Genomic DNA, 55,909 nt, shown 5'->3' with positions numbered 1-55,909 from the left:
TGTTATACCGTTAATACCATCAACAAATAAAACTGCTCCTGCAAGAACTCCAACAGGGGTCATAGTGGACATCATAACCATCCCACCAAATAATGCTGCTCCAGATACCACTATATGGATTGCCGAAATCACGTATCCGACGATTTTATTGTTTTCCCTGACAAATTCGACCTCCGCGTAAAGCTGTGCGGCTCTGGTTCTTAACAGGCGTTCTTGTTCGTGTAGATTATCCGTTTCGGCACGCAGATTTTTGATGCATGCAATGCATTCTTCATCGGTTTTGGCCCGTCGTGCAGTTTCAAATTCTTTATCTACAACCTGTTTTATCTCTTCGACAAACTTGATACGTGTAAGACCATCTTGCAAATAGAATGCTGACAGCCGGTTTGCTGTTTCGACTAGTTTCCGGGCCTCCAGATTCACCATGGTATCTGACCATGTTCTGTTCCAGCCCCTGTTAAGCAACGCAATATCCATTAAAGACTCCTTTCCAAAATGTGTCTGGTCATTTTACGTGCAATAAGGTCGAAGACAACAGGAAATACTTACACAACCCGCCCCCGTAGGTGTCCCGTCTCTTTATCCTCCCAGTTTACATCCTCCTGCTTAAAATATCCCCGGCTCTATTATAGATCCGCTGAGTGGATCGATTAGCTGCCTAATAATTTCACTGGATCTGCATGAAATATCCTGGTGTTATCACTGCGTTACACTACTTTGCTTGCGTTGCAATTTGCCTCGCTTTATTACAACAGGCGAAACGCTGTCTTCCTGTGCCTTTGCCGTAACACTGCTGACTTGCTGGCAACGGTTGAGCGGTTAACAGAACGGGGTGTAATTGTTCAGTTCCACAAAGAGGATTTTAAGACCGGGAAGAACTCTCCAGCAGGTAATATGATGCTGACCGTACTGGCAGCAGTCGCACAGATGGAACGTGAAACGATGCTGGAGCGCCAGCGTGAAGGTTACGAAGCAGCAAAAGCCGCAGGCAGGATCACCGGACGGGGCAAAGGTCGCTCTATTGATCGTGAAGCCATTAAAGCAGAACTCGCAGCAGGTAAAACCATTCGTGCAATCGCAGAAAGCCACAACGTCAGCACCAGAACAGTCATGAACATTAAGGCCGAAGCCTGAACAATTCTAAAACATCCCCACTTTGACCTCGCTCCGGCGGGGTTTTTTATTGCCTGAAATCCACACCAGCGCGAGCACCACCACCAATAGCTCCGTATGCTCCACCAGAAACTCTACAGCTCGTCATCCCCCTCACAATTGTAAACTGACAGACCCATATCACAGCGTCCCGCTGATAGGCTCTCACAGGCCCAGAAATGGAGGGTTTTTCGTTGTCAAAAATTCCGACATAAACCACTAAAGGAAGGTAAGTGGCTTTCCTCTGTCAGAGGGTAGGGAGGTTTTAGCAAAGTTTGTACATGAATCAATACTAAGTGTTAATCAATACAAAGTACTTCTGACTTTCGCAAAGCGAAACCAACCATTGTCGTAATGTCCTTGCATCACCCAGATAGTAAGAAAGGGGAGATGGAATCTGCCGAAAAGTTTCGGCTGGATTGCTGTAAAGTTCATCATTATGATTGCTTGCATAATCAGCGATTGGAAAAACACTTTTGGGAAATAAGGGACGAGACGATATGAAAGTGACTGATGAGGCTTTGTTACGTTCAGGGTTTACGCAGCCCGAATTGCAGAAGATAAAAAGCAATAATGAAAAATATGGAGGAACGCCTGGAGAGGCCATAAATGACCTCGCTAGACGATTTGTTACCCTGGCGGGAGTGGTGGCTGTGTGTACCTTTACCCTACTGCTACTTTTCGTCTTCAGCTCACCTGATAGAGCAGCTGCATGGGGGCTGGCGATGATCTTTGGGGTTGCCATTATGTCCTTCGCACAGCCGCCGGTAATTTCCTATAAATCCTGGCGTTATCGAAAAAATACAAAGGATTAACGGGTTCCCTTTTCTGCTGTTAACAGGTCGAAAATCACTTTTGCTTTAACGCCATAACCGACAATCTTCATTGTTAACTTAGGAGTGCTGATTGTGCTGACATTGCGATAGTAATCGTGTGAAAGCCAGCGGAATAATCTCCAGGCTCCAGCTTTCGAGCAAGTCCTACTTGGCTGCTGAATATACCTACAGGCTGGATAAAGAAAAGCTCACTGATTACTCTCTTGAACAGCAAGCCTCTATTTTAGCTGATTACTGGTTACTGCTGGTTTATGGGATTAGTAAGTGGTCTTATTATCAAAGGCCTGGGCGCATGGGGATGTACAGGGGCGTTAAACATGAAATACAAAATGTTGCTGGGTGTTGTGTTCATCTTAACGGGATGCCCTGGGCCTGGTGATCGAATGGTAGATCGTGAATCTTCAACGGCATTAATCAAAGATAATCAAGTTTGTGTGTTGTCACCACTGGAGCCACAGGAACGGATCACTGCTATCCAAATCAACAGTGATAATAGCGACTCTCTTCACAAGATTTTTGATGACAAGCCCGTGTATGTTCAAAAGGGCGGGTGTCTTCCTGTGTTCGGATTTAAGTTTACACCTGGAGAGCGGTATAACTTCGCCTATGACGTCCAATCTGATAAATCAGGGTCACATTTAGTCACTGCTGTATTTTCTTATCCCAAAGAATAAGGGGCTGAACGCCCCATATTCTTAACGGCGTGTAAACGCCAATCTGAGCCCTAATCCAATGAATGTTACACCAACAATTCTATCCAGTATTTTCTGCAACCTTCTGTTTTGCGAAACGGTTCCGGCTGCACTACCTGCAAGTACGGCGAACGTTAAATCAGTCATAAAAGCGATCAATGCGTAGGTCATTCCCAGGAGTAGAAAAGAAGCTGTCTGGTGCTCGCTTCCAGGCGCAACGAATTGAGGGAAAAAGGAGATGAAGAATAACAGTACCTTCGGGTTGGTTAAGGTAGTTATGAAACCTTTAGTAAGTAGACTCGTCAAAGTCGCTTTTGCCTTAACGCGTTCAGCTTCGTTGTGATTCGTGGTTTGCTTTGTCAGCGTTCCCCAAATCATCTTACTACCGAGATACACCAGATAAGCCGCACCGAGAGACTTAATGATGGTGAACATCATCGGAGATGCTGTTATCAACGCGGTTAATCCCACAGCGCTTGCAATTGCATGTGTGCAACTACCTAATGCTACACCAGCGGCAGAGATAATTCCCGCGCGTCTTCCATTAACCACGCTTTGACCTACCACGTAGGCTATATCAGGCCCAGGTGTAACGGAAAGGAGAAATACAGATAGGGCGAAAAGCCCAAAATGAGTTATGTCCAGCATAGCTATCTCCAGAAAAAAATTATGTACCTCCATGCTAACACTGAATTTTTATGCGTAAAGGGTGATTTTATATGCTTTTAGTCTGCTTTTGCTAAACAACGAATCACTCATGGCATAACACGCTAAGTTGCACATTTCCTGTACCCTGGATACCCTGAGATTAATCCTAATAACTCAAGGGTGAGTATGGCTAGCGGGAAGAGAAAGAATCAAAAGGAATCGCCTGAAGAAGAGTTAGATCGCCTGCTGGATGAGCTTGAACTCACACCGGAGCAACGGGAGTTTATCGAATCCATGCGAGAGGATAAGAGCGATCCCAGTAGTGAGTAACGCTTGTCTTAAGCAAACGGCATTGTAAGAAATTCCTCTCCTGGTGCATGCAGAATCACGGTGCCTTTGTTCCGGCTGTCGCTGGAGTGTCATAAATATAATTACGCGCGCGCATAATTTAAAATTAAACCCTCTTTCTTTTTACGTAATCAATCGCCCCTGTTATATCTGTCGGCAAATTTTTTATTTCCCGGATCGCAGATGAAAACACGACTCCTCCTGTGCGCTGGCTTATTAGCTGCCTCCAGTGCCCATGCCAGCGCCCTCTATTTTTATGAAGCTGGCACCGAAGATACCGCGCTTGCCGGAGCAGGGCAGGCGGCTCGTGCGCAGGATGCCTCTACAATTATGACCAACCCGGCTGGCATGACGCGCTTACCGGATCATATGGTCACCGGTGGGTTACAGGTTATGGATGGCTCCATCGACAACCAGCTGGATAACGATGCCCATCAAAGCCCCGGCGATGTGATGAAAACCATCCCGAATGCCAGCGCCTTTTATAGTCAGAAGGTGACCGATAATCTTTATGCCGGGGTCGGGCTTTACGGTAATTACGGCCTGGGGATCGACTACGGCAGCTGGGCGGGCGACAGGCTGATTAAAAAGAGTACCATGGTAGCCATGACGCTCAGCCCCTCGCTGGCCTATAAGCTTAACGACCGTCTTTCGATTGGCGCGTCCGCCAACGTTAACTACGGTTACTTCTCGCTGACTCGCAGCGTTAACGATGATGACTACCGGCGACGCGATGAAGACCTGGCCATGAGCTATCGGCTTGGGCTGCTGATGCAGCTAACTGACCAGACCCGAGCCGGTATTACCTGGAACAGCGAAACGGACTACAGCTTCAATATTGACGGCAACGCGCGTCTACAGAACGGCACCTACGACCTGCCGGTGTCAGCACAAATCAGCGCGCCGCAGCAAATTATGCTCAGCCTTGTGCATGACATTAACCCGCAGTGGTCGGTTATGGGCGATCTCGGCTGGCAGGACTGGAGCCAGTTCGGCGCGCCGCAAATCGTCGTCGGGGACCAGCAGCTTAACAACGTCAGCCGCCTGAAGGACACGTGGCACGGTGCGGTGGGCGTGCAGTATCGTCCAACGCCTCAGTGGCGACTGAATGCCGGTGTGGCGTTCGATAGCTCGCCGTATGAAAGCCAGAGCGATGTGGCCTTAACCTTACCTACCGGCGATGAGTGGCGATTTGGTACGGGAGCCCAGTATCAGATCACCCCGGCCAGCAATATTGGTATTGCCGTGTCGTATCTTCATATGCAGTCGTCGCATGTGAAATCGCCGGTGGCGTTTGCCGGAAGTTACGACCATCCTTATCTTTGGTTTGCCAGCGTCAACTACAGCTATCAGTTTTGATCGGCTAACCGCTTAAAATATATGGTCTATAATGGCAGATACTGAATGTCAGAAGGTTGTACCATGCATATTTTACCGCCTGTTCGACCCGAAAAATCCATCGAACGACTGACCGCTATCCTTGAGCCGATAGCGGAGAAAGTGCACGTTGTTCCACGTAAGCGACTCACCTGGTTACGGAAGGGGAAACAGCAGATGTACCTCTTTCTGGAAGGGGAGCTGTCCCTGCTGCGGACATCGGATGGACTGGTGGTCGTGACCGTTTACGAGCCGCATTTGTTTGGTATTGCTGAGATGATCCAGCCTACGCAAGGCCATTTTCTCCGTGCGGAAAGGGAGTCGACCATTTTACGTCTCGATGCGGACAAGGCGGCCGAGTTATTCCGTGCCGAGGGCGTCTGGGAGGATGTCGCAGCGCTGCTCTCATACCATACGGCCTATTTGATATTCCGTGATGCGCAGGTACTCCAGCAGCGTACCTATTCCGTTATTCGTAACCACCTTCAGGAAATGATTTTGCTCCCGGAGGAGACGCGTTTGCGTACCACGATACTGGAATATATTCAGGATCGTACGCTGCTTTCTCGCAGTAGTATACTCAATGTATTATCCGCCCTTAAACAGGGAGAATATATCTCCTTTAAGCGCGGTGGGTATTTGCTTGAAGTCAGACACTTACCTGAATCATTCTAGGGGAAGTTTAAAATTAAACAGAAATGGAATTAACGAGGCTGTTAATTTTCTATATCGTTTGCTTTCTAAGTTTTATCTTTATTAAGTAAACGGTATATTTATGAAAAAGACAGTTCTCGCTTTGATTATGGTTAATGCGTTTACCGCCACTTCCGCGTTCGCCGCCGCTGATGCGGGCACCTGGTATGGCGGAGCGAAATTCGGCTGGTCACACTATTTTGATACCAATATGGGTTCAAAAGCGTTTGATAACAATAATTCCGACCACTTCGATTTTGACCATGATAATGTCGGTGGGGGTGTTTATACGGGTTACCAGATTACCCCATGGCTTGCGGTAGAAGGCGGTTATGATTATTTAGGCAACATGCAGATCAAGGGTCAGCATGGCGCAGGGGCGCAAATGAAGACGCAGGGTCTGCAAATGTCCCTGAAGGCCAGCTATGCCTTGACCAATGACTGGGATATCTACGGCCGTGCCGGTGCGATGGGCTATCGCGCTGAATCCGATGTAAGTGGTCACAATCGTTTTGAAACCGGTGTGCGCCCGCTTGCAGCTGTGGGTACTGAATACGCCTTCAATAAAAACTGGGCTGGCCGCCTGGAATATCAGTGGGTAAGCAATGTGGGTAATGCAAACCAGATCGGTGTGAGCAGCGACCTGAGTTCCGTCACCGCAGGGCTTAGCTATCGCTTTGGTCAGTACGACTGATGCATGTGATATGGCGATTAAGAAAAACCCGGCTGCTATGTTGCCGGGTTTTTTGTTATCAGCTGGCGAATAACGGTTCAAGCATAATATGAATATTTTGCAGGCCCGTGACATTATTGTCTTTCAGGTATTGCTGATTAACCATATCTAACTGTTCCAGTTTGGTCAGCGAGGCGTAAACGCGTTGAACAGCGCTGTCCGCAACAAAAATTTCTTTTGCGGTAGTGTCCTGAAGATACTGTGATTTTACGCTGCGCGTTAAGTTATCGATCTGCTGTTTATTTTCCTGATAAAGAGACGCGATATGAGATATCTGTGCCTGCGGCGGTTTTTCCCCCGGTAATACCAGCGGAATTTGCAGATGATTAATCTTTTCAACGTTGTCTGGTGGTGGAGAGCTACATGCTGTTAATGTGCTCAGACTTAATATAGCGAAAAAGAACGGCAGGCTCTTCATCGAATCACTCCGGGGAAATAATTGGACTCAGCATTATCCCTGAAGGCCGCAGCGACGAAAGAATAAACTTATTTATTTATAAACGTTATTTCCATAGGTAAAAGAAAAGCCCGGTGATAGCCTCCTTTCCCCCCATGTACCGCCAGCGTGAATATGACGCCTCGAGGATGTATGAAATTTAAAACTCTCGTTAGTGCGATGGCCGTTGCTGGTCTGCTATTGGCCTCGTTGATCTCATTGCCTGTCCTGGCACAAAAGGAGGTGAAGGAAGCCACTGCCCATACGAAACACATGAATGATGCACTTTATGGTCAACTGCCCTTCTTTGATAAAACCGATTTCCGAAATGCGCATAAAGGCTTTATTGCCCCGCTGCCACCTGCGGTGATTAAAGGTGAAAAAGGCGCCGTTATCTGGAATCCCCAGAAATACGCTTTTATCAAAGAAGGGCAAAAAGCGCCGGATACCGTCAACCCGAGCCTGTGGCGTCAGGCGCAGCTGAATAATATCGGCGGTCTGTTTGAAGTCACGGAAGGCGTCTACCAGATCCGCAACCTCGATCTGTCGAATATGACAATCATAGAGGGCAAAGAGGGGATCACGGTTATCGATCCGCTGGTGTCTGCGGAAACGGCTAAAGCGGGCATGGATCTTTACGTTAAGCATCGCGGCAAACGTCCGGTTGTTGCCGTTATTTATACCCATAGCCACGTCGATCATTATGGCGGCGTGCGTGGCGTAATTGATGAAGCCGGGGTAATGTCCGGCAAAGTGAAAGTCTATGCGCCAGCCGGTTTTATGGAAGAGGCGGTATCGGAAAATATCATGGCCGGAAACGCCATGAGTCGCCGTGCCAGCTATATCCACGGAAACCTGCTGAAGCCCGGTGTGAAGGGGCAGGTGGGGGCAGGTCTGGGGACTACCACCTCAGCCGGAACGGTCACGCTCATCGCGCCCACTCACTCTATTACCGAAGAGGAGCAGAAAGAGGTCATTGACGGTCTCACCTATGACTTTATGCTGACGCCGGAATCGGAAGCACCGTCTGAAATGCTCTGGTATGTGGAAGAGAAAAAGCTGATCGAAGCAGCAGAGAACGTCACTCACACCCTGCACAATACCTACTCGCTGCGCGGGGCGAAAATACACGATCCGCTGGCATGGTCAAAGTACATCAATAACGCCATCGATCGTTGGGGTGATAAAGCGGAAATCATTATCGCGCAGCACCACTGGCCCACGTGGGGTAACAAAAAAGTGGTGAAGCTGATGAAAAGCCAGCGTGATATCTACCGCTATATCAACGACCAGACGCTCAGACTGGCGAATAAGGGGCTGACGAGGGATGAAATAGCCGCTAATTTCGCCCTGCCTTACGGGCTGGCTAAATCCTGGGCAGGCCGTGGCTATTACGGCTCGGTAAGCAACAACGTCAAAGCCACCTATGTCTACTATCTTGGCTGGTTCGACGGCAATCCGGCGACGCTCGATGAACTGCCTCCGGTCGAGGCGGCGAAAAAGTATGTCGATTACATGGGCGGAGCCCGCGCGATCCTTGAAAAAGCCCGTGTCGATTATGCCCGGGGGAATTATCGCTGGGTGGCTCAGGTGGTCAGTAAAGTCGTTTTTGCCGATCCGAATAATAAGGCGGCGCGCGAACTGGAAGCCGATGCGTTTGAACAGCTGGGATACCATGCGGAGTCAGGGCCGTGGCGTAACGCCTACCTCACCGGTGCGCAAGAGTTGCGTAACGGCGTGAAGATAAAGCCGACGCCCAAAACCGCCAGCCCGGATGCGGTCCGTGCCATGTCGACTGAGATGATTTTTGACTACTTCGGCGTTCACCTTAACGGCGTCAGAGCGGCGAATGCCAGAGGCGTTTTTAACGTTGATTTAGGCCGCGAGGGCGGCAGGTATAAGCTGGAGCTGGAGAATGGCGTGCTAAACCATAGTGCCAATATCCAGGCAGAAGATCCGGATGCAACCATTACGCTCAGCCGCGAAACGCTGAACAAAATCATCCTTAAGGAAACCACGCTGAAAAAGGCGCAACAGGCAGGAGAGGTGACGATCGTCGGCAACGCCGCGAAGGTAGACGAAATGCTGCGCTGCATGGAGAGCTTCAGTTTCTGGTTTCCTGTCGTCACCCCTTAAATGTAAAAAAGGCTGCTTTCGCAGCCTTTTAGCATTCGCCAGCAACAATTTGCCGGGTAGCGGCTTCGCCTTACCCGGCCTACACTCTGCGCTGCTTGAGCGCTAGATGACGCCGTCGCCGCCGTCTGAACACCAGACCTGCCCGGAGGTGTATGAACACTCATCCGAGGCCAGAGTGACATACAGCGGTGCGATCTCCACGGGCTGTCCCGGGCGTCCCAGAGGGGTACTCTCGCCAAAATGTTTCACTTTTTCCTGTGGCTGCCCACCGCTGGGCTGGAGCACGGTCCAGTAAGGTCCGGGCGCTACCGCGTTCACGCGGATCCCTTTCGGACCGAGCTGTTTCGCCAGCGCTTTGGTAAACACCGCGAGACAGGCTTTGGTCTGCGCATAGTCAAGCAGTACGGCGCTCGGTTTTACCGCCTGTACAGATGAGGTGTTAATGATGGAAGCGGGAGCTTTCATGTGGCGCAACGCCGCCTTTGTGATCCAGAAAGGCGCATAGACGTTGGTTTTAAAGGTCGCGTCAAAATCTTCCGTGGTCAGTTCTTCCAGCGTCTCACGGTACTGCTGGCGGCCTGCGTTATTCACCAGGATGTCCAGCCCGCCCAGTTTTCCGACGGCCTGTTCCACCAGGTTCTGACAAAAAGTTTCGTCCCGCACATCGCCCGGAAGCGCGACGGCATTCCGTCCTTCCGCTTTAATCAGGGCGATCACTTCCGCAGCGTCTTCTTCCTCTTCCGGCAAATAGTTAATGGCGACATCTGCCCCTTCGCGGGCATAGGCAATGGCTACCGCGCGTCCGATGCCGGAATCGCCCCCGGTAATTAGCGCCTTCTTACCGGTAAGCCGGCCATGCCCTTTGTAGCTTGTCTCGCCGTGATCGGGAACAGGGTCCATTTCAGAGGCCAGGCCCGGTGGTGTCTGGGGCTGCTCCGGGAAAGGTGGCGTTGGGTAAGCGTTCGTACGTTGTTCATTATCACTCATAGCTAACTCCTTGTTAGGGGTGAGATTTGATGGATAGTTACAGCGTTAACGCTTCGCTGAATTATTTTTGCAAGTGGCTGACCCGCACTACGGGTGGGGATGATTTTTTATCGAGCGAGCCGCTAATACTGATCATGTTGTCAGGTTCCACGGTTCTGTCATCAAATACGGCTTTCGGGATAATAACGTCGATTTTCCCGGTTTTATCCTGGAATACGTATTTATCGCCATTGCCATCAATAAGATTGCCGCGCAATGAAATAGAGGCGCCATCATGCATCTCTTTTGCCTGAGTAATGGTCATAATGCGCGCATCATCGGTACCACGATAACCACTGTCCAGGGCATGCGGCGGTGGCGGCGCTTCACCCTTTTGTAACCCGCCGTTATTATCTGCCCATGCGGAAGGGATAATTAATATTAACAAGGCTGAAATCACTGATAATTTCATCTGATATCCTTCATTTTGGATGTCTTGACTTATTAAGTATTGTTGCTATTCCTTTATGTGGCAAATGTGATAAGTCTTAAAAGCATTTGCGTAGAAAAATCAAAAATTTCGGCAATTAAGCGAAACGGTGACAAAAGCCATGGAACCAAAAAATGAAAAAGTGCCTGGGATAAAAGAGAGTTATCGTTTACTGACGTTTGAGTATGCATTTCGTCAGGTGGGTTTTATTGTACTGTTAGGTATTATCGTGGCCGCGTTAGCCGGCCTGTTTTCCAGCGGTGCGGTTAGCGACGTGGAGAAAACAAACGAAGCAAAATCCCTGACCCTGAGCTATGAGCGCTTCGGCCGCCGCCAGACCGAATCGCGGATGACGCTGACGTTTCCGGTGACGTCTGAGGGTAAATATATTCTCAGCCTGACCAGCGAAAGCAGCGACGTATATGAGCCGGCCAGCGTCTGGCCGCAGCCGGACAGCATGTATAGCCGGGGGAACACCCTGTTTCTCGTTTACGACAATCTGAAACAGAGCGATAAGTTCACCGTCCTGCTGTTCATCACGCCGACAAAAGCAGGGAAATGGACAAACAGCATCCGCGTAAACAACGGGCCAGATATCCGCTTCTGGCAGTTTATTTACCCCTAGGAGTCGAATATGGACATGGTTTTTCGTGCCCTGGCAATATACCTGTTTCTGGTGATCGTGTTTAAAGTCGCCGGACGGCGCGCCCTGCTGCAAATGACCAGCTTTGACCTTATTTTGCTCTTAATTATCAGTGAGGCGACACAGCAGGCGCTACTGGGCGAAGATTTTTCCGTCACCGGTGCGATGATTACAATAACAACGCTGGTGGTGGTGGATATTATTTTTGGCCTGATTAAAAAATATTCTTCTTCTGTTGAGAATGTTCTTGATGGCACCCCGGTGATATTGGTAGAGAATGGTATTCCCATTGCGGATAAACTGAAAAAAGTCGATGTATCCTGCGATGATATATTGGTTTCAGCACGCCAGAACCACGGCATAACGGAATTAAAGGATATTAAGTACGCGATCCTTGAGCGTAACGGCCATATTTCAATTATTCCTGAAGAAAATTAACTAAGGGGCACATCCATGAGCAACCTTATTCACGATAATAATACGACCATCAGCGAGCTGACGAAAAAGCTTGCCACGACGCTCACAGAAAGAGGACTGCGTCTAACCACGGCGGAGTCCTGCACCGGCGGTAATCTCGCGGTTGCGCTTTGTGCCGAAGAGAACACGGCGGAATTTTATGACGTTGGCATGGTGGTGTTCAGCGATGCGGCGAAGGAGAGGATCCTCGGCGTGCGGCACGAAACGATTGAGCGCTTCACCGCCGTCAGTGAACAAACGGTTACTGAGATGGCCGCTAAAATTCGCGATATTGCCGAGGCGGATATTGGTGTTGCCATCAGCGGCTATGCGGGACCGGAAGGCGGAGACGATGGCACGGCAGCCGGTACGGTCTGCTTCGGCTGGAATATTCGCGGACAGACGGAAACCCGCACCGTGCTGTTTTCCGGTGAATGTCAGGATGTGGTGGAAAAAGCGGTGCGTTATTCGCTGTCTGAACTGATCGAAATACTCTCCGGATGGGATAACGTCTGAGACAAGGGGAAAGGCTATGGCTGTTATCGTTATTACCGGCGGTACGGCGGGCGTGGGGAAAGCCACGGCGCTGCACTTTGCTAAAGCGGGCTACGATGTAGGCATTATTGCCCGCGATGAGCAGAGCCTGCGCTCCACAGAAGAGGAGTTGCGCCGTTTCGGGATCAACGCGTGTGCCGTTCAGGCCGACGTGGCGGACAGCAAGGCGGTGACCGATGCTGCTAACGAAATTGAATACCGGCTTGGAGCCATCGATGTGTGGGTGAATAACGCCATGGGCGGGATGCTGGCGCCGTTTCGCACCATGTCCCCGGAGGAGTTTCGCCGCGTCACCGAGGTGACCTATCTGGGCTATGTTAACGGCACCCGCGCCGCGCTGGAGTTAATGACCCCTCGCGATCGCGGAACGATTATTCAGGTTGGCTCCGCGCTGGCCTACCGTTCCATTCCCTTGCAGTCAGCCTACTGTGGCGCGAAGGCCGCGATCCGCGGATTTACCGATGCCGTACGCACCGAGCTGATGCATGAAAACAGCCGGGTGCAGATCGCAATGGTACAGATGCCGGGCCTCAATACGCCGCAGTTCGAGTGGGCGAGGAATAAATTTGCCTGGGCGATGCGCCCGGTCCCCCCCGTTTTTCAGCCGGAAGTGGCCGCCAGCGCTATTTTTAAGGTGGCGCAGAAACCGGTGCGGGAGCTATGGGTGGGCAGCAGCACCGTCCAGTCGATTGTCGGGCAGTTTCTTTTCCCCGGTTTTCTGGACCGGCTGATGGTTAAAAAGGCCTGGGAAGGGCAGATGACCGATACGCTAAATGCGGATGACCGTCAGGACTATCTGGATCAGCCGGTTAACGATCTGCATAAAATCCACGGGCATTTCACCGACGAAGCAAAAGAGCGCGCCACCAGCGTTACCTCCGGCATGCCGGGGAAAGTGCTGCTCGGCTCCCTCGCCGTTACGGGCGCGATCGTGGCGCGTCTGCTGCTCTCGCGGAGACGATAATCAGCGCAGTGCGGTACGATCGGTCCAGAACCAGCGGTAGCCATAGCCGCTGAGGTTAAGCGCGACGGTTTTGCCGCATAACAGCGCGTCGTCGTAGCGTTTGTCCGCCAGGCATGCGGTCCAGGTCGCATGCCGGATCCCTCTGGCGGTAAAATTAACGGGCTTATCGCTGAAGTTAACGAAGGTCAGAATGCTGCGCGTGTCGGTTTCGTAATAGATCCCCAGTACCGCATCGTTGTCGATAGTAATAAGACGAAACGGCGCGACGCCGATCTCAGGAAACTCCGAGCGCGTATTGGCGATATCGATAATGCAGTGCAGGAGGGAGTTGCGGTGCAACAGCGAATCCGCCACGTTGATTTTTTGATAGCGGTACGGACCATGGTCAATCATTGGGGCGATAAAGGTTTTCGGGTCGGCATCTGAGAAACCGCCGCCCTGCGATCCGGCCCACTGCATCGGGGTGCGTACGGCGTAACGCTCCTCCAGATCTAAATCATCGCCCATTCCAATTTCATCCCCGTAGCGCATGACCGGTACGCCCGGCAGCGAAAACAAGACCGCATGGCAAAAGGCCAGCCGCTTTCGATCGCCCTTAAGCATCGGCGCCAGACGGCGGCGGATCCCTCGCTGATACACGCTCATCTCTTCATCAGGGGCGAAGGCATCAATGACGGTCTGCTTCGCTTTTTTGCCTATCCCTTCCAGATCCAGCTCATCATGATTGCGCAGCCAGTTGGCGAAGCAGCAGGAGTCCGGCGGCACAATCATCTTTTTCACCGCGTTGCGCAGCGGTCGTGCGCTCTTCTCTGCAAGGCTGACGTAAAAGTACTTATTGAGCCAGAAATTCAGCACCAGGTTGAGCCGGTCATTCTGACCAAAATAATCTTTGTAGGCGTCGACCTCCACGTCGACTTCGCCGAGCAGGATCGCGTCCGGATTGCGCTGTTCGATAAGACGGCGCAGATGCTCCAGGATCCACAGGCCGCGTTTTTCATCTCCACGCCCGGCCTGTTTTGTCAGGTGCGACGCTGCATCCAGGCGAAAGCCCGACACCCCGAGCTTTAGCCAGAAGATGATGATGTTCTCAACCTCCTTCAGCACCGCCGGGGAGGCCAGATTGAGATCCGGCTCGTGGTGATAAAACATATGCCGGTAGTATTGCCCCGCTTCGTCGTCCCATGTCCAGACGCTCTTTTCCACGCCGGGGAACATCGGTGGCGTATCGTCCTCGTCCGTGTCAGACCAGAGATAATAGTCACGGTAGGGTGACTGCGGGTTGCGGCGGGCCTGCTGAAACCAGGGATGCGCATCCGAGGTGTGCTGGATCAGCAGCTCAATAATGACCTTCATCCCCAGCTCCCGCGCCTGTTCAATAAAGGCGATGATATCGTTGAGCTTGCCGAAGCGGGGATCGACCTGCAAATGGTCGCTTACGTCATAGCCTTCATCGAGAAAAGGGGTGAGGTAAAACGGGGTGATCCAGATAACCGTCGCGCCCATCCGGCGGATGTAGCGCAACTTGGCGGCGATCCCGGCGATGTCGCCACAACCATCGCCGTTAAGATCGTAAAACAGGGCGGTATCAATCTGGTAAATAATGGCGCGTGTATGCCAGCCTGCCATAGCAATCCTTAGTGATAACCTTCGGTATCAGACACTTTGCCCCGGAAGACGTAGTAGCTCCAGGCGGTGTAAACCAGGATCACCGGGATGATTAACAGCGTGCCGATCAGCATAAACAGCTGGCTGGCAGGCGGCGCGGCGGCTTCCCACAGGGTGATGTGCGGCGGGATAATGTGTGGCCACAGGCTGATGCCCAGTCCGCTAAAGCCGAGGAAAATCAGGCCCAGCGTTAACAGGAACGGACGGGCATGGCTGTCGGGATTGCGCGTCAGCCGCCAGATCCACAGGCTGAATACCGCCACCAGAACCGGAACCGGCAGGAACCAGAAGAAGTTAGGCAGTGTAAACCAGCGCTCGGCGACAAACTGCCAGCCGAGCGGGGTCCAGATACTCACCACCGCAATAACGGCGATCAGTGCCAGCAGCACGTGGCGGGTCAGCTCACGCATCCGGTTTTGCAGCGCGCCTTCGCTTTTCATGATCAGCCATGTGGTAGCCAGCAGGGTATAGGCGACAATCAAACCCAGCCCGCAGAACAGGTTAAACGGGGTTAACCAGTCCAGCGAGGAGCCCACAAAGCGTCGCCCTTCCACGTCAAAGCCGTTGATCATCGCGCCGACCACGATCCCCTGGCTGAAGGTTGCCAGCAGGGAACCGCCAGCAAAAGAATAGTCCCAGAATTTGCGGTGGGAAGGGGTCGCCTTAAAGCGAAACTCAAACGCCACGCCGCGGAAAATAAGCCCGATCAGCATGGCCGTGAGCGGGATGGTCAGGGCATCGATAATCACCGCGTAGGCCAGCGGAAACGCGCCAAATAGCCCCGCACCGCCGAGAACCAGCCAGGTTTCATTTCCGTCCCAGACCGGTGCGACGCTGTTTACCATTACGTCGCGTTCTTTGGCATCGCCCACAAAGCTGAACAGCATGCCGATACCGAGATCGAAACCGTCCATGATGATGTACATCAGCGTGGCGAAGACAATAATGGCAAACCAGATGACCGGGATATCGACGCCCATCAGATCTTCTCCTCTTCCGGAACAGACTCGGCGGCGGACAGCGGACGGGCAGGGGTGCCCGACGTATTAGACGTTAGCGTGCCGACAGGCTGCGGCCCTTTCTTTATCAACCGGGCGAGATAAACATAACCCACGCCAAATACCGAACAGTAGACCACGATAAAAGCCAGCAGGCTGATGCTCATCTGCAACGTGCTGTGCAGAGACACCGCATCTATCGTGCGCAGATAGCCGTAGACGACCCACGGCTGGCGGCCCACTTCGGTGGTGACCCACCCGGCGAGCAGCGCAAGCAGTCCGGCTGGCCCCATGAACAGGGCAAACCAGTGGAATGGTCGCGAGTGATAGAGTCGGCGGCGATAGCGCAGCCAGACGCTCAGCACACCAAGCGTAATCATCAGCAGCCCCATGCCGACCATAATGCGGAAAGACCAGAAGACGATGAGCGAGTTCGGGCGGTCCTCTTTCGGGAAATCTTTCAGCGCCGGTACCTGTTTATCCAGGCTGTGCGTCAGGATCAGGCTGCCGAGCGCCGGAATTTCAAGCCCGTATTTGGTGCGCTCCTCCTCCATATCCGGTACGCCGAACAGCAGCAGCGGGGTAGCCTCGCCGGGCGGATTTTCCCAGTGGCCTTCAATCGCGGCGATTTTGGCAGGCTGATGCTCAAGCGTATTCAGGCCGTGCATATCCCCAACGACTGCCTGGATGGGCGCGACCAGCAGCGCCATCCACATGGCCATGGAGAACATTTTGCGAATAGCGGGCGTGTCGTTGCCGCGCAGCAGATGCCATGCCCCGGACGCGCCCACAAACAAGGCGCTGCACAGGAAGGCGGCGATGGACATATGGATCAGACGGTAAGGGAATGAGGGGTTAAAAATAATGGCCAGCCAGTCTTCGGGAATGACCTGACCGTTCTGAATACTGAAGCCCTGCGGGGTGTGCATCCAGCTGTTGGAGGCGAGGATCCAGAAGGTGGACATCAGCGTGCCCAGCGCTACCATGCAGGTGGCAAAGAAGTGCAGGCCGGGGCCGACCTTGTTCCAGCCGAACAACATCACGCCCAGGAATCCGGCTTCGAGGAAGAAGGCGGTTAAGACTTCATAAGTGAGCAGAGGGCCGGTTATGCTGCCTGCGAACTGGGAAAATCCGCTCCAGTTAGTCCCAAACTGGTAAGCCATTACCAGCCCGGAAACCACGCCCATACCAAAGTTAACGGCGAAGATTTTCAGCCAGAAATGGTAAAGCGAGCGCCAGACATCATTTTTTGTGCGAAGCCACATGCCCTCGAGAACCACCAGATAGCTCGCAAGCCCGATGGTGATTGCCGGAAAGAGAATATGGAAAGAGACGGTAAAGGCGAACTGTATCCTGGCCAGATGAAACGCATCAAGCTCGAACATGCTCCGTACCTCTGGAACTGATAGCCCACAAGGCATTGCCAGACAGCCTCAGGCTGCCTGGCAAAACCGGTTACGGTTTTTTCTTACCCGCGCCAAGCTCGGCACCGGTAAGCGGATCGGCTTTAGGATCGGATTTCGTACGTGCGCACATTGCTTTGACCAGCGTAGCCTGCTCTGTTGTGAGCGTTACGCTTGCGCCGCCGTCACCGCCATCGACCGCTGGCTGAGGAGATTCCACGTAGTCGAAGTGCTTGTCGCTGTTCCAGCTTCCGCGAACTTCTCCCCCCTCAGACATATTGTAGTACTTGTTGGTGTACTCTTCGATTGGCGGCAATTTACCCGGTGGGAAGTTGTTACGGATCGACTGGAGCGCCTTCTCAAACGAAAGCTGGTGTGCTGCCTCACGCGTCATTAAAAACGCCAGCGCATCTTTAACACCTGGATCGTCCGTTACGTTAATAAGCCGTTCGTAGATAATTTTGGCGCGCGCCTCGGCCGCAATGTTAGAGCGCAGATCCGCGGTGGGTTCGCCAATGGTATCCACGTACGCCGCCGTCCACGGTACGCCTGCGGAGTTAGTGAGCGGAGTACCGCCCCCGTAGAGCAGGGAAGTGATATGACTGTCGTTGCCGTTTTCGGTCATGGACCGGTACAGCTCCGCTTCATTTTCAACGCCTTCCGCCAGTTCACCTTTCGCACCCTTATTAAGCATACCCACCAGGGTGCCGATAATTTCCAGGTGACTTAACTCCTCGGTCGCGATATCCATCAGCATATCTTTACGACCGGGATCGTCGTCGCTCAATCCTTGCGTAAAGTAACGACATGCCGCGGCAAGTTCGCCCTGTGGCCCGCCAAACTGCTCAAGCAGAAGATTAGCCAGACCCGGATTCGGTTCGGCTACGCGTACCGTGTATTGCAGCTGTTTTACGTGTCGAAACATAGTTTCTCCCTCTTCCGTTATTTTTTCGCTTCAACGCCGTCCGCGTCGGAGCGCAGCAGGAACTGTTCCGTCGTCTGTGGAATATGTTGAATCAGCCAGTCCGCCATCTGGCGCTCTTCTTCCAAAATGGATTCAATGGCTGGAATGGAGGCGGTATCGCCCGCTTGTTTGGCCGCGGCCAGCAGAGAGGTGTAGCAGGCAATTTCAAACTGCTCAAAAACGTAGCCGCTGATGGAGCCTTTAACAATTTCGTCGGAAGGGAACATGCCGCCAATGGACTGGCCGAGCGCCGCCATTTTGCTCATGGAATCTTTTATGACCGAACGGGAAATATTATTGCGGTCGAGAATTTCTTCCAGCACGGTAATTTGATGTTTAGTTTCATTAACGTGTTGTTCAATTCGTGCACGTAAGTCGGGATAATTATCAATACGGCTGGCCATTGATTCCAGCATGGATTCGGCTTGCTTTTCCATCGCATGGGCATCGCGTAGCCAATCATGGTAGTGTTCTACATGATTCATAATTAACTCCTGTGATTTATTTTCTGGTTAATTGTTGGTGCTGATGCTCATTAAATTATTATTTATCCTTTCTGGGCTTTTTGATTAATATTGCCGACAGCCAGATCGGTTAATTTGAGATCGGTTTCTTTTTCTTCTTCCAGTGTTTCTGCAAGAAGTTTAACGGCTTTTTTATAGCCTAATTGTTCAGCCAGGGTGGCCAGGGTGCCGTAGCTGGCAATTTCGTAGTGCTCGACTTTCTGTGCGGCGGCAATTAATGCAGCGTCACGCACTTCGTTTTTCTCAGTGCTCTCAATAACTTCGTTGGCTTCTTCAATTAAGCCTTCCATTGCAACGCATTTCATGCGCTTCAGCTTGAGGCCGGATTCCTGCTCAATAATTTGATCGATACGTTCGATCTGTCCCTGCGTCTCCTCAAGGTGAGCCGTGAACGCAGCGCTCAGCTTCTCGCTTGATGCGGCGCGGGCTAACTTGCTTAGCGCGCGGGTCAGCTGCTTCTCAGCGCTGTAGGTATCGGATAACAGGTGAATAAATACATCTTCAATAGTTTTCATATTCATATATTCGCTCCAGTGAAATAAAGGGAAGGTACTGCGAGCCGACAGGCCCGCAGCATGCTCTCGGTATATTTATAAGAGCTTTAAATAAGATCAGGAGTTATCAGATTTACGGCCCCCGCCGTGACTGTTCTGTCCCCCTTTCTTACCCGCTTCAGATGCGCGTTGCGGATCGTTTTTGAAATTACCGCCGCTGTGCTGGCCGCCTTTACGTCCAGCTTCTGATGCTTTTTCACGGTCTTGCGCGAAATTACCGGAACCACCACGATGTTGCTCTGCCATATATCAACCCTCATGTTGCGTTTATGTCAGGTGATACGATAAGTAATTCGTATCAGTTGTCGTTCAGAAATTAACATTAGTCGTTATGTGAGAAGAGTCAAATTTCCTGTCTGGGTTGTTTTGCACCATTTCCAGAGATGCGGGGGAAATACCGCTTCGTTACGATTTTTGAAAATCGGAAGTAAATCCATTGCTTAGGGGGAAATAAATTGTGTCGTTAGGATTCCGCTTAGCTAATAATCTTAATGTGAACGCGGCGGAAATGATTACAAGAATTGACGTAGCGCAAAAATATATCTTGCCGACCTGAGTCTTTATAATCGGAATAGTCTTAAGCGAGAAGTAAAATAACGAGCCGAAACAGTGTATCCGATCGTCGTTTTTGACGTGGTCAGGCGGATCGGGTGAGGGTATGCTGCATTTGTCACCACAATAATTACAGAGGCAATGTCATGGATCAGGAGCTACTGGATGCAGGGTACCGGGCCTATACCGGTGAGAAAATCGATGTCTACTTCAACACAGGGATCTGCAAACACTCGGGCAACTGCGTACGCGGCAGCGCGGCGCTGTTCGACCTGAAGCGTAAACCCTGGATTGCACCGGATGAAGTGGATGCAGAAACTGTTGCGCGCGTAATTGATACCTGCCCGAGCGGTGCGCTGAAGTACCGCCTAAAATAAGTGAGGAACCATGGATATTCTTGAAGGCCATAACAAGTTTTATGTCAACGACGCCGAAGGCAATCAGGTTGCGGAGATCGTCTTTGTCCCGACCGGCGAGCATCTGAGCATCATCGAGCACACCGATGTGGATCCGAGCCTGAAAGGGCAGGGTGTGGGTAAGCAGCTGGTGGCGAAGGTGGTAGAGAAGATGCGCGGGGAGAACCGTAAAATTATCCCGCTGTGTCCGTTTGCGAAGCATGAGTTTGATAATACGCGGGAGTATGACGATATTCGGGCGTAAAACAGATGCCCGGCATTGCGCCGGGCAGCACACTCAACCGACAAACATCACCGACACACACAGCACACCCACAATCAGCGTCAGCAGGTTGCCGATGGAGCGGTACGGTTTTAACGACGGGATCAGGTACGTCGACAGCGTCGGCATGATGAACAGGATCATGGCGATAAGCGGACCGCTGATGGCGTAAATCATGGAGATCGCATTCGGGTTGATGCAGCAGACCGCAAAGGTAATCAGCGACACGCCGAGAATCGAAACCGCGCGGTTAAAGGCACGACTTTTCTTCACACCCACCTGATTCAGCGACGATTTCACAATTTCCGTTGCCCCTTCAATCACGCCAAAATAGGTGCCGAGGAACGATTTCGACATCGCTATAATTGCCACGATAATGCCGGAAATGCCCAGCCATGCCGGGGACGAAGGCATCATCGACAGCGCGGACAGGATCGTCACCCCTTCCTCTTTTGCCGCCACGATATAGGACGGTGGAATCGAAAGCAGGCAGCTGAACACAAAGAACAGCACGCTGAGGCAGATGATCAGGTACGCCACTTTCATGATTTTTTTGCATTTACCCATAGCCTCTTCACCGTATTTCTCGCGACGATCTACGGCGAAGGTCGAGATGATCGGGGTATGGCTAAAAGCGAAAACCATCACCGGGATCGATATCCACACCTGGTGCAGCGTATGCTGGTCGAAGGCCATCTGGCTGGTCAGCAGCGACGGCTGCCAGCTGCCCGTCAGATACAGCGAGACAAACAGGAAATAGGCGATCAGCGGAAAGACAAGGAAACCCATCACCTTAATGGTGATGTGCCGCCCCATCAGGAAGATCAGATTCAAAATCAGCACCACGCCAAAACTCACCAGCATCCGCACGCTGGTATCCACCGTCATCCGTTTCGCCAGCTGTTCAGTAAGTGAGTTGGTTATCGCCACCGCGTAAATCAGAACCACCACAAAGAAGGCCACGAAATAGAGCGTGGTGATGAGGTTGCCGATCTTTTTGCCGTAGTAATGGGAAACGGCACCGGTGATCCCTTCGTTGCCTTTCGTCTTCGACGACAGAATAAATTGCGCCAGCGCTTTATGCGGCCAGTAGGTTAAGGGATACGCCACAAGGGCGGTGATCAGCAGGACAATTGCGCCAGCAGAGCCGAGCTGAATGGGCAAGAACAGGGTTCCTGCGCCCACGGCAGTGCCGTAGAGGGCGAAACTCCAGAGAGTCTCTTCTTTTGACCAAATTTTCGACATTAGAGCAACGTATCAACTATAAAACGAACAAAAAGGAGTGCAATTTACCATAATTATGCGTTGAGGTCGCCGTTGCTTCGCTGGGGTTGGGCCGGAGAAGGTCTCCGGCCGGAAGGTCATTCGCTTGCCAGGGCGCGACGTTGCTGGCGGCGCTTGATAATTTTCTCCCGCAGGGTGTCATACGCCCAGTTGTAGAGCATGGTGTACGGCAGGAAGAACAGGAAGAAACCAATCTCCAGCGTGAAGGCCTGGAGCAGCGTCACGCCCAGCACGGCGGCAACGATGGTTACGCCAATCACAATAAAGCCGCATTCAAAACCCAGCGCATGCAGGGCGCGCACTTTTGCCGTGCGCTTCACCCGCTGAACGGGCCAGAAACGGTCGAAGCCAAAGTTATAGATAATGTTCCAGAGCATTGCCGTGGTCGCCAGAATAATAGTGAGACCCCCCATTTCAACCACCGAGCGCTGCATTAGCCACGCGGCCGTAGGGGCGAGGATCGCCGTAGCAATACCTTCAAAACAGACGGCATGGAAGATCCGCTCCGGCAATTTACGTTGGAGTGCATCCTGATGTTGCATATTTACCTCATATAGACGCCAGTATGGGCGTTAATGCGGCCTATTCTTATCGCTTAAGGTGATATATAAAAGATAGTATCCATCGATAAAGTAGATACATCATGCGTTACTCTCCCGAAGCACTGACCGCGTTTGTTGAAACTGTCGCCGCAGGTTCGTTTTCAGCTGCGGCACGACGGCTGCGTAAAAGCCAGTCCACCATCAGCACCTCCATCGCCAACCTTGAAGCTGACCTTGGCTTTGAGCTGTTTGATCGCTCGGCGCGTCACCCGGTGTTAACCGCCCAGGGTGAACAGGTGCTGGGCTATGTCCAGTCAATCCTCGCCGCCAGCGCGCGCCTTGATGAGCTGGCCGTATCCTTAACGGCGCAAACGGAGGCGCGTTTTACCTTTGTTCTCTCCGATACGCTTAACCCGGCCGTGCTGGAAGAGATGATGAGCCAGTTCGACCAGCGTTTTCCGCACACCGAATTTGAGTGCCTGATTGGGGAAGAGGAGGACGTGATCGATCTGCTGCAAAAGGAGCGGGCGCAAATTGGCCTGACGGAAGCACGCGACAGCTACCCGACCGATATTGGCGCGACCCGCCTGCCTATGCAGACGCGGATGGCTATTTACGTTTCTGCCGGACATCCTCTGGCAGGGCAACATGAGACGCAGGCGGACGAGCTGCATGGCTGGCGCGAGCTGCGGCTGAGTACCTATCTTGAACGGGAAGCGCCCCTTGCGCGCGGGCCGGTCTGGTCTGCGCCGAACTACCTGCTGCTGCTGAGCATGGCGGTACAGGGCTTTGGCTGGTGCGCGTTACCCTGCGCGCTGGTCGACGAATTTGCCGCATCGAAATCGCTGGTGCAGCTGAACGTGCCGGGCTGGCCGAGGTCGATTGCCATCGATCTGGTATGGAACAAAAGAACCCCGCCCGGCGTCGCCGGAAGCTGGCTGCGCCAGTACTTGCAGGACGCACGATAATCCTGTGACTAAACTCACTAATTTTAAACATTTGCGTCAATTGTTGATAACAATCCTCTACTATCGTCATGTCATTTTGCACAGAGGTCGTGATGAAAGATGTCGTTATAGTGGGTGCGTTACGTACGGCTATCGGCTGTTTTCAGGGAGCGCTTGCGCGTCACTCTGCGGTTGATCTCGGCAGCGTGGTGGTAAGAGCGCTGGTGGAACGCAGCGGGGTTGCCGCACATGAAATTGATGAGGTGATCCTCGGCCAGGTGCTGACCGCTGGCGCGGGACAAAACCCTGCGCGCCAGGCGGCGCTGAAGGGCGGCCTGCCTAATACCGTTTCGGCGATTACCATCAACGACGTCTGTGGTTCAGGTTTGAAAGCGCTCCACCTTGCGACGCAGGCCATCCAGTGCGGTGAAGCGGACGTGGTCATTGCCGGCGGGCAGGAGAATATGAGCCGCGCCCCGCATGTCCTGACCGACAGCCGGACCGGCGCGCAGCTCGGGAACAGTCAGCTGCTTGACAGCCTGGTTCATGACGGGCTGTGGGACGCCTTCAACGACTACCATATGGGCGTAACGGCGGAAAACCTGGCGCGGGAATACGGCATCAGCCGCGAGCTTCAGGATGCGTATGCGCTTAGCTCGCAGCAAAAAGCACGCGCGGCGATCGACTCCGGCCGTTTTCGCGATGAAATTGTCCCGGTCAGTACCCTGCGCCAGAACGGCGAAGCGCTCATCGTTGATACCGACGAGCAGCCGCGCACCGATGCCAGCGCAGAAGGGCTGGCAAAACTCGATCCGGCCTTCGAAACGCTCGGTTCTGTAACGGCAGGTAACGCATCATCCATTAACGACGGTGCGGCGGCGGTGATGATGATGAGTGAAAGCAAAGCCCAGGAGCTGGCGCTGCCGGTACTGGCGCGCATCAAAGCGTTTGCCAGCGTGGGTGTTGATCCTGCGTTAATGGGGATCGCCCCGGTCTATGCCACGCGCCGCTGTCTTGAGCGGGCGGGCTGGCAGCTGAACGATGTAGATCTGATTGAAGTCAATGAAGCCTTTGCTGCACAGGCGATCTCGGTCGGGAAAATGCTGGAATGGGATCCGCTGCGGGTCAACGTCAACGGCGGTGCGATCGCGCTCGGTCATCCTATTGGCGCTTCCGGCTGCCGCATTCTGGTGTCGCTAGTCCACGAAATGAAAAAGCGTAACGCCCGAAAAGGGATCGCAACGCTCTGCATTGGCGGAGGGCAGGGGGTAGCCCTGGCTATCGAACGGTAATTTCCCCCTCTGCGCACAGAAAGCCTCCCTCGGGAGGTTTTTTTATGTCCGCAGAATCCTTTTTTAACACTTCTGCGTTCTTTCTTAAGCCCACAATAATTATTGCGCGGTGAATTATTCGCTTTGTGAAGTTCTTAGTGTGATCTCACGCCTGGAATTTATGCGTTATACGCCTTTTTTGTTGATGAGGTTCACGTCGATCTTTGCCAAAAAAAATGAAACAAATAATTTCGATCCTTGTCACTAAAATAACGGTACATAAAAAATAAACTCAAGTTTCATAAAAACGAAACGTTATTTTAATTGAGGGTTTTTTCATGTTTAAGAAATCTCTGCTCCTTGCTTCCCTTATTAGTGCCTCTTTTGCGGTTAGCGCCGTTACCGTCGATCTGCGTCACGAATATATTGACAGCGGCTCGAATGCCGACCGTGTTGCCGTCTCGCACCGCTTTGATAATGGCTTCGGTTTTTCAGTCGAGGCGAAGTGGAAATCAGGCGGGGACAAGGCAGATCAGCCATTCGCGGATGTGGTGGGGAACGGTCACGAAGATCAGATTAGCTGGCGCTGGAAAGCGACAGACAATATCGCCCTGACGCCTGCGTTTACGATTGAAAGCACAGACAGTCGTACCATTTATAAACCGAATCTGCATGTGCAATATAGTTTCGATAATGGCTTCTACGTGGCCGCGCGTTACCGTTATGAATATACCCGCTACCCGTCAAGCTCAAATAAGGACGATGATAAAGTTAACCGTGGTGATGCGTGGGTCGGTTGGGTATTAGGTGACTGGCGTACCGAGCTGAACTATGTTTACGCGAAAAGCTCTGAAGGCGTGGCCCGAAATAACAATAAAGATTATTCCAATGAATATAACGCCAAGCTGGCCTACAAATGGGATAAAAACTGGGCACCGTATGTTGAGGTGGGCAACGTGGGGGTTAAAGACACTGACGAACGCCAGACCCGTTTCCGTTTAGGCGTGGCGTACTCCTTCTGATAATCCAGCTTCTTCGCTAAAAACCGCCGGGTGGCGCTTCGCTTACCCGGCCTACACTTTCCTTCCACTCCGTCGTTTCGTATGCCGGGTGGCCCTGCGCTTACCCGGCCTACACTTTCCTTCCACTCCGTCGTTTCGTATGCCGGGTGGCCCTGCGCTTACCCGGCCTACACTTTCCTTCTACTCCGTCGTTTCGTATGCCGGATGACGATGCGCTTACCCGGCATACACTTTCTCTCCAATCAGTCGTTTCGTAGGCCGGGTAAGCGTTAGCGCCACCCGGCAAAAAGCGCCGCAATCACCCAAAAAAAAGCCCTCCGAATCGGAGGGCAAGGCCAGTTACAGAAACACTAACTCATTCAGGCATGCAACATTTCAGGTTGCTCGGGGAGTTTCGCGATATAGAGGGCCGGTTTGCCGTCTTTATCGGAACTGTACAGCACCGCTTTTTCGTCCGGCGTGAAGGACGGATGCGGGTGGGTTACCTGGCGGCTGTTCGCCACCGTAGCCCAGGAAGTGTCATGACGGGCAATGCGGTAATAGGCTTTCTTCGCCACGTCAAAGGCATACAGATAAGGATCGTTATCAATGGTGTAGCCGCCGGTGTCTTTCACATCGACAGGCGTGCCGGAACCGTCGCCAACCAGCATGGTGCCGTCAACATTGCTCATCAGGTGCGAACAGGCGGGCATGTTCATTACCGCTTCATTCACGCCGGTGTCCGGATTGAAGCGGGAGATGGTGCGCCCTTGCTGACCTTTCAGGTAAGAGACGTAGATCAGCGCGGACCCGTCCGGCACCCAAAATTCATGCGTGCAGCTTTCCCCTTCCGCGTGCGTTTTCACTTTCCGCACGTTGCTGCCATCTTCGTTGACCAGCCACATGCGGGCGTCAACCAGGTCGTGTGGCCCTTCATGACAGAAGGCCACGGTATTGTCATCGAACGGGCGATAAATCGGATGTCCCAGCCAGATCTTCTCGTCATGGATGGTGGTGCTTTCACCCGTTTTTAGATCAACGCGCAGCAGGCGGCAGTGCGGCCCTTTGTGGAAGAAGTCGTGGAAAATTTTCCAGTCGTTGAGTGGCGTCCAGTCACGTCTGGCAATCTCAATACCTACCAGTTTGGTGCAGTCGCTGTTCGCGACCCAGGTGCCGTAGCCAACCCACTCTTCCGGGACGCGGTACACTTCGCGCTCTGCCAGCGTCTGTAAATCCACCTCAAGCAGGGTGCGATCGTTCTTCACATAGTAGAGGGATTGATCGTCCGGAGAGAGGAACCCGCCAAAGGTGTTATCGCCCGCGCCTTCGGTCAGTTGCACCGCTTCGGCGTTTTTCAGATCCAGCAGGTAATAGTTCCAGTGACCGTCGAACTCCCCGGCGAACAGCAGGTGGCTGCCATCGTTAAAGAAGCACTTCTGGTAAAAGTAGTTGCGATGACAGGTTACTTCCGGTGGGGTCAGGCGGGTAACTTCCACGCCTGTATCCGGATCGCGGCTGACCTCGTAGTTCAGCTTGACCCGCATACCTTTAGCCATAATGCACTCCTTTGAACGCGTAATATAGGTTGAAAACTAGGTGTTAAATTATCAAAACATCGTTTCATTGTGTGTGACTGACAGCGCAAATTCTCAGTTTCTTTAGCCAGATTGAGGGACTTAAAGATTTATCGTGATCGAAACACCATTTCTGGCATAAATATACAGAAAAAATGAAACGTTGTTTTAAATGTAATTGAAAACCCCATGTACAGGGGATAATATGTGTTCATCACGAAAACGGAACATTGTTTCGTTATTCATCTTTGCCTTCGGGCACGATCAATTCTGGAGGTTTACGTGGACGTCAGACAAAGCATCCACAGTGCGCACGCAAAAACGCTGGATACTCAGGGGCTGCGCAGTGAGTTTTTAGTTGAGCAAGTGTTCGAAGCCGACAAGTACACCATGGTCTACAGCCATATTGACCGCATTATTGTGGGCGGGATTATGCCGGTGGCGAAAACCGTCTCCGTGGGCGGTGAAGTGGGCAAACAGCTGGGCGTGAGCTACTTCCTCGAACGCCGTGAACTGGGCGTGATTAACATTGGCGGGCCGGGCACCATAACCGTCGATGGCCAGTGCTACGAAATTGGTCACCGTGACGCGCTGTACGTCGGAAAAGGCGCGAAAGAAGTGGTGTTCGCCAGCATCGATGGCAGCAAACCGGCGAAGTTCTACTACAACTGCGCCCCGGCTCATACGACTTACCCAACCAAAAAAGTCACGCCAGCGGACGTTGCCCCGGTGACCCTTGGTGACAACCTCACCAGCAACCGCCGCACCATCAATAAATACTTCGTACCGGATGTGCTGGAAACTTGCCAGCTCAGCATGGGGCTGACCGAGCTTGCGCCGGGCAACCTGTGGAACACCATGCCGTGCCATACCCACGAGCGCCGCATGGAAGTCTATTTCTACTTCAACATGGATGAAGATGCCTGCGTGTTCCACATGATGGGACAGCCGCAGGAAACTCGCCATATCGTGATGCACAACGAGCAGGCGGTCATTTCGCCAAGCTGGTCCATCCACTCTGGCGTGGGAACGAAAGCTTATACCTTTATCTGGGGTATGGTCGGTGAAAACCAGGTCTTCGATGACATGGACCACGTCGCTGTTAAGGATCTGCGCTAGTCGCAGGCAGTTAAGCATACATCTGCCTGTTGGTGACAGGCGCTGAACGATTAAGGAACAAACATGATTCTGGATGCATTTTCTCTGCAGGGTAAAGTGGCTGTGGTTTCCGGGTGTGACACCGGGCTGGGGCAGGGTATGGCGTTAGGTCTGGCGGAAGCGGGCTGTGATATCGTCGGGATTAACATCGTAGAGCCAACGGAAACCATCGAGCGCGTCACCGCGCTGGGCCGTCGTTTCCTGAGCCTGACTGCGGACCTGCGCAAAATCGATGCGATCCCTGAACTGCTGGATCGCGCGGTGGCGGAGTTCGGGCATATCGATATTCTGGTCAACAATGCGGGCCTGATTCGCCGTGAAGATGCGATTAACTTCAGCGAAACGGACTGGGACGACGTGATGAACCTGAACATCAAGAGCGTGTTTTTTATGTCCCAGGCGGCTGCGAAGCACTTCATCGCGCAGGGGAAAGGCGGGAAGATCATCAATATTGCCTCCATGCTCTCTTTCCAGGGCGGCATCCGCGTACCGTCTTACACCGCATCGAAGAGCGCCGTGATGGGCGTGACCCGTCTGCTGGCGAACGAGTGGGCGCAGCACAATATCAACGTCAACGCGATTGCGCCGGGCTACATGGCCACCAACAATACCCAGCAGCTGCGTGCTGATGAAGAGCGCAGCGCGGCAATTCTGGAACGTATTCCAGCGGGTCGCTGGGGTCTGCCGAGCGATCTGATGGGCCCGGTTGTGTTCCTGGCTTCTCCGGCTTCGGATTACATTAACGGCTATACCGTCGCCGTTGACGGCGGCTGGCTGGCACGTTAATTCAGCCTTAATAAAGAACCTCTGCCCTCGGGTGGAGGTTTTTTTTGCGCCAAAATTGGCTTTATCCATATCCTTAAAGATGAAAAATCCATACTAAAAAGGAATAAATGACGGGTATCACACATTTATTGCTTAAATATTAACTAATTAATAAAAAATAAGGTTAAACCACCCTGATTTGAAATTGTAATGTCCATCACAGAACGGTATGTCGTAGCGAAATAATCCATATCTTCACCAGTTCCGACCTGACACTTTCTTCCGGTATCTCGTAATTTCACTTAACGAATTTCGCTGTTGAGGCAGGAAACTATGACATCTATAAATGACTCTACCCTTATGCCCGCTGCGCTGCGCGATACCCGACGCATGAACCAGTTTGTTTCTGTTGCGGCCGCCGTAGCCGGTCTACTGTTTGGTCTGGATATCGGCGTTATCGCTGGCGCACTGCCCTTTATTACCGACCACTTTACGTTAAGCAACCGCCTGCAAGAGTGGGTGGTGAGCAGCATGATGCTGGGCGCGGCCATCGGCGCGTTGTTTAACGGCTGGCTGTCGTTCCGTCTCGGGCGCAAATACAGCCTGATGGTTGGGGCGATCCTGTTCGTCGCAGGCTCCATTGGCTCCGCGTTTGCGACAAACATAGAAGTGCTGCTGCTTTCACGCGTGCTGCTTGGCGTAGCGGTGGGTATCGCGTCCTACACCGCGCCGCTTTATCTCTCTGAAATGGCAAGTGAGAACGTGCGAGGGAAGATGATCAGTATGTATCAGCTGATGGTGACGCTCGGTATCGTGCTGGCGTTTCTGTCGGATACGTACTTCAGCTACAGCGGCAACTGGCGGGCAATGCTTGGCGTGCTGGCGCTGCCTGCGCTGGTGCTGATTGTGTTAGTCATTTTCCTGCCGAACAGCCCGCGCTGGCTGGCGCAAAAAGGGCGTCACGTGGAGGCGGAAGAGGTGCTGCGCATGTTGCGCGACACGTCTGAAAAAGCGCGTGAAGAGCTGAACGAAATCCGCGAAAGCCTGAAGCTGAAGCAGGGCGGCTGGTCCCTGTTTAAGGCGAACCGCAACGTGCGCCGCGCGGTGTTCCTCGGCATGCTGTTACAGGCGATGCAGCAGTTTACGGGGATGAACATCATTATGTATTACGCCCCGCGCATTTTTAAAATGGCCGGTTTTACCACCACCGAACAGCAGATGATCGCTACGCTGGTGGTGGGGCTGACCTTTATGTTCGCCACCTTTATCGCGGTGTTCACCGTTGATAAGGCCGGACGTAAACCCGCCCTGAAAATTGGCTTTAGCGTGATGGCGCTCGGCACCTTAATCCTTGGCTACTGCCTGATGCAGTTCGATAACGGCACGGCGTCAAGCGGCCTCTCCTGGCTCTCCGTGGGCATGACCATGATGTGTATCGCCGGTTACGCGATGAGCGCCGCGCCGGTGGTGTGGATCCTGTGCTCTGAAATACAGCCGCTGAAATGCCGCGACTTTGGTATCACCTGTTCCACCACCACCAACTGGGTGTCGAACATGATCATTGGCGCGACCTTCCTGACGCTGCTGGATGCGATTGGCGCGGCAGGCACCTTCTGGCTCTATACGGTGCTGAACGTGGCGTTTATCGGTGTGACCTTCTGGCTGATCCCCGAAACCAAGGGCGTGACCCTGGAGCATATTGAACGCAAGCTGATGAGAGGGGAGAAATTACGTAATATCGGCGTGTAATGTAATTGCCCGGTGGTGCTTCGCTTACCGGGCCTACGATACCGTGTAGGCCGGGTAAGCGGCTTAGTGTTTACCGCATCGCACGTCTCAAAATACGCTCCGCCTGACGCTGGAAGTCAGCGGCCGTCTCTTCCACGGTTTTCTGCCCGTAGTCGATATACTGCAAAGAAGTACCGAACTGCGCCACAATCTGTGGGTCGTCAAAGTATGGCGAGACGGTGAGTTTCGCCGGCAGCGACTGCGCCAGACGCAGGCCTGCCACGGAAGGATCGTCCTCTTTAATGGTGCCGTCTTCAGTCAGATACTGCACCGCTACTTTGCTCAGCGGTACGCCACGCTCAAGACCCAGCGTATCGACCCCTTCTTTGCTGTTGAGCAGGAAATTAATCAACTTCGCCGCCGCTTCCGGGTTTTTGGTCGACTTACCAATCGACAGCATTTGCGCCGGTTTGAAGAACAGGCCCGCGTCGGTGGCGCCCGGCAGCATTGGGTAGCTGCCCAGCTCCAGTTTCGCCGGTGGCTTCAGGTTGTCGGAATATTTGTTGATGGTGGAGTTCCACATATAGGTGCCGCCCCATTCTCCCTGGATCCACGGCTTCATCTCATACATGTTGCTCTTACCAAACGAGGCATAGTATTTGGTGTCCGGCATGACGTGGCTGTCGATCAGCTTTTTGTAGGTCTGGAAGAACTCCACCCACTGTTCCTTTGTGTAGCTGAACTTTTTGGTTTTCTCATCCACCGCAGGAATGTTGTACTTCTGGATCATGTACGAATTCAGCAGCGCCAGCGTATCCTGGTGCTCGAGGATCACCGGGTAGTATTGCTTACCGAGCTTGCTCTCGAAGGTTTTACCGGCCGCCATCAGCTCGTCCCAGGTTTTCGGGTACGCAATACCCGCTTTTTTCCAGGTTTCGTCATTGAAGTAGAACACCCGCGCCGTCACCGAGATCGGAATGCCGTTCAGCTTGCCATCCACGGTGGTGGTTTGCAGCTCTTTGGGATCGAACTGCGACAGGTCGATCACCTCCTTCAACTTGTTCAGATCGTAGAAGCCGTCACCGGTTTTGGAGAAGATCGGCAGCCAGTTCCAGTTCGTCTGCATTACGTCTGGCTCGGTTCCACCCGCAATCTGGGTGGTCAGACGGGAGAGGTGACCGTCCCAGCCGGTGTATTCCGCTTTCACGTTGATGTCCGGGTTCTGCTTATGGAACTCCTCCAGCGCTTTCAGGGTGACCTGGTGACGGCCGTTGCCGCCCCACCAGGACATCCGTAAATCCACATTCTGCGCCATCGATGGCAAAGCGGTAAGGCCCAGGGTCGCGGAGATAGCTGCGCTTAAAAGCACTTTTTTCATTTTTATCACTCCATCAGAGAGAGAGGTTCTGTTCAGTTTTTGCGTCAAAAATATGACACTTATTCATATCAAACGTGAAATACACCTTACGATGAAGTCCCTTATCAATCATTGGTTTAGCTTCATCGGACGGGATTCTTGCGGTCAGTTCGTAGTCCGCGACCTTCAGGTACACAAAGAATTCGTGGCCCATGTTCTCAACGCGCACCATCTCCCCGCTACAGCCGCCGTTCGGGAAGGGCTCATCAGAGAGCGACACAAATTCCGGACGCACGCCGAAGAAGATCTCCTGACCAGCGTAAGCGGCGACTTTCTCCTGCTTCTCCGCGTTCAGCGGCATGCTTTCATCACCAATGGCGATGTGCAGCTGTCCCGCTTTTTCGACCAGCACGCTTTTGCGTATATTCATCTCCGGCGCGCCGATAAAGCCCGCCACGAACATGTTCTTCGGCTTGTGGTAGAGATTGTCCGGCGTATCCACCTGCATGATATGGCCGAGCTTCATCACGCAGATGCGGTCGCCCATGGTCATCGCTTCGGTCTGGTCGTGGGTCACGTAAACGGTGGTGGCCGGTTTTCCGGATTTCTTCAGCTGCTTATGCAGGTCGGAAATACGGATACGCATCGAGGCGCGCAGTTTGGCGTCGAGGTTTGAAAGCGGCTCATCGAACAGGAACACATCCGGTTTTTTCACAATCGCACGGCCTACCGCCACGCGCTGCGCCTGGCCGCCGGAAAGCTGGCGCGGCAGGCGGTCGAGCAGCTCTTCAAGCTCAAGAATTTTGGCGGCTTCATTCACCTGGGACTCAATCTGATCTTTCGGCAGCTTGCTCAACTTGAGGCCAAAGGCCAGATTCTCGCGCACCGTCATGTGTGGATAGAGGGCGTAGTTCTGGAACACCATCGCAATCCCGCGCTCTTTCGGCGCGAGGTTGTTCACGATCTTGTCGCCGATACGTACCTCGCCGCCGCTGATGGTTTCCAGTCCCGCCAGCATGCGCAGAGTAGTGGATTTGGCGCAGCCGGATGGGCCGACGATTACCATGAATTCCCCTTCGGCGATTTTAAGATCGATAGCGTGTACCGCTTTAAAACCGTTGGAGTAGACCTTTTCCAGCTTGTTGAAAATAACTTCAGCCATGGTATTTCCCTCTTAACCTTTAATTCCGCTGCTGGTGACGCCCTGTACGAAGTAGCGCTGTGCCAGGAAGAAGACAATGATGGATGGCAGAATGGAGATGCTCGCCATTGCCAGAATTTCGTTCCACGGCGCCCCTTCGGTGACGTCGATGGACATTTTCAGCGCCAGTGCAATCGGGTATTTATCCACGCTGTAGACATAAATCAGCGGCCCGATAAAGTCGTTCATGGACCACATGAACTGGAACAGGGCGACGGAGATAATGGCCGGTTTAAGGATCGGCACAACCACGTACCACAGCACCTGAAGGGAGTTACAGCCGTCAATCTGCGCCGCCTCTTCCATGTCACGCGGGACGCCGCGCAGGAACTGGATCAGCATGAAGACGAAGAACCCCTGGGTGGCGAAGGCCAGCGGCAGGTACAGCGGCATATAGCTGTTGAGCATGCCCATTTCACGGAACATCAGGTACTGCGGGATCAGCAGCACGGTGCTGGGCAGCAGCATGGTGGTGATGAGCGTGGCGAACCAGAACTTCTTCCACGGGATCTCGAAGCGGGCAAAGCCGTACGCCACGATGGTGGAGGAGATAATGGTCAGGATCACTTTCGGGATCACATACTTAAAGGTGTTCAGCATGTAGTGGCCGAAGTTGTACTCGGTGCCGGTTTTCCAGCCGTTGATGAAGCCGTCCCAGGTGGCATGGGCAGGCCACAGGCTCAGGGTGGTGAAGATCTCGTGGTTCGGTTTGAACGACGCGGAGAACATCCACACCAGCGGGTAAAGCATCAGCAGGCCGACAGACAGCAGGATCGCATAGCGAACGGTGGCATTGATTTTCTCTCTGCGCAGCGTGCGGGCTACTTCGCGTTCGGCGATGCTTCTTGCCGTGGAGAGTTGTTGAATATCAGCCATTTTTGCCTCCTTTATCGGCGGAGTAGAACACCCAGTATTTCGACGACTTAAAGGCGATACCGGCGAAGACGGCCACCACTAGGAACAGGATCCACGCCAGCGCCGCGCCATAACCCATATCGAAATACTTAAACGCGGTGTCGTAGATGTAGAGCGAGAACAGGTAGGTCGAATAGGTCGGCCCGCCGCCGGTGATCACGTACGGCCCGGTAAATTCCTGGAACGCCTGCGTGGTCTGCATGATGAAGTTGAAGAAGATCACCGGCGTAATCAGCGGCACGGTCACCTTCATGAACATCTGCCATTTCGATGCGCCATCGATCATCGCCGCTTCATACTGGGACTGCGGTACGTTTTGCAGCGCGGCCAGGAAGATGACCATCGCGGAACCGAACTGCCAGACGCGCAGCAGGGTAACGGACATTAGCGCCAGTGACGGTTCACCCAGCCAGTTCACCGGGTCAAAACCAAATACGCCGATAAAGCTGTTCAGCAGGCCATCGATCGCAAATAAGGCGCGCCACAATACGGCAATGGCGACGGAACTGCCGAGGATCGACGGAATATAGTAGGCAGTACGGAAAAATCCGATGCCGCGTAATTTAAAGTTCAGGACAAAGGCAATCCCTAATGCGAAGGCGAGCTTTAACGGAATGGTTAAAAATACGTATGCAAAGGTCACGCCCATTGATTTCCAGAAGAGCGTGTCTTCGGTAAACATGTAGCGATAGTTTTCGATGCCGTTAAACACCGGCGGGCTCATCAAATCGTAATCCGTAAAGCTGAGGAAAAATGATGAGACGAAGGGGAATGCCGTAAAGAGTATCAACCCGATGATGTAGGGTGATATCCATGCGAGCCCCAGCAGCTTGTTTTCATTCATACATACCTACCTGGCGATCAATGGTTTAAAACGGAATCTGCTTTGTTACATCTTCCCAGGCAGCATCGCGCGGCATGAGAGCTGAATTTTAGGGTGCAATATCTGGCGTCGGCTAAATATAAAATTGTTTATTAACGCATTTTTGCCTTCCTCTTTGCGCTAAATGCGTTGGGTTTCAAAAGAGCTGAACCGCCGTTCTTGGATACTAAAACATCGTTTTATTTTATATTATTGCGATTTATTTCTGCGTCATTCGCTTAATGATGGAAATGTGATCAGCGTCGAAACGCTGTTTCAATATAGTGAGGGAGGTGGCATTTTTGCCTTTTCACGGACGTTCGTCGGGACTGCGAGGAGGCGATACGAAGCACAAGTGGAAACGGGAAAAACAATAGTCACGCAGCGTGGCTAACTACCAGATCTGATAGCAGGTCTACAGATGTACCAATTCGGCATTCAGATAATTCTTACATTCTTGTATGATTTCTCAAACCGGAACCAGTCAGGCAGAATTTCACTGCATCCTTAAAAGAAGAACAGTTATGTCAGCAATGGATTTCAAACAACATACGGATCTCAACTTTCCTCACTATGCTCCCCCGGCGGTCAGCGCTAAAGAAATAGATCTCCTGGGTCTGCTGGACGTCCTGCTGGCAGCAAAAAAACGCATCATTACCATTGTGTTTGCATTTGCACTGGTCGGCCTGGCAATCGCCTTCCTGATACCGCAAAAATGGACCAGTAAAGCGGTCATTACGCCAGCGGAACAGACGCAGTGGAGTTCGCTGCGCCAGATGATGGTGACGCTGCAGGTGCTTGATGTGGACGTTAAAGTTACCCGTGCGGATGTATTTAATCTGTTTATCAAAAAGTTTCAGTCTCAGTCCCTGCTTGAAGAGTACATGAAGAGCTCTCCTTACGTGATGGCTCAGCTCGATGGCGCCGAGGTTGACCCGCTGGAGCTGCACCGCGCGGTGGTCAATATCGCCGAAAAGATGAAGGCTATTGATAACACCCAGGAAAAAAATGCTGATAAAGCACCGTATCTCTCCTGGACGTTAAGCTTCACTGCCCCAACGGCAGAGGACGCGCAGAAAGTGTTGAATGGTTACATTCAGTACATTTCCCGCATCGTCGAGCAGGAGACCATGCAAAACATCCGCGATCAGCTGATCCTGAGAACCAAAACGGTTCAGCAGCAGCTGGAGCTGGATCGGGTTCGACTGACCAATATCCACAATACCAACCTGCAACGCCTTAACTACTCGCTGGAAGTGGCGAACGCGGCAGGGATCAAAAAGCCGGTTTACAGTAACGGACAGGCGGTGAAAGACGATCCGGATTACTCCGTCGCGCTCGGCGCGGACGGGATTGCGCAGAAATTGCAGATTGAAAAAAATCTGAAGGATGTTTCTGAGCTGAACGCTGATTTCCAGAACCGCGAATACTATCTGGCGCAGCTGCAAAAACTTTCCTTCGAAGACGTGAGCCTGGAGCCGTTCAAATACCAGCTCTCTCCTTCTATGCCGGTGAAAAAAGATGGCCCGGGCAAAGCACTGATCGTGCTGCTGGCGGGTATTCTGGGTGGGCTGTTCGCCTGTGGCAGCGTGCTGCTGCGCGAAGCAATGCGCTCCCGCAACCCGCTGCCGGAACAACTTCCTGAGCCGGTTACGGAATAACATGAAAAAAGGCGCTCTGATGAGCGCCTTTTTTTATTTCAGGAAATCCTCGCGTACCGGCGTAAAGGTATCCAGCAAGGTGCCGGGTTTGAGGCAAACGCAGCCGTGCATCACGTGCGGCTTTTTATAGAGAGTGTCGCCCGCCGTCACCACATGCTTTTCCTCGCCAATGGTGAACTCAAATTCCCCCGAGAGAACGTAGGTGAGCTGCTCATGCGGGTGGTTATGCAGCGGGCCAATCGCACCTTGCTCGAAATTCACTTCCACTGCCATCATCCTGCCGTCGTGCGCCAGAATACGACGCGTCACGCCGTTGCCCAAATCGTCAAGCGTGGTCTCTTTATGGAAAATAAACATATTTTCGCCCTGTTATGTAATGAAACATTGTTTCATTTAACTTATCTCAGCCGCAGCGAAAAGAAAACGTTTAGCCAAATAACTGGAAAGGCGATCACAAGTTTGCTTCACTGGGTGAAACGTACAGGAGGAAAGATGAAAACGATCGGTCTGTTAGGGGGCATGAGCTGGGAATCAACGATCCCGTACTACCGCCTGATTAATGAAGGCGTCAAACAGCGTCTGGGCGGTCTGCATTCGGCCAGCCTGCTGCTGCACAGCGTGGATTTCCATGAAATAGAAGCCTGCCAGTCGAGCGGGGAGTGGGACAAAGCCGGGCAAATGCTGGCGGACGCCGCACTTGGCCTGGAGCGTGCGGGCGCGCAGGGTATTCTGCTGTGTACCAACACCATGCATAAGGTGGCGTCGCATATTGAAGACCGCTGTTCGCTGCCGTTCTTACATATCGCGGGTGCCACCGGGCGTGCCATACGTGCCGCCGGCATGACGCGCGTGGCGCTGCTGGGGACGCGCTACACCATGGAGCAGGATTTTTACCGCGGGCGGCTGAGTAGCCAGTTCGGGATCGCAAGCCTGATCCCGGAGGAGGCAGACCGGGCGCGCATTAACCAGATTATTTTTGATGAACTGTGCCTCGGCACCTTCAGCGAAGCTTCGCGCGCCTGGTACGTCAGCGTGATTGAGAAACTGGCGCAGCAGGGGGCGGAAGGAGTCATCTTCGGCTGTACCGAAATTGGCCTGCTGGTGCCGGCAGACCAAAGCCCGATACCGGTCTTTGATACCGCCGCCATCCATGCCGCGGATGCGGTGGAGTTTATGCTGTCATAAAGGTTTTTGCAGGTCAGGTAAGCGAAGCGCCACCTGACGCGCGTGCGCAATCAGGTGTTCACTAAAGGCATCAACCAGCGCTGAGGCGGGCCGGTGCAGCGGGCGGATCAGGCTTACGGTAAAGGGAACGGAAACGCTAAAACGGCGCAGAACCACGCCGCTGCTGGCGTAGTCCATAGCCGTGAGCGGGTTCACCACCGAAATACCCACGCCCGCGCGCACCATCGCGCAAATTGATGCCGCACTGTGCGTTTCCATCACCATCCGCCGCTTCACCTGATGTTCGGCAAACAGGCCATCCAGAAGCTGCCGGTAGCTGTCGGTCTGCGACAGGCTGATATAGTTCTCACCGTGAAAATCTGCCGGGGTCAGAACTGCTTTGAAAGCAAGCGGGTGGCTGGCAGGCAGCACGCAGACCTCATCCAGCGAGAGCAGCTCCGTGCGTTCCGTTCCCGCTGGCGTGACGAGGGTTTCGGTCAGACCCAGATCGTGGCGCTGGGCCGAAAGCCACTCCTCCAGCAGCGGCGACTCCTGCGGCACGATGGTCAGGCTGACCTCCGGATAGCGGGCCAGAAACGGCTGTAGCAGTACCGGCAGGAATGACTGAGAAAAGACCGGCAGGCAGACGATGGACAGCTCGCCCTGGCGAAACTCCCTCAGGCTCTCCGCCGCGCTCACGATCCTGTCCAGCCCGTACCAGGAGCGCTGAACCTCCTCAAAAAGACGTAAACCCTGCACAGTTGGATGCAGCCTGCCGCGGGTGCGTTCAAACAGCTTCAGCCCCAGCACTTTCTCAAAACGCGCCAGCTCGCGGCTGACCGTCGGCTGCGAGGTGTGCAGCATCTGCGCGGCTTCAGTGAGATTGCCGGTGGTCATCACCGCATGAAAAATCTCGATATGGCGTAGGTTAACGGCGGGCATAGGGCACCTGATGGCTGAGCGTGGTCCATATCATTTTTGCATAGACTCACGATAAAACGATATTATTTATTCTCTTCAGGCTGTGGCGTAATGATAAAAAACAGAATACCGGAGACGACCATGCCACGCCCGCTCAACCAGACCGAAACCGATTTAAACGCCGATAACCTGCTGCGCCTGCCTGCCGAATTCGGCTGTCCGGTGTGGGTCTACGATGCGCAGATTGTTCGCGAGAAAATCGCCGCGCTGCATCAGTTTGACGTGGTGCGTTTTGCGCAGAAGGCCTGCTCCAATATTCATATCCTGCGCCTGATGCGCGAGCAGGGCGTGAAGGTTGACTCCGTATCGCTGGGTGAAATCGAACGTGCGCTGGCGGCCGGGTTTGATCCAAAGGCCGATAGCGACGCGATCGTCTTCACCGCTGACCTGATAGACGACGCCACGCTGGCGCGCGTGCACGAGCTGCAAATCCCGGTGAATGCCGGTTCGGTGGATATGCTGGAACAGCTTGGGCAGGTTTCCCCGGGCCATCGCGTCTGGCTGCGCATCAACCCGGGCTTTGGTCACGGTCACAGTCAGAAAACCAACACCGGGGGCGAAAACAGCAAGCACGGGATCTGGTATGCCGATATGCCTGCGGCGCTGGAGGTTTTACAACGTTACAACCTTAAGCTGGTGGGTATTCACATGCATATCGGATCCGGCGTGGATTATGGCCATCTTGAGCAGGTCTGTGGCGCGATGGTGCGTCAGGTTATCGATTTTGGCCAAGATCTGGAGGCGATCTCCGCCGGGGGAGGGCTTTCGATCCCTTACCGCGAAGGGGAGGAGGCGATCGACACGGATCACTATTACGGCCTGTGGAGCGCCGCGCGTGACAGCATCGCCGCTCATCTGGGCCATGCGGTGAAGCTGGAGATTGAGCCGGGTCGTTTCCTGGTCGCCGAAGCTGGCGTGCTGGTGGCGCAGGTGCGGAGCGTGAAGGAGATGGGAAGCCGTCACTTTGTGCTGATTGATGCTGGCTTCAACGACCTGATGCGCCCGTCCATGTACGGCAGCTATCATCACATCACCGCGCTTGCCGCCGATGGCCGCGATCTGGTCAACGCCCCGCGCATCGAGACCGTTGTTGCCGGCCCGCTGTGTGAATCCGGTGACGTCTTTACTCAGCAGGAAGGCGGGAAAGTCGAAACCCGTTCGCTGCCAGAGGTAAAACCGGGAGATTATCTGGTGCTGCATGATACCGGTGCATACGGGGCGTCTATGTCTTCGAACTACAATAGCCGTCCGCTGCTGCCGGAAGTGCTGTTTGATAATGGCGTGGCGCGGCTGATTCGCCGTCGCCAGACCATTCAGGAATTGCTGGCGTTAGAGCTGGTCTGATTAAACCAGGGGCCTGTTGTCACCGAATCGCGTAATACCAGCGTGCCGGTGAACGGTGGGATCGCTTCAACCGGCTGGTTTTTTGCCAGCCGGATCGCCTGGTCGATCGCCGTCACGATCATGTTGTCGATCGGCAAATATACCGACGACAGGGCAGGCTCCAGCCACTTTGCGCTGGGGGCATCGTCAAAACCAAACAGCGAAATATCCTGCGGGATCTTCAGCCCGGCCTGGTGTAATGCTTTGGAGGCGCCCAGGGCCATGTCATCATTACAGGCAAACAGGGCGCTGAACGATGTCTTTTCCGCAATCAGCTCCTTGCACAGCTCGTAACCCCGCGTCATGCCTGCATCGCCGTATTTAATCCGCCGCTCATCGAGACGAATACCGTGCTTCTCCAGCGCCTTACGGTAGCCCATCAGCCGCGCTTTACCCGTTGGGGTGTGGATCGGGACGGTGATACAGGCGATCTCCCGATGGCCCTGGCTTATCAGGTAATCCACCGCTTTGAAGGCTGCGTCCTGCTGTTCAAAGAAGACGCAGCGATCCGCCGCCTGGCTCACTTCGCGGTTAATGATCACCAGCGGCGTCTGCACGCTGTTGATCAGCTTCAGGATCGTCTTTTCGCTCATGTATCGCGTGTACAGCACGATGGCGTCGCACTTGCGGTCGGCGAGCATCTGCACCGCCAGTTCTTCCTGTTCAGGGGCATCGTGACCGTCGGTAACAATCAGCTGTTTACCGTGCGTTTCGGTCTGCCGTGACGCCTGCTGTAGCAAACGACCAAAGTAAAAACCGTCGAACGTCGAGACGACCAGACCGATGCTGTTGCTGGTCTGGTTAGCCAGCGAGCGCGCGAGAAAGTTCGGACGATAGCCCAGCTCCTCCATCGCGCGAAATACCTGCTGGCGCGTGCTCTCTTTAACCTGACCTGTGCCGTTCAGCACGCGCGAAACGGTGGCCTTCGACACGCCCGCACGCAGTGAGACATCCAGCATTGTTGCCATTCGAAATTCCTGTTTCCACGTAATGGTTTGCAGTTTAACACAGACCATCCGGCGCATAAGCGACGTGGGAAGGACAAAACCCCATAACGATCACGCTTTTCAGTAACGATCCTCGCCCGCGGAATAAATGCCTGTCATTGGTATACCAAAATGGTGATAAATCATAATCTGGAATACCTCTAACGGCGTTGGGAGCTTAATCACAGAACAAATCGCCTGTGGACGCTATTTTTGGCATACCAATAGTATCCGGCTGTACACCTTATTCAATAAAAGCCCTTTTACTGAGGTATTACCCTATGGCATTTCAGGAAAAACTGATCGACGCTCTGGGCAGTTTTGCCACTACCTTCAACAGCTATCGCTATATCCAGGCGATCAAGTCTGCGTTTATTACCTTAATGCCAGTCATCATAGTGGGGGCGTTCTCGGTATTGATCTCCAATATGGTGCTGGATCCGAAAAACGGTCTGGCGAGCTTTCAGTCGCTGTCGTTTCTCGCGGCCTTAAAGCCGATCACCAGCGCGCTCAACTATGCCACGCTGAATTTTCTCAACATCGGCGCGGTGTTTTTAATCGGCATTGAGCTGGGGCGTATTAACGGCATTAAGTCCCTGTTCCCCGGCCTGCTGGCGGTGATCTGCTTTATCTGCGTGACGCCGACCACGGTGGAAATGCTGGTGGACGGTGAGATGCACGTGGTGAAAGATGTGCTGCTGCGCCAGTTCTCAGATACCCGCAGCCTGTTCCTCGGTATGTTTATCGCCATCCTGTCGGTGGAGATCTACTGCTGGCTGGAAAACCGCAAGGGGCTGAAAATCAGGATGCCGGACACGGTGCCGCCGAACGTTGCCGCGTCGTTCTCTGCGCTGATCCCGGCCATTATCACCACCACCGCCATCGCCACCTTTGGCTTCGTGTTTCATCAGGTTACCGGCATGTATCTCTACGACGCGGTTTATCAGGTGGTACAACAGCCGCTGGAGCGCGTGGTGCAAAGCCTGCCGGGGATCCTGCTGCTGATGTTTGTCGCCCAGCTGTTCTGGGTGATTGGTATTCACGGCAACCAGATGATCAAGCCGATCCGCGAGCCGCTGCTGCTGGGGGCAATCACCGTTAACATGAGCGCGTTCGAGCAGGGCAAAGAGGTGCCAAACATCATCACCATGCCGTTCTGGGACGTCTATATGAGCATCGGCGGCTCCGGCCTGACCATCGGCCTGCTGATAGCCGTCATGATTGCCACCAAACGTAAAGAGATGAAGGAGATAGCCAAGCTCTCCATCGGGCCGGGTATTTTTAATATCAATGAGCCGGTGATCTTCGGTATGCCAATCATGCTCAACCCGATCCTGGCTATCCCCTTCATCATCACGCCGCTGGTGACGGGCTCGATTGGCTACTTTGCCACCGTGACCGGATTTGCCGGGAAAGCCGTGGTGATGGTGCCCTGGACCACGCCGCCGCTGATCAACGCCTGGCTGTCAACGGCGGGCTCCATGGGGGCGGTGATCACCCAGTTTATCTGCATCGTGACCGCGGTGATTATCTATCTGCCGTTTGTGAAAATTGCTTCACGCCGCGCAGAGCAGGCCGCACTGCAACAAGCCACCGATAACGCATGAGGATACGATGAGCACAAAACAGATAGCCATACCGCAAGATTTTATTCTGGGTGCGGCGGCATCGGCCTGGCAGACCGAGGGCTGGAGCGGCAAAAAGCCGGGGCAGGATTCGTGGATCGATCTCTGGTACATGAACGATCGTCACGTCTGGCACAACGGCTATGGTCCGGCGGTGGCAACCGACTTTATCAATCGCTTCCGCGAAGATGTAGCGCTGATGAAGCAGGCGGGACTGACGCACTATCGCACCTCGATCAACTGGTCGCGCTTTTTAACCGACTATGAAAATGCGACGGTAGATGAAGAGTACGCCGCGTATTACGACGCGCTGTTCGATGAAATGCACCGTCAGGGCATTGAGCCGATGATCTGCCTGGAACACTACGAATTGCCGGGCGTGCTGCTGGAGACCTACGGCGGCTGGGCGTCAAAGCACGTCGTCGAGCTGTTCGTTCGCTATGCAGAAAAGGTATTTGAGCGCTTTCACGGCAAAGTCACCCGCTGGTTTACCTTCAACGAACCGATTGTGGTCCAGACGCGCGTCTACCTTGACGCGCTGCGCTGGCCCTATGAGCAGAGCACCAGCACCTGGATGCAGTGGAACCACCATAAGGTGCTGGCGACGGCGAAAGTGGTGAAGCTGTTTCGCGAGAAAGGGTATGACGGCACGGTGGGCTGTATTCTTAACCCGGAAGTGACCTATCCGCGCTCCCGCGCGCCGCATGACGTGCGAGCGGCAGAGATGTACGATCTGTTCTACAACCGCGTCTTTCTCGACCCGCTGGTGCACGGGCGCTATCCGCAGGCGCTCTTTACCCTGCTGGCGCAGCATCAGGTGCAGTGGGACTACACGGCTGACGAGCTGGCGCTGATTGCCGACAACACCGTCGATGAGCTGGGCATTAACCTCTATTACCCGCATCGCGTCAAAGCCCCGTCCCGCGCCTGGCACCCGGAGACGCCGTTCCATCCGGCGTACTACTACGAGCCGTTTGAGCTGCCCGGACGGCGTATGAACACCTCCCGCGGCTGGGAGATCTTTCCGCGCATTATTTACGACATGGCGATGCGGATTAAAAACGACTATCGCAACATTGACTGGTTTGTGGCGGAAAGCGGGATGGGCGTGGAGAACGAAGTGCAGTATCGCAATCGTGACGGTGTCATTGACGACACGTACCGCATCGCGTTTATCAGCGAACATCTCTACTACACGCTGCTGGCGCGGGAGGCGGGGGCAAACTGTCACGGTTATATGCTGTGGGCCTTCACCGACAATGTCTCCCCGATGAACGCGTTTAAAAACCGCTACGGGCTGATTGAGATCGACCTTGAAAATCAACGCGCACGGCGGGCAAAGAAATCAGCGTCCTGGTTCCGCCAGCTGCGCGATGAGCGTGTGCTGACGCTCAGGGTAGACGATGAATGGAAGTAAGCCTTCTGGTAAAATAGCGCACAAACTGGCCGGGGGGACGTCCGGCCCGCGCATTAACTGAAAAACACAGGTGAAAACGTGGATAAGGCTGTCATCCTGCCGGAAAAAAAACAGTACCAGGAAATTGGCGAGGATTTACGGGCGCAGATTATCCAGGGGCATTATCCCGTGGGATCGCGTCTGCCGCCGGAGCGCAACATCGCCGAGACGTATGGCGTCAGCCGCACTATCGTGCGCGAGGCGCTGCTGATGCTTGAGCTTCAGGGAACGGTGGATATTCGCCAGGGGTCAGGCGTGTACGTGATGCGCATTCCGGAAGAGCATGAAAACGAGGAAGAGCGTTTTCTGAACAGTGACGTTGGGCCGTTTGAAATTCTCCAGGCGCGTCAACTGCTTGAAAGCAACATCGCTGCCTTTGCCGCAAAAATGGCGACACGGGCGGACATCGACAACCTGCGCCGCATTATCGAGCAAGAGCAACGGGCGATTGCCGTCGACGATCGCAGTCAGGACAACAACAAAATGTTCCACCTGGTGCTGGCTGGGGCCACACAAAACCAGATGCTGCTGGCGACGGTTGAGAGCGTCTGGCATCACATGGACAGCAGTCCGCTGTGGCAGCAGTTCAATGGCCATATCGCCAGCCGCGCCTGGCGCCTGAAGTGGCTCGGAGACAGGCAAACCATTCTCGCTGCGCTCCGCCGCCGCGACGTGATGGGGGCGTGGCAGGCGATGTTCCAGCATCTTGAAAACGTCAAAAAGAGCCTGCTTGAGCTGTCAGACGAAGACGCGCCCGATTTTGACGGCTATCTCTTCGAATCGGTCCCTCTTTTCCAGGGGAAGCTGGTGTGAATATACTGCCGCTTCACGCTGCGCCGCAGTTTACACAGCAGGTGATCGACTGGATCTGGAACGCGTTTGGTGAAGGTATGCCGCGTGCCTTTTTCCAGAGCATTGTCGAGCACAGCCTGACGCCAGGCGAGTTACCGCTCACCTTTATTGCCGTTGATGATGACCAGCTGCTGGGCACCGTTGGGTTGTGGCGTTGCGATTTAATTTCCCGACAGGATCTTCATCCCTGGCTGGCTGCGCTGTATGTCGATGAAGCCGCGCGGGGAAACGGGCTGGCGGGAAAACTTCAGCAGCATGTTATCGGCTACGCGCGACGCGCCGGGTATCACGAGCTTCATCTCTGGTCTGCCTGCCGCGACTTCTACGAACGTTACGGCTGGCACTACATCGGTGATGCGCTGGAATACCCGGATAAAACCGTCCATCTCTATCGCTGTTCGCTCACGGCTTCCGCGGGCGATACCACCGAGTGACGGCGCACTAAGGTTGGGCTGAACAGGTGGGTAATTTCCGGTGGCGGGCGATGCTCGGCCAGCGCTAACGCCAGTTCTGCCGCCTGCGTTGCCATGGTCACAATCGGGTAGCGCACGGTGGTCAGGCGAGGGCGCACGTAGCGCGACACCAGCACATCATCAAAGCCAATCAGCGAAATTTCTGCCGGGACGTCGATTCCGTTATCATTCAGCACGCCCATCGCGCCGGCGGCCATGGAGTCGTTATAGCTGGCCACGGCGGTGAAATTCCGCCCGCGGCCCAGCAGCTCGGTCATCGCCTGCTCGCCGCCACTCTCATCCGGTTCTCCGTACGCCACAAGACGATCGTTGCACGGCAGACCGGCTTCGCGCAGCGCGTCGTAATAGCCCTGAAGGCGATCTTCCGCATCGGAAATTGGGTGGTTGGAGCACAGATAACCAATTCGGGTATGGCCCTGCTGGATCAGGTGACGGGTTGCGAGCCATGCGCCGTAACGGTCGTCGAGCGCCACGCAGCGGGTTTCAAATCCGGGAATAATACGGTTGATAATCACCATCCCCGGCATCTGTTTCATCAGATGGATCAGTTCGGCGTCGGGGATCATTTTGGCATGGACCACCAGCGCCGCACAGCGATGACGGATCAACTGCTCAATGGCCTGGCGTTCTTTCTGTTCATTGTGGTAGCCATTACCAATCAGCAGGAAATTACCGGTGTGATAAGAAACTTGTTCTACGGCTTTGACCATCGCACCGAAAAACGGATCGGATACATCCCCGACCACCAGCCCGATGGTTTCTGTCGACTGTTGGGCAAGGGCGCGTGCGTTGGCGTTAGGGTGATAATTCAGGTTTTCCATGGCGTCCTGCACGGCCTGGCGTGATGCATCACTCGCTTTAGGGGAGTTGTTGATCACGCGGGAGACGGTCGCGACGGAAACACCGGCCAGACGAGCCACATCCTTAATTGTCGCCATTCAATACCTTCTTATAGGGGTAAGCGTTTACACACTAACTAGTGTTGCGGAAAAGCGGCGTGCATTCAAGGGGAGCAGGTGAGCGTCCTCTGCAAACGTGAAGCAGAACATCCCTCGCGGTGTAATCGTTACACGGCCAGTCATGTCTGAATAATATCAATCTGAACCTTTAGTTACACTTTGCCTCAGGCTGTTGCGATTGTCCGTTGGCAACGATGCGTTGTGAATTGCTAGAGTCGAGATCCCAGAGGTATTGATAGGTGGAATCAACTTCGGTTGATTAACACGATTTACACCAACCTGCGTTTTACGCAGGTTTTTTTTTGCCTGTAAGTTCAACCTGTAACAGCAAAAGAGATTATTCACACCTGGTTGCACTTCGGCTCATTCCCTTGCGTTTTCCTGCTGGCGAAGCCTGTCGCCGGAGGCCACAATCAAGATCCCAGAGGTATTGATTGGTGAGAATTCCTGGTACGTTTTCGTACTCTTCACTTGCACCAACCTGCGCGGATGCGCAGGTTTTTTTTCGCCTCTGTTTTTGCTATCGCTCCCTCACTACTTCTCGTGTAATCTGCCACCATTTATACCTTTCACACTGGCTGGCAAAGGGAGTTGAAATGCTTTTTGGGTTCTTCCGCACACTGTTTCGTGTCCTGTTTCGCATTCGCGTGACTGGCGATACGCAGGCACTCTATGGCGAGCGTGTTCTTATCACACCGAATCACGTCTCTTTTCTTGATGGCGTATTGCTGGCGCTTTTTTTGCCCGTGCGGCCCGTCTTTGCGGTGTACAGCTCCATCAGTGAAAAATGGTACATGCGCTGGCTCAGGCCGCTGATTGATTTTGTCCCGCTCGACCCTACCAAACCGATGATGATTAAACATCTGGTGCGTCTGATTGGGCAGGGGCGTCCGGTGGTTATCTTCCCGGAAGGGCGGATTTCAGTGACGGGCTCCCTGATGAAAATTTACGACGGCGCCGGTTTTGTCGCGGCGAAGTCTCAGGCCACCGTCGTGCCGCTACGCATCGACGGGGCTGAGCTGACCTTTTTCAGCCGTCTGAAAGGGCTGGTGAAGCAGCGTCTGTTCCCGAAAATTACGCTGCATATATTACCGCCGACGTCACTGCCGATGCCCGAGGCGCCGCGCGCGCGTGACCGCCGTAAAATCGCCGGGGAAATGCTGCACCAGATTATGATGGAAGCGCGCATGGCCGTACGCCCGCGCGAAACGCTGTATGAATCGTTGCTGTCGGCGCAGTATCGCTACGGTGCGAAGAAAAACTGCATCGAAGACATCAACTTTACGCCGGATACCTACCGTAAGCTGTTGACCAAAACGCTGTTTGTCGGGCGTATCCTGGAAAAGTACAGCAAACAGGGCGAAAAGATCGGCCTGATGCTGCCAAACGCGGGTATCAGCGCGGCGGTGATCTTTGGTGCCGTCTCCCGGGGCCGCATTCCGGCGATGATGAACTACACGGCGGGCGTGAAAGGGCTCTCCAGCGCGATTACCGCAGCACAAATCAACACCATCTTTACCTCCCGCCAGTTCCTGGATAAAGGCAAGCTGTGGCACCTGCCGGAACAGCTGACGCAGGTGCGCTGGGTGTTCCTGGAAGATCTGAAAGCAGACGTCACGACCGCCGACAAGCTGTGGATTTTCGCGCACCTGCTGATGCCGCGTCTGGCGCAGGTTAAGCAGCAGCCGGAGGATGATGCCATTATCCTCTTTACCTCCGGCTCTGAAGGCAACCCGAAAGGTGTGGTTCATAGCCACAAAAGCATTCTGGCAAACGTCGAACAGATTAAAACCATCGCTGACTTTACCGCCAACGATCGCTTTATGTCGGCGCTGCCGCTGTTCCACTCATTTGGTTTGACCGTGGGTCTCTTTACGCCGCTGCTGACCGGTGCCGAGGTGTTCCTCTACCCAAGCCCGCTGCACTACCGCATTGTGCCGGAGCTGGTTTATGACCGTAACTGCACGGTGCTGTTTGGGACGTCCACCTTCCTCGGAAATTACGCGCGCTTCGCCAACCCGTATGATTTCTTCCGCGTGCGCTACGTGGTGGCGGGGGCGGAAAAACTCCAGGACAGTACGCGCCAGATCTGGCAGGACAAGTTTGGCCTGCGGATTCTGGAAGGCTATGGCGTGACGGAGTGCGCGCCGGTGGTCTCCATCAACGTTCCGATGGCGGCAAAACCGGGAACGGTTGGCCGTATTCTGCCGGGGCTGGACGCGCGTCTGCTGGCGGTGCCGGGTATTGAAGACGGCGGACGTCTTCAGCTGAAAGGGCCGAACGTCATGAACGGCTATCTGCGTGTGGAAAACCCGGGCGTGCTTGAGGCGCCGACGGCCGAGAACGTCAATGGCGAGGTTGAAACGGGCTGGTACGACACGGGCGATATCGTGCGCTTCGACAATCAGGGCTTCGTGCAGATCCAGGGACGTGCAAAACGCTTCGCCAAGATCGCCGGGGAAATGGTCTCTCTTGAAATGGTCGAGACGCTGGCGACCGCAGTCTCGGCGGAGAAAATGCATGCGACCGTGGTGAAAAGTGATGCCAGTAAAGGCGAGGCGCTGGTGCTCTTTACTACTGACGGTGAACTGAAGCGTGATGCGCTTCTCAGGTATGCGCGCGAACATGGTATCCCCGAGCTGGCGGTCCCCCGCGATATTCGTTACCTCAAACAGTTACCGGTGCTGGGCAGCGGTAAACCCGATTTTGTGACCCTGAAGGGCATGGTTGAAGAGGCGGAACAGCATAATGCGTGAGTCAGTACACACTAACACTTCAATCTGGTCGAAAGGCATGATGGCGGTTATCGCCGCCCAGTTTCTTTCCGCGTTCGGCGATAACGCGTTGCTGTTTGCTACGCTGGCGTTGCTGAAAGCTGAGTTTTATCCCGACTGGAGCCAGCCGATCCTACAGATGGTGTTTGTGGGTGCTTACATTGTATTTGCGCCGTTTGTTGGCCAGGTGGCGGACAGCTTCCCCAAAGGTCGGGTCATGATGTTTGCAAACAGTCTTAAGCTTCTGGGCGCGGCAAGCATCTGCTTTGGTATCAACCCGTTTGTTGGCTACACGCTGGTAGGCATTGGCGCGGCAGCTTACTCCCCGGCGAAGTACGGCATTCTGGGTGAGCTCACCACCGGCGATAAGCTGGTGAAGGCCAACGGCCTGATGGAGTCCTCCACCATTGCGGCTATTCTCCTGGGTTCGGTGGCGGGAGGTGTACTGGCAGACTGGCATGTACTCGCCGCGCTTGGCATCTGCGCCCTGATGTACGGTGGCGCGGTGATCGCCAACCTGTTTATCCCCAAACTGGCCGTGGCGCGTCCGGGACAATCCTGGCGCTTCGGGCCAATGACCGGCAGCTTCTTTAACGCCTGCCGCGTACTGTGGCGTAACGGTGAAACACGCTTCTCGCTGATGGGCACCAGCATGTTCTGGGGGGCCGGCGTTACGCTGCGTTTCCTGCTGGTGCTGTGGGTGCCGGTGGCGCTGGGTATAACAGACAACGCCACGCCGACCTACCTGAATGCCATGGTCGCCGTCGGGATTGTGGTCGGGGCCGGGGCTGCGGCCAAACTGGTAACGCTTGAAACCGTTGCGCGCTGCATGCCTGCAGGGATCCTGATCGGCGTCGGCGTTCTGTTCTTCTCCCTGCAACATGCCATATTGCCAGCCTATGCCCTGTTGTTACTGATCGGCGTATTAGGCGGTTTCTTTGTGGTGCCGCTCAACGCGCTTTTGCAGGAGCGCGGCAAGCAGACCGTCGGGGCTGGCAACGCCATTGCGGTGCAAAACCTTGGCGAAAACATGGCGATGCTGCTGATGCTGGGGATTTACTCGCTGGCGGTAAAAGCAGGTACGCCGGTTGTGGCAATCGGGGTGGGGTTTGGCGCACTGTTTGCGCTGGCGATTACCGGGCTGTGGGTCTGGCAGCGTCGGCGGTGATATCTTTGCCGGGTGGCGGCTCCGCCTGACCCGGCCTACGTTTCGTGATGTTGGCGGATTTTGTAGGCCCGGTAAGGCAACGCCGCCACCGGGCAAATCGTCAACTTAAGGTGCCGGGTAAGTATAAACCTGATGCACCGCTTCAATCTCCGCTAAGACCTCTTCACTCAGGTTCAGGTGGAAACTCTCAATATTGGTTTTTAACTGATCCATTGTCGTTGCGCCGAGCAGGGTACTTGCCACAAACGGCTGACGACGCACGAAGGCCAGCGCCATCTGCGCCGGATCGAGTCCGTGACGCTTCGCGATATCCACATAGGCCGCCACGGCTTTTTGTGTCTGCTCGCCGCTATAGCGGGTGAAGCGGCTGAAAAGCGTGTTACGCGCGCCAGCCGGTTTCGCGCCGTTCAGGTATTTGCCCGTCAGGGTTCCGAAGCCCAGGCAAGAGTAGGCGAGCAGCTCCACCTCTTCGTACTGCGTCACTTCCGCGAGACCCACTTCATAACTGCGGTTCAGCAGGCTGTACGGGTTCTGGATGGTCACGATCCGCGGCAGGTCGTGTTTATCGGCCAGATGCAGATAGCGCATTACGCCAAACGCCGTCTCGTTGGAAACGCCGATGTAGCGGATCTTACCCGCGCGCTGGCATTCCGTAAGCGCCTCCAGTGTTTCCAGCAGGGTGACGGCCGGAGCACTCTCGTTCCAGGTGTAGCCAAGCTTACCGAAGCAGTTCGTCGGACGCTGCGGCCAGTGCACCTGATAAAGATCGAGATAGTCGGTTTGCAGGCGCTTGAGGCTGGCATCCAGCGCAGCACGGATATTCTTGCGATCGAGGATCTGGTTAGGGCGGATCCCGGCATCGTTATTACGGGAAGGGCCGCTAACCTTAGAAGCGATGACCAGCTTTTCGCGATTGCCGCGTTTCGCCAGCCAGTTGCCGACATACGTTTCGGTAAGACCTTGAGTTTCCGGGCGGGGAGGAACTGGGTACATCTCCGCCACGTCAATCAGGTTAATGCCCTGGCTGACGGCGTAATCGAGTTGTGCATGGGCATCGGCTTCGCTGTTTTGTTCACCAAATGTCATGGTGCCTAACCCCAGCTGGCTGATCTCCAGAGCGCTATGGGGGATACGGTGATAATGCATAGCCGGTTTCCTTTTTTAGACATACAGACCGCGTCAGGAACCTCCCGACAAAGGAATATAAACATGGCAGAGGGAAGGCAAAAGGGGAAGGAAAAAATCAAAAAGGCCAGCAAGCTACTGACCTTTATCTGTTTAACGCTCGATGATCTGGGAGACTTCGTCGCGATTAATTTGCATTTGATTGCCTTCGCGATCGCGGTAACTCACCAGACCGGTATCGTCGTCGACTTCGGGTTTGCCATCGGTCAGGATCATACGACCATCTTTCGTTGACATGACATAGTCGCTGCTACAACCCGATACCGCAAACGCTAAACCGACTGCTGAGATAATTACTGCCCATTTTTTCATCGTTCTCATCCTCACCTGGCTCGTATCAAATCATAGTGTAGTAATAACCTGATATTACGACAGGTGAAAGGGGGGAAATCTTAAAAAGGAGGAGATTATGTTAGCCGGAGCGCAAAATTGGTAAAAAACTATGTTTTCAACAGGAAGTGTCGTGCCAGCAGTGCACCGGTGAAATTCTTTTTAAGATAGAAGCCGCGCGGCAGCGTCAGGATCGGTTCGCCCTGTGCACCTACCGCTTCAGTGAGCGCTTTGCTGTTGGCGGCTTTGGGACGGAGTTGCAGCACTTCGCCATGCCGGGCGGTGATCTGCTCAACCTGTCCCAGCACAATCATGTCCATCAGCTCTTCCCAGTCCTGGGAAAGCTGTCTTTCTTCTTCTTCATCCGGGCTCCAGAGCAGCGGGGCGCCAACGCGACGCTCTGCCAGCGGGATCTGCCTGTCACCCTCAACGGGTACCCACAACACCCGCTTCAGCTTATGCCTGACGTGGCTGGTTTCCCATGTCACTCCGCTATTACCCGTTAGCGGCGCAACGCAGACAAAGGTAGTTTCCAGCGGCCGCCCCAGGCTATCAATGGGGATCGTCTTCAGTTCCACCCCCAGCGCCGCAAAATCTTGCTCGGGTTTACTGCCCGCGCTTGCGCCCAGCCAACGTTCAAGCAACACGCCGATCCAGCCTTTATCGCGCTTCAGATCGTTGGGTATCGTCAACCCCGCCATCACGGCCAGCTCGCCCAGTGCATAGCCTGCCAGACGTTGTGCCTGCTGGAGCAACTGGGCTTCACTGACGGGAGGAGAGAGCAGTGGGGCGAGAGAATGCATGCTGACAACCTTTTGGTTAAAAAATGAACTGATATTTTATCCCTTGTGGATAGAGTTTACTTTTTTCTGAGTATATATTCCATGTGGATGATTTATATTATTTTTTTTAGGAATGCATCCCGTCGCGGCATGGCTAAAAAACAGGTTGTGCAATTCTGGTCACTGACAATAAACAGGATCTTACACCATGTTATCCACAGAAAAATGGGATAACTGGGAATAACCGCCACTACTGTTTCAATTTACAGCCTTGACGTGCGATGAAAATCGAATTTTCACACAAATTGTGCCTAACTTATTGGCACAATCTGTGGATAAAACCGACGCTGTTCGATCTTTCATCACCAGGAAGATCTTTGATGTGACGATCGTCACGTTAATCGCCTTTGATACCCTAAATTTACGTTTAACTAGATGAATTTAAATAATTTATTTTAAGTGATGAAAATTGCCGATTCGCCGGGCCACAAGGTTGTTCATCGGTAATTCCATACTTCTTCACAACTATATCCACAGAAAAGGTGAATAAAAATGGTCTCAGTCGCCCTCATCTGTTTATAACTCCTCACAAAATTGTGAGTTATTCAAATGTTATTAGGTTGCAGGCCTGTAAGAGAGTGGTTTACCGCCTCCCTGTAGTGTGAAACAATCATTCATATATCAGATTTAGTTTGGGGTAGTCCGGTGATTGATGACGATGGCTACCGCCCAAACGTAGGAATAGTAATTTGTAATCGTCAGGGCCAGGTGATGTGGGCCCGACGATATGGTCAGCACTCCTGGCAGTTCCCGCAAGGCGGGATCAATCCTGGAGAGTCCCCAGAACAAGCGATGTACCGGGAGCTGTTTGAAGAGGTTGGTTTAAGCCGAAAAGATGTTCGCATCCTGGCTTCGACCCGCAACTGGTTGCGTTACAAGTTACCGAAACGTTTGGTGCGTTGGGACACAAAGCCGGTTTGTATCGGCCAGAAACAGAAGTGGTTTCTTTTGCAGTTGGTGGGCAACGATTCAGATATCAATATGCAAACCAGCAGCACGCCAGAGTTTGATGGCTGGCGCTGGGTAAGCTACTGGTATCCGGTTCGTCAGGTCGTGTCATTCAAGCGCGATGTATACCGTAGGGTGATGAAAGAGTTCGCAAGTGTCGTGATGCAGCTTCAGGAGACGACTCCGAAGCCACAGAGCGCACCTGCCTGGCGACGTAAAAGAGGTTAAGCTACGCAAATCATGCTCACCCGCTTGCGAGAAATAGTTGAAAAGGTCGCCAGTGCGCCTCGCCTCAACGAGGCGCTGAATATTCTGGTGACGGACATCTGTCTTGCGATGGAAACCGAGGTCTGTTCGGTCTACCTGGCCGACCATGACCGACGTTGCTACTACCTTATGGCAACCCGCGGATTAAAAAAACCACGGGGACGTACCGTCACGCTCGCGTTTGATGAAGGTATTGTTGGCCTGGTCGGGCGACTGGCGGAGCCAATCAACCTTGCCGATGCGCAAAAACACCCCAGCTTCAAATATATCCCTTCCGTCAAAGAAGAGCGTTTCCGCGCGTTTCTTGGCGTACCGATTATTCAGCGCCGCCAGCTGCTTGGCGTGCTTGTTGTTCAGCAGCGCGAGCTGCGCCAGTACGATGAAAGCGAGGAGTCCTTCCTCGTCACGCTGGCAACGCAGATGGCGGCGATCCTCTCTCAGTCCCAACTGACAGCTCTTTTTGGTCAGTATCGTCATACGCGTATTCGCGCGCTTCCGGCCTCGCCGGGGGTCGCTATAGCCGAAGGCTGGATGGATGCCACGCTCCCGCTGATGGAGCAGGTCTACGAAGCCTCTACGCTGGATGAGGCGCTTGAGCGCGAACGGCTCACCGCTGCGCTGGAAGAGGCGGCGAATGAGTTTCGTCGCTACAGCAAACGCTTTGCCGCTGGCGCGCAAAAAGAGACGGCGGCCATTTTCGATCTCTACTCACACCTGCTTTCCGATGCGCGTTTGCGTCGTGAGTTATTTGCCGAGGTCGATAAGGGGTCGGTGGCAGAGTGGGCGGTTAAAAAGGTCATTGAAAAATTTGCCGAGCAGTTTGCGGTACTGACTGACGGCTATCTGAAAGAGCGCGCCGGCGATTTACGCGCGCTTGGGCAACGTCTGCTGTTCCACCTCGATGATACTATTCAGGGGGCGAATGCCTGGCCGAACCGGTTTGTGCTGGTGGCCGATGAACTCTCGGCGACGACGCTGGCGGAATTACCGCAGGACAGGCTGGCGGGCGTGGTGGTGCGCGATGGCGCAGCTAACTCCCATGCCGCCATTATGGTGCGTGCGCTCGGTATTCCGACCGTGATGGGGGCGGATATTCAGCCCTCCGTACTACATCGCCGCACGCTGGTGGTGGACGGATATCGCGGTGAGTTGCTGGTGGATCCTGAGCCGGTTCTTCTTCAGGAGTACCAGCGTCTTATCAGCGAAGAGAATGAATTAAGCAAGCTGGCGGAAGATGACGTCAACCTGCCCGCGCAGCTCAAGAGCGGTGAGCGGGTGAAGGTGATGCTCAACGCGGGGTTAAGCCCCGAGCATGAAGAGAAGCTCGGCAGCCGCATCGATGGCATTGGTCTCTACCGCACCGAAATACCGTTCATGCTACAAAGCGGCTTCCCGTCAGAAGAGGAGCAGGTTGCGCAGTATCAGGGCATGTTGCAGATGTTTAACGACAAACCCGTCACGTTGCGCACCCTCGACGTCGGCGCGGATAAGCAACTGCCCTATATGCCTATCAGTGAAGAGAATCCCTGCCTCGGCTGGCGTGGGATCCGCATTACCCTCGATCAGCCGGAAATTTTCCTTATCCAGGTTCGTGCGATGCTGCGTGCCAACGCGGCCACGGGGAATCTCAGCATTTTGCTGCCGATGGTCACCAGTATTGACGAGATCGACGAAGCGCGGCGGTTGATTGAACGTGCAGGGCGCGAAGTGGAAGAGATGATCGGCTACGCGATCCCTAAACCCCGTATTGGCGTGATGCTGGAAGTGCCTTCGATGGTCTTTATGTT

The 55,909-nt window shown here is 53.8% G+C and carries 56 protein-coding genes and 2 pseudogenes (2 of these 58 only partly in view); 31 read left to right on the top strand and 27 right to left on the bottom strand.

All coding sequences use genetic code 11. The annotated features are described in order from the left end of the window. Positions 1-477, bottom strand: partial view of a DUF4225 domain-containing protein gene (locus ACQG11_RS04630; protein ID WP_022649283.1) — the 5' portion only. The gene continues 330 nt to the left of window position 1, outside the view; the window shows 477 of its 807 coding nt (coding positions 1-477); the start codon lies at positions 475-477; its stop codon lies beyond the left edge, outside the window. A 240-nt stretch (positions 478-717) separates the two neighbouring features. Here ACQG11_RS04630 and ACQG11_RS04625 point away from each other — a divergent pair, with 240 nt between their 5' ends. The 4 genes and pseudogenes from ACQG11_RS04625 (at position 718) to ACQG11_RS04610 (ending at position 2,662) form a co-directional block, all read left to right on the top strand. Further along, entirely contained in the window at positions 718-1,134 is a 417-nt protein-coding gene (locus ACQG11_RS04625; RefSeq protein ID WP_426728881.1) for a recombinase family protein, read from the top strand. A 518-nt stretch (positions 1,135-1,652) separates the two neighbouring features. Further along, positions 1,653-1,967, top strand: a complete 315-nt coding sequence (locus ACQG11_RS04620) for a hypothetical protein (RefSeq protein ID WP_126502679.1) — start codon at positions 1,653-1,655, stop codon at positions 1,965-1,967. A gap of 172 nt (positions 1,968-2,139) precedes the next feature. Beyond that, positions 2,140-2,367, top strand: a pseudogene (locus ACQG11_RS04615) (hypothetical protein); the annotation flags it as partial. After that, positions 2,306-2,662: a putative T6SS immunity periplasmic lipoprotein gene (locus ACQG11_RS04610; RefSeq protein WP_063146499.1), complete on the top strand. Its 357-nt coding sequence runs from the start codon at positions 2,306-2,308 to the stop codon at positions 2,660-2,662. The pseudogene ACQG11_RS04615 and the gene ACQG11_RS04610, both read left to right, overlap by 62 nt. Before the next feature lie 21 nt (positions 2,663-2,683). Here the strand turns inward: ACQG11_RS04610 and ACQG11_RS04605 are convergent, their stop codons facing one another. After that, positions 2,684-3,328 carry a LysE family translocator gene (locus ACQG11_RS04605; protein WP_023298536.1) on the bottom strand — a complete coding sequence of 215 codons (645 nt, stop codon included), beginning with the start codon at positions 3,326-3,328 and terminating at the stop codon, positions 2,684-2,686. Positions 3,329-3,859: 531 nt separating this feature from the next. On the opposite strand from ACQG11_RS04605, the gene ACQG11_RS04600 reads away from it, so the two are divergent. The 3 genes from ACQG11_RS04600 (at position 3,860) to ACQG11_RS04590 (ending at position 6,440) form a co-directional block, all read left to right on the top strand. Further along, positions 3,860-5,035 carry an OmpP1/FadL family transporter gene (locus ACQG11_RS04600; protein WP_023298534.1) on the top strand — a complete coding sequence of 392 codons (1,176 nt, stop codon included), beginning with the start codon at positions 3,860-3,862 and terminating at the stop codon, positions 5,033-5,035. A 63-nt stretch (positions 5,036-5,098) separates the two neighbouring features. Continuing rightward, entirely contained in the window at positions 5,099-5,728 is a 630-nt protein-coding gene (locus ACQG11_RS04595; RefSeq protein ID WP_022649277.1) for a winged helix-turn-helix transcriptional regulator, read from the top strand. Between the two features lie 100 nt (positions 5,729-5,828). Continuing rightward, positions 5,829-6,440, top strand: coding sequence for an outer membrane beta-barrel protein (locus ACQG11_RS04590; protein ID WP_022649276.1), 612 nt, complete (start codon positions 5,829-5,831; stop codon positions 6,438-6,440). Positions 6,441-6,498: 58 nt separating this feature from the next. Here ACQG11_RS04590 and ACQG11_RS04585 read toward each other — a convergent pair whose 3' ends face one another. Beyond that, entirely contained in the window at positions 6,499-6,897 is a 399-nt protein-coding gene (locus ACQG11_RS04585; protein ID WP_022649275.1) for a hypothetical protein, read from the bottom strand. Between the two features lie 171 nt (positions 6,898-7,068). Between ACQG11_RS04585 and ACQG11_RS04580 the strand changes: the two genes are divergently transcribed. Beyond that, positions 7,069-9,051 (top strand): alkyl/aryl-sulfatase, encoded by a 1,983-nt coding sequence (locus ACQG11_RS04580; protein WP_063150155.1) that lies wholly within the window; start codon positions 7,069-7,071, stop codon positions 9,049-9,051. Positions 9,052-9,153: 102 nt separating this feature from the next. Here ACQG11_RS04580 and ACQG11_RS04575 read toward each other — a convergent pair whose 3' ends face one another. Then, positions 9,154-10,038: an SDR family oxidoreductase gene (locus ACQG11_RS04575; RefSeq protein ID WP_022649272.1), complete on the bottom strand. Its 885-nt coding sequence runs from the start codon at positions 10,036-10,038 to the stop codon at positions 9,154-9,156. Between the two features lie 61 nt (positions 10,039-10,099). Further along, entirely contained in the window at positions 10,100-10,489 is a 390-nt protein-coding gene (locus ACQG11_RS04570; RefSeq protein WP_022649271.1) for a YdeI family stress tolerance OB fold protein, read from the bottom strand. Between the two features lie 139 nt (positions 10,490-10,628). Between ACQG11_RS04570 and ACQG11_RS04565 the strand changes: the two genes are divergently transcribed. Genes ACQG11_RS04565 through ACQG11_RS04550 form a run of 4 tightly spaced genes read left to right on the top strand, consistent with a single transcriptional unit; the run spans position 10,629 to position 13,125 of the window. Beyond that, positions 10,629-11,132: a hypothetical protein gene (locus tag ACQG11_RS04565; RefSeq protein ID WP_426728208.1), complete on the top strand. Its 504-nt coding sequence runs from the start codon at positions 10,629-10,631 to the stop codon at positions 11,130-11,132. A gap of 9 nt (positions 11,133-11,141) precedes the next feature. Then, positions 11,142-11,588 carry a DUF421 domain-containing protein gene (locus ACQG11_RS04560; RefSeq protein ID WP_022649269.1) on the top strand — a complete coding sequence of 149 codons (447 nt, stop codon included), beginning with the start codon at positions 11,142-11,144 and terminating at the stop codon, positions 11,586-11,588. 15 nt (positions 11,589-11,603) lie between these two features. Continuing rightward, complete coding sequence (locus tag ACQG11_RS04555; protein WP_022649268.1) at positions 11,604-12,122, top strand: 2-oxo-tetronate isomerase; 519 nt, start codon at positions 11,604-11,606, stop codon at positions 12,120-12,122. Between the two features lie 16 nt (positions 12,123-12,138). Continuing rightward, the gene (locus ACQG11_RS04550; RefSeq protein ID WP_023298529.1) at positions 12,139-13,125 is read left to right on the top strand and encodes an SDR family oxidoreductase; all 987 of its coding nucleotides are present in this window, start codon (positions 12,139-12,141) and stop codon (positions 13,123-13,125) included. Here ACQG11_RS04550 and ACQG11_RS04545 read toward each other — a convergent pair whose 3' ends face one another. From ACQG11_RS04545 to ACQG11_RS04515, 7 genes are all read right to left on the bottom strand, one after another. After that, positions 13,126-14,751 (bottom strand): alpha-amylase family protein, encoded by a 1,626-nt coding sequence (locus ACQG11_RS04545; RefSeq protein ID WP_426728207.1) that lies wholly within the window; start codon positions 14,749-14,751, stop codon positions 13,126-13,128. A gap of 8 nt (positions 14,752-14,759) precedes the next feature. Beyond that, positions 14,760-15,770, bottom strand: a complete 1,011-nt coding sequence (gene cydB / locus ACQG11_RS04540) for a cytochrome d ubiquinol oxidase subunit II (protein ID WP_022649265.1) — start codon at positions 15,768-15,770, stop codon at positions 14,760-14,762. After that, positions 15,770-17,173: a cytochrome ubiquinol oxidase subunit I gene (locus tag ACQG11_RS04535; RefSeq protein ID WP_063147423.1), complete on the bottom strand. Its 1,404-nt coding sequence runs from the start codon at positions 17,171-17,173 to the stop codon at positions 15,770-15,772. The genes cydB and ACQG11_RS04535 overlap by 1 nt, the downstream gene beginning before the upstream one ends. 70 nt (positions 17,174-17,243) lie before the next feature. Beyond that, positions 17,244-18,116, bottom strand: a complete 873-nt coding sequence (locus ACQG11_RS04530) for a manganese catalase family protein (RefSeq protein ID WP_022649263.1) — start codon at positions 18,114-18,116, stop codon at positions 17,244-17,246. A 17-nt stretch (positions 18,117-18,133) separates the two neighbouring features. Continuing rightward, positions 18,134-18,640 (bottom strand): ferritin-like domain-containing protein, encoded by a 507-nt coding sequence (locus tag ACQG11_RS04525; RefSeq protein WP_022649262.1) that lies wholly within the window; start codon positions 18,638-18,640, stop codon positions 18,134-18,136. A 62-nt stretch (positions 18,641-18,702) separates the two neighbouring features. Further along, entirely contained in the window at positions 18,703-19,200 is a 498-nt protein-coding gene (locus ACQG11_RS04520) for a ferritin-like domain-containing protein (RefSeq protein WP_320684341.1), read from the bottom strand. Positions 19,201-19,290: 90 nt separating this feature from the next. Then, a complete protein-coding gene (locus tag ACQG11_RS04515) occupies positions 19,291-19,479 on the bottom strand; it encodes a general stress protein (protein WP_022649261.1) in 189 nt (62 codons plus the stop codon). Between the two features lie 452 nt (positions 19,480-19,931). Here ACQG11_RS04515 and yjdI point away from each other — a divergent pair, with 452 nt between their 5' ends. Both yjdI and ACQG11_RS04505 read left to right on the top strand, forming a co-directional pair. Then, complete coding sequence (gene yjdI / locus ACQG11_RS04510) at positions 19,932-20,162, top strand: 4Fe-4S mono-cluster protein YjdI (protein WP_022649260.1); 231 nt, start codon at positions 19,932-19,934, stop codon at positions 20,160-20,162. 10 nt (positions 20,163-20,172) lie between these two features. Next, positions 20,173-20,445, top strand: a complete 273-nt coding sequence (locus tag ACQG11_RS04505) for a GNAT family N-acetyltransferase (RefSeq protein ID WP_006811846.1) — start codon at positions 20,173-20,175, stop codon at positions 20,443-20,445. 33 nt (positions 20,446-20,478) lie between these two features. Here the strand turns inward: ACQG11_RS04505 and ACQG11_RS04500 are convergent, their stop codons facing one another. Together ACQG11_RS04500 and ACQG11_RS04495 are read right to left on the bottom strand one after the other, a co-directional pair. Then, positions 20,479-21,708 carry an amino acid permease gene (locus ACQG11_RS04500; protein WP_022649259.1) on the bottom strand — a complete coding sequence of 410 codons (1,230 nt, stop codon included), beginning with the start codon at positions 21,706-21,708 and terminating at the stop codon, positions 20,479-20,481. Between the two features lie 116 nt (positions 21,709-21,824). Next, complete coding sequence (locus ACQG11_RS04495) at positions 21,825-22,289, bottom strand: multidrug/biocide efflux PACE transporter (RefSeq protein ID WP_022651793.1); 465 nt, start codon at positions 22,287-22,289, stop codon at positions 21,825-21,827. A 101-nt stretch (positions 22,290-22,390) separates the two neighbouring features. Between ACQG11_RS04495 and ACQG11_RS04490 the strand changes: the two genes are divergently transcribed. The 3 genes from ACQG11_RS04490 to ACQG11_RS04480 all read left to right on the top strand — a co-directional run bounded on the left by ACQG11_RS04490 (position 22,391) and on the right by ACQG11_RS04480 (position 25,529). Further along, positions 22,391-23,257, top strand: coding sequence for a LysR family transcriptional regulator (locus tag ACQG11_RS04490; protein WP_038416634.1), 867 nt, complete (start codon positions 22,391-22,393; stop codon positions 23,255-23,257). Positions 23,258-23,349: 92 nt separating this feature from the next. Further along, positions 23,350-24,528, top strand: coding sequence for an acetyl-CoA C-acetyltransferase (locus ACQG11_RS04485; RefSeq protein WP_032626064.1), 1,179 nt, complete (start codon positions 23,350-23,352; stop codon positions 24,526-24,528). Positions 24,529-24,845: 317 nt separating this feature from the next. After that, on the top strand, positions 24,846-25,529 hold the full coding sequence (locus tag ACQG11_RS04480) for an oligogalacturonate-specific porin KdgM family protein (protein WP_022649255.1): 684 nt from the start codon (positions 24,846-24,848) through the stop codon (positions 25,527-25,529). A gap of 359 nt (positions 25,530-25,888) precedes the next feature. On the opposite strand, the gene ACQG11_RS04475 is transcribed toward ACQG11_RS04480, so the two are convergent. Next, positions 25,889-27,064, bottom strand: a complete 1,176-nt coding sequence (locus ACQG11_RS04475; RefSeq protein WP_023298524.1) for an oligogalacturonate lyase family protein — start codon at positions 27,062-27,064, stop codon at positions 25,889-25,891. 300 nt (positions 27,065-27,364) lie between these two features. Between ACQG11_RS04475 and kduI the strand changes: the two genes are divergently transcribed. From kduI to araE, 3 genes are all read left to right on the top strand, one after another. Beyond that, positions 27,365-28,201 carry a 5-dehydro-4-deoxy-D-glucuronate isomerase gene (gene kduI / locus ACQG11_RS04470; RefSeq protein WP_017382863.1) on the top strand — a complete coding sequence of 279 codons (837 nt, stop codon included), beginning with the start codon at positions 27,365-27,367 and terminating at the stop codon, positions 28,199-28,201. Positions 28,202-28,264: 63 nt separating this feature from the next. After that, the gene (kduD, locus tag ACQG11_RS04465; protein ID WP_003862835.1) at positions 28,265-29,026 is read left to right on the top strand and encodes a 2-dehydro-3-deoxy-D-gluconate 5-dehydrogenase KduD; all 762 of its coding nucleotides are present in this window, start codon (positions 28,265-28,267) and stop codon (positions 29,024-29,026) included. A 312-nt stretch (positions 29,027-29,338) separates the two neighbouring features. Continuing rightward, positions 29,339-30,754 (top strand): arabinose-proton symporter AraE, encoded by a 1,416-nt coding sequence (gene araE / locus ACQG11_RS04460; protein ID WP_022649253.1) that lies wholly within the window; start codon positions 29,339-29,341, stop codon positions 30,752-30,754. Between the two features lie 70 nt (positions 30,755-30,824). On the opposite strand, the gene ACQG11_RS04455 is transcribed toward araE, so the two are convergent. From ACQG11_RS04455 to ACQG11_RS04440, 4 genes are read right to left on the bottom strand one after another with little or no spacing between them, the layout of a single operon-like run. Beyond that, positions 30,825-32,111 (bottom strand): ABC transporter substrate-binding protein, encoded by a 1,287-nt coding sequence (locus ACQG11_RS04455; RefSeq protein ID WP_023298522.1) that lies wholly within the window; start codon positions 32,109-32,111, stop codon positions 30,825-30,827. A 13-nt stretch (positions 32,112-32,124) separates the two neighbouring features. After that, a complete protein-coding gene (locus tag ACQG11_RS04450; RefSeq protein WP_023306863.1) occupies positions 32,125-33,252 on the bottom strand; it encodes an ABC transporter ATP-binding protein in 1,128 nt (375 codons plus the stop codon). Between the two features lie 12 nt (positions 33,253-33,264). Further along, positions 33,265-34,167 (bottom strand): carbohydrate ABC transporter permease, encoded by a 903-nt coding sequence (locus ACQG11_RS04445; protein ID WP_426728206.1) that lies wholly within the window; start codon positions 34,165-34,167, stop codon positions 33,265-33,267. Next, entirely contained in the window at positions 34,160-35,050 is an 891-nt protein-coding gene (locus ACQG11_RS04440; RefSeq protein ID WP_003862825.1) for a carbohydrate ABC transporter permease, read from the bottom strand. The genes ACQG11_RS04445 and ACQG11_RS04440 overlap by 8 nt, the downstream gene beginning before the upstream one ends. A 542-nt stretch (positions 35,051-35,592) precedes the next feature. Here ACQG11_RS04440 and wzz(fepE) point away from each other — a divergent pair. Continuing rightward, entirely contained in the window at positions 35,593-36,729 is a 1,137-nt protein-coding gene (gene wzz(fepE) / locus ACQG11_RS04435) for an LPS O-antigen length regulator Wzz(fepE) (RefSeq protein ID WP_023298520.1), read from the top strand. Between the two features lie 33 nt (positions 36,730-36,762). Here the strand turns inward: wzz(fepE) and ACQG11_RS04430 are convergent, their stop codons facing one another. Further along, positions 36,763-37,086, bottom strand: coding sequence for a cupin domain-containing protein (locus ACQG11_RS04430; RefSeq protein WP_045620839.1), 324 nt, complete (start codon positions 37,084-37,086; stop codon positions 36,763-36,765). Positions 37,087-37,221: 135 nt separating this feature from the next. Here ACQG11_RS04430 and ACQG11_RS04425 point away from each other — a divergent pair, with 135 nt between their 5' ends. Next, positions 37,222-37,914: an aspartate/glutamate racemase gene (locus ACQG11_RS04425; RefSeq protein ID WP_426728205.1), complete on the top strand. Its 693-nt coding sequence runs from the start codon at positions 37,222-37,224 to the stop codon at positions 37,912-37,914. Here the strand turns inward: ACQG11_RS04425 and ACQG11_RS04420 are convergent. After that, positions 37,909-38,835: a LysR family transcriptional regulator gene (locus tag ACQG11_RS04420; RefSeq protein WP_022649247.1), complete on the bottom strand. Its 927-nt coding sequence runs from the start codon at positions 38,833-38,835 to the stop codon at positions 37,909-37,911. The genes ACQG11_RS04425 and ACQG11_RS04420 overlap by 6 nt on opposite strands. Positions 38,836-38,955: 120 nt before the next feature. Here ACQG11_RS04420 and lysA point away from each other — a divergent pair, with 120 nt between their 5' ends. Next, positions 38,956-40,218, top strand: a complete 1,263-nt coding sequence (gene lysA / locus ACQG11_RS04415; RefSeq protein ID WP_017692727.1) for a diaminopimelate decarboxylase — start codon at positions 38,956-38,958, stop codon at positions 40,216-40,218. Here lysA and ACQG11_RS04410 read toward each other — a convergent pair. After that, positions 40,188-41,225 carry a LacI family DNA-binding transcriptional regulator gene (locus ACQG11_RS04410; RefSeq protein WP_022649245.1) on the bottom strand — a complete coding sequence of 346 codons (1,038 nt, stop codon included), beginning with the start codon at positions 41,223-41,225 and terminating at the stop codon, positions 40,188-40,190. The genes lysA and ACQG11_RS04410 overlap by 31 nt on opposite strands. A gap of 299 nt (positions 41,226-41,524) precedes the next feature. Between ACQG11_RS04410 and ACQG11_RS04405 the strand changes: the two genes are divergently transcribed. The 4 genes from ACQG11_RS04405 to ACQG11_RS04390 all read left to right on the top strand — a co-directional run bounded on the left by ACQG11_RS04405 (position 41,525) and on the right by ACQG11_RS04390 (position 45,610). Continuing rightward, positions 41,525-42,850 (top strand): PTS sugar transporter subunit IIC, encoded by a 1,326-nt coding sequence (locus ACQG11_RS04405; protein WP_006811828.1) that lies wholly within the window; start codon positions 41,525-41,527, stop codon positions 42,848-42,850. A gap of 7 nt (positions 42,851-42,857) precedes the next feature. Next, positions 42,858-44,285: a glycoside hydrolase family 1 protein gene (locus ACQG11_RS04400; RefSeq protein ID WP_048965690.1), complete on the top strand. Its 1,428-nt coding sequence runs from the start codon at positions 42,858-42,860 to the stop codon at positions 44,283-44,285. 78 nt (positions 44,286-44,363) lie between these two features. After that, positions 44,364-45,137 carry a GntR family transcriptional regulator gene (locus ACQG11_RS04395; protein ID WP_022649243.1) on the top strand — a complete coding sequence of 258 codons (774 nt, stop codon included), beginning with the start codon at positions 44,364-44,366 and terminating at the stop codon, positions 45,135-45,137. Next, positions 45,134-45,610, top strand: coding sequence for a GNAT family N-acetyltransferase (locus ACQG11_RS04390; protein ID WP_022649242.1), 477 nt, complete (start codon positions 45,134-45,136; stop codon positions 45,608-45,610). Before ACQG11_RS04395 ends, ACQG11_RS04390 begins: the two co-directional genes overlap by 4 nt. On the opposite strand, the gene galR is transcribed toward ACQG11_RS04390, so the two are convergent. Beyond that, positions 45,565-46,587: an HTH-type transcriptional regulator GalR gene (galR, locus tag ACQG11_RS04385; protein WP_003862806.1), complete on the bottom strand. Its 1,023-nt coding sequence runs from the start codon at positions 46,585-46,587 to the stop codon at positions 45,565-45,567. The two genes, ACQG11_RS04390 and galR, sit on opposite strands and share 46 nt — an antisense overlap. A gap of 617 nt (positions 46,588-47,204) precedes the next feature. Between galR and aas the strand changes: the two genes are divergently transcribed. Together aas and lplT are read left to right on the top strand one after the other, a co-directional pair. Next, positions 47,205-49,364 (top strand): bifunctional acyl-ACP--phospholipid O-acyltransferase/long-chain-fatty-acid--ACP ligase, encoded by a 2,160-nt coding sequence (aas, locus tag ACQG11_RS04380; RefSeq protein ID WP_063150163.1) that lies wholly within the window; start codon positions 47,205-47,207, stop codon positions 49,362-49,364. Further along, the gene (lplT, locus tag ACQG11_RS04375) at positions 49,357-50,550 is read left to right on the top strand and encodes a lysophospholipid transporter LplT (RefSeq protein WP_426728204.1); all 1,194 of its coding nucleotides are present in this window, start codon (positions 49,357-49,359) and stop codon (positions 50,548-50,550) included. The genes aas and lplT overlap by 8 nt, the downstream gene beginning before the upstream one ends. 105 nt (positions 50,551-50,655) lie before the next feature. Here the strand turns inward: lplT and ACQG11_RS04370 are convergent, their stop codons facing one another. From ACQG11_RS04370 to ACQG11_RS04355, 4 genes and pseudogenes are all read right to left on the bottom strand, one after another. After that, entirely contained in the window at positions 50,656-51,696 is a 1,041-nt protein-coding gene (locus ACQG11_RS04370; RefSeq protein WP_015571754.1) for an NADP(H)-dependent aldo-keto reductase, read from the bottom strand. Between the two features lie 132 nt (positions 51,697-51,828). Continuing rightward, the gene (locus tag ACQG11_RS04365; protein WP_003862794.1) at positions 51,829-52,047 is read right to left on the bottom strand and encodes a YgdI/YgdR family lipoprotein; all 219 of its coding nucleotides are present in this window, start codon (positions 52,045-52,047) and stop codon (positions 51,829-51,831) included. Between the two features lie 128 nt (positions 52,048-52,175). Then, complete coding sequence (gene mutH / locus ACQG11_RS04360; protein WP_022649239.1) at positions 52,176-52,868, bottom strand: DNA mismatch repair endonuclease MutH; 693 nt, start codon at positions 52,866-52,868, stop codon at positions 52,176-52,178. Positions 52,869-53,023: 155 nt separating this feature from the next. Further along, a pseudogene (locus tag ACQG11_RS04355) lies at positions 53,024-53,098 on the bottom strand (hypothetical protein); the annotation flags it as partial. A 454-nt stretch (positions 53,099-53,552) separates the two neighbouring features. Between ACQG11_RS04355 and rppH the strand changes: the two are divergent. Both rppH and ptsP read left to right on the top strand, forming a co-directional pair. Next, complete coding sequence (gene rppH, locus ACQG11_RS04350; protein WP_032622373.1) at positions 53,553-54,083, top strand: RNA pyrophosphohydrolase; 531 nt, start codon at positions 53,553-53,555, stop codon at positions 54,081-54,083. Positions 54,084-54,095: 12 nt separating this feature from the next. Then, positions 54,096-55,909: the 5' portion of a phosphoenolpyruvate--protein phosphotransferase gene (gene ptsP, locus ACQG11_RS04345; protein WP_023306854.1), read on the top strand. Its footprint extends 433 nt past the window's final position; only the first 1,814 of its 2,247 coding nucleotides appear in the window; the start codon lies at positions 54,096-54,098; the stop codon falls past the right edge of the window.

This window comes from Enterobacter cloacae complex sp. 372C4, from assembly GCF_050030615.1.
GTDB lineage: Bacteria > Pseudomonadota > Gammaproteobacteria > Enterobacterales > Enterobacteriaceae > Enterobacter > Enterobacter intestinihominis.
The sequence above is the reverse complement of the archived record's forward strand: the minus strand, read 5'-3'. Positions and strand labels throughout refer to the sequence as shown.

Excerpts from the sequence above, each read along its gene's own strand:
- ACQG11_RS04620 (WP_126502679.1), top strand. The coding sequence starts at position 1,653 with ATGAAAGTGACTGATGAGGCTTTGTTACGTTCAGGGTTTACGCAGCCC.
- ACQG11_RS04610 (WP_063146499.1), top strand. The coding sequence starts at position 2,306 with ATGAAATACAAAATGTTGCTGGGTGTTGTGTTCATCTTAACGGGATGC.
- ACQG11_RS04605 (WP_023298536.1), bottom strand. The coding sequence starts at position 3,328 with ATGCTGGACATAACTCATTTTGGGCTTTTCGCCCTATCTGTATTTCTC.
- ACQG11_RS04600 (WP_023298534.1), top strand. The coding sequence starts at position 3,860 with ATGAAAACACGACTCCTCCTGTGCGCTGGCTTATTAGCTGCCTCCAGT.
- ACQG11_RS04595 (WP_022649277.1), top strand. The coding sequence starts at position 5,099 with ATGCATATTTTACCGCCTGTTCGACCCGAAAAATCCATCGAACGACTG.
- ACQG11_RS04590 (WP_022649276.1), top strand. The coding sequence starts at position 5,829 with ATGAAAAAGACAGTTCTCGCTTTGATTATGGTTAATGCGTTTACCGCC.
- ACQG11_RS04585 (WP_022649275.1), bottom strand. The coding sequence starts at position 6,897 with ATGAAGAGCCTGCCGTTCTTTTTCGCTATATTAAGTCTGAGCACATTA.
- ACQG11_RS04580 (WP_063150155.1), top strand. The coding sequence starts at position 7,069 with ATGAAATTTAAAACTCTCGTTAGTGCGATGGCCGTTGCTGGTCTGCTA.
- ACQG11_RS04575 (WP_022649272.1), bottom strand. The coding sequence starts at position 10,038 with ATGAGTGATAATGAACAACGTACGAACGCTTACCCAACGCCACCTTTC.
- ACQG11_RS04570 (WP_022649271.1), bottom strand. The coding sequence starts at position 10,489 with ATGAAATTATCAGTGATTTCAGCCTTGTTAATATTAATTATCCCTTCC.
- ACQG11_RS04565 (WP_426728208.1), top strand. The coding sequence starts at position 10,629 with ATGGAACCAAAAAATGAAAAAGTGCCTGGGATAAAAGAGAGTTATCGT.
- ACQG11_RS04560 (WP_022649269.1), top strand. The coding sequence starts at position 11,142 with ATGGACATGGTTTTTCGTGCCCTGGCAATATACCTGTTTCTGGTGATC.
- ACQG11_RS04555 (WP_022649268.1), top strand. The coding sequence starts at position 11,604 with ATGAGCAACCTTATTCACGATAATAATACGACCATCAGCGAGCTGACG.
- ACQG11_RS04550 (WP_023298529.1), top strand. The coding sequence starts at position 12,139 with ATGGCTGTTATCGTTATTACCGGCGGTACGGCGGGCGTGGGGAAAGCC.
- ACQG11_RS04545 (WP_426728207.1), bottom strand. The coding sequence starts at position 14,751 with ATGGCAGGCTGGCATACACGCGCCATTATTTACCAGATTGATACCGCC.
- cydB (WP_022649265.1), bottom strand. The coding sequence starts at position 15,770 with ATGGGCGTCGATATCCCGGTCATCTGGTTTGCCATTATTGTCTTCGCC.
- ACQG11_RS04535 (WP_063147423.1), bottom strand. The coding sequence starts at position 17,173 with ATGTTCGAGCTTGATGCGTTTCATCTGGCCAGGATACAGTTCGCCTTT.
- ACQG11_RS04530 (WP_022649263.1), bottom strand. The coding sequence starts at position 18,116 with ATGTTTCGACACGTAAAACAGCTGCAATACACGGTACGCGTAGCCGAA.
- ACQG11_RS04525 (WP_022649262.1), bottom strand. The coding sequence starts at position 18,640 with ATGAATCATGTAGAACACTACCATGATTGGCTACGCGATGCCCATGCG.
- ACQG11_RS04520 (WP_320684341.1), bottom strand. The coding sequence starts at position 19,200 with ATGAATATGAAAACTATTGAAGATGTATTTATTCACCTGTTATCCGAT.
- ACQG11_RS04515 (WP_022649261.1), bottom strand. The coding sequence starts at position 19,479 with ATGGCAGAGCAACATCGTGGTGGTTCCGGTAATTTCGCGCAAGACCGT.
- yjdI (WP_022649260.1), top strand. The coding sequence starts at position 19,932 with ATGGATCAGGAGCTACTGGATGCAGGGTACCGGGCCTATACCGGTGAG.
- ACQG11_RS04505 (WP_006811846.1), top strand. The coding sequence starts at position 20,173 with ATGGATATTCTTGAAGGCCATAACAAGTTTTATGTCAACGACGCCGAA.
- ACQG11_RS04500 (WP_022649259.1), bottom strand. The coding sequence starts at position 21,708 with ATGTCGAAAATTTGGTCAAAAGAAGAGACTCTCTGGAGTTTCGCCCTC.
- ACQG11_RS04495 (WP_022651793.1), bottom strand. The coding sequence starts at position 22,289 with ATGCAACATCAGGATGCACTCCAACGTAAATTGCCGGAGCGGATCTTC.
- ACQG11_RS04490 (WP_038416634.1), top strand. The coding sequence starts at position 22,391 with ATGCGTTACTCTCCCGAAGCACTGACCGCGTTTGTTGAAACTGTCGCC.
- ACQG11_RS04485 (WP_032626064.1), top strand. The coding sequence starts at position 23,350 with ATGAAAGATGTCGTTATAGTGGGTGCGTTACGTACGGCTATCGGCTGT.
- ACQG11_RS04480 (WP_022649255.1), top strand. The coding sequence starts at position 24,846 with ATGTTTAAGAAATCTCTGCTCCTTGCTTCCCTTATTAGTGCCTCTTTT.
- ACQG11_RS04475 (WP_023298524.1), bottom strand. The coding sequence starts at position 27,064 with ATGGCTAAAGGTATGCGGGTCAAGCTGAACTACGAGGTCAGCCGCGAT.
- kduD (WP_003862835.1), top strand. The coding sequence starts at position 28,265 with ATGATTCTGGATGCATTTTCTCTGCAGGGTAAAGTGGCTGTGGTTTCC.
- araE (WP_022649253.1), top strand. The coding sequence starts at position 29,339 with ATGACATCTATAAATGACTCTACCCTTATGCCCGCTGCGCTGCGCGAT.
- ACQG11_RS04455 (WP_023298522.1), bottom strand. The coding sequence starts at position 32,111 with ATGAAAAAAGTGCTTTTAAGCGCAGCTATCTCCGCGACCCTGGGCCTT.
- ACQG11_RS04450 (WP_023306863.1), bottom strand. The coding sequence starts at position 33,252 with ATGGCTGAAGTTATTTTCAACAAGCTGGAAAAGGTCTACTCCAACGGT.
- ACQG11_RS04445 (WP_426728206.1), bottom strand. The coding sequence starts at position 34,167 with ATGGCTGATATTCAACAACTCTCCACGGCAAGAAGCATCGCCGAACGC.
- ACQG11_RS04440 (WP_003862825.1), bottom strand. The coding sequence starts at position 35,050 with ATGAATGAAAACAAGCTGCTGGGGCTCGCATGGATATCACCCTACATC.
- ACQG11_RS04430 (WP_045620839.1), bottom strand. The coding sequence starts at position 37,086 with ATGTTTATTTTCCATAAAGAGACCACGCTTGACGATTTGGGCAACGGC.
- ACQG11_RS04425 (WP_426728205.1), top strand. The coding sequence starts at position 37,222 with ATGAAAACGATCGGTCTGTTAGGGGGCATGAGCTGGGAATCAACGATC.
- ACQG11_RS04420 (WP_022649247.1), bottom strand. The coding sequence starts at position 38,835 with ATGCCCGCCGTTAACCTACGCCATATCGAGATTTTTCATGCGGTGATG.
- lysA (WP_017692727.1), top strand. The coding sequence starts at position 38,956 with ATGCCACGCCCGCTCAACCAGACCGAAACCGATTTAAACGCCGATAAC.
- ACQG11_RS04410 (WP_022649245.1), bottom strand. The coding sequence starts at position 41,225 with ATGGCAACAATGCTGGATGTCTCACTGCGTGCGGGCGTGTCGAAGGCC.
- ACQG11_RS04405 (WP_006811828.1), top strand. The coding sequence starts at position 41,525 with ATGGCATTTCAGGAAAAACTGATCGACGCTCTGGGCAGTTTTGCCACT.
- ACQG11_RS04400 (WP_048965690.1), top strand. The coding sequence starts at position 42,858 with ATGAGCACAAAACAGATAGCCATACCGCAAGATTTTATTCTGGGTGCG.
- galR (WP_003862806.1), bottom strand. The coding sequence starts at position 46,587 with ATGGCGACAATTAAGGATGTGGCTCGTCTGGCCGGTGTTTCCGTCGCG.
- aas (WP_063150163.1), top strand. The coding sequence starts at position 47,205 with ATGCTTTTTGGGTTCTTCCGCACACTGTTTCGTGTCCTGTTTCGCATT.
- lplT (WP_426728204.1), top strand. The coding sequence starts at position 49,357 with ATGCGTGAGTCAGTACACACTAACACTTCAATCTGGTCGAAAGGCATG.
- ACQG11_RS04370 (WP_015571754.1), bottom strand. The coding sequence starts at position 51,696 with ATGCATTATCACCGTATCCCCCATAGCGCTCTGGAGATCAGCCAGCTG.
- ACQG11_RS04365 (WP_003862794.1), bottom strand. The coding sequence starts at position 52,047 with ATGAAAAAATGGGCAGTAATTATCTCAGCAGTCGGTTTAGCGTTTGCG.
- mutH (WP_022649239.1), bottom strand. The coding sequence starts at position 52,868 with ATGCATTCTCTCGCCCCACTGCTCTCTCCTCCCGTCAGTGAAGCCCAG.